A 56,627-nucleotide genomic window follows, 5' to 3' on the forward strand; every position below is an offset into this window, starting at 1 on the left:
GCAGGTTTGGACATGCCGCTCAGCTATGTCGCCGGACTCGCGATGTGAATCCCAGGCAGGCTTTGCGCAACAAGGCCACACGAATCCCGAACGCGATTTGCGCAACAGAGCCATAGCACGACGGCACCCAGTGAGACGCCGCTTTCGGATTCCTGAAGACGCTCGGCCGTCGAACTATCGAAGATGGAAAAGCACGCTCGAGGCGTCCTCGGCACGGTTCCGCAATCGCACAATCGCCGCCGGACGTGTTTCCGGTCAAAATTCTTCTAATCAATTTTTCCGGTTCTGCCTCTATCAGACCATAAATCTCCCAAGTTTCGACCAAGCATCGAGTCAAGAACCGTCTTGGCCAGACGGAGACGTTTTGAGTTACCGCCCGAAAGGCCATAAACGAATATAAACCGGGTCCGCGTTAATCCCTTTGGGACCTAATTTCGGATTGATCACTGAGGAATGATAGATATGAAGTTTGTCAATAAATTTGCTCACAATGAAAACGGTGCTACTGCAATCGAATACGGCCTGATTGCCGGCCTGATTGCTGTCGTCATCATTACCGCCGTCAGCACGATCGGCTTAGATCTGATAGCGAAGTTCACCGAGATCAGTGCTGTGCTGTAACATCGGCGCAGGAAGCAGATCGGCTAGCTGAAAAGCCGGCCGACCTCCATCACTCGACAGGGATCCTACGATGCTGCAGAAATCTGCTGGATTCGGTCGCAAGAGAAGCGCGCCCGGCGACCCGCCTCAGCGCGTCCGGGCGGATCCGCTCGGCATCAGGGCCACGGCCGCAACGCCTGCCGCGCCCACGCCCGTGCAGGCCTTGCCGCCAGCCATGAAACACGGCGACGCCGAAACGGATCTGTTCCGCGACATCAAGCAGCAGCTCTTCTCGGCTCTCGTCGATCTCGTCGATCTGCCCGCGCTGTCGAAGCTCAAGCCCGAGGCGGCGCGGGTCGAGATCGAGGCGATCCTCGGCGAGATCGTCGCCGACCGTCAGATCAACGTCGCCAGCAAGGACCGCGCCCGGATCATCGTGGACGTCACCAATGAGGTGCTGGGCTACGGGCCCCTGCAGCCGCTTCTGGACCGCGACGACATCTCCGACATCATGGTCAACGGCGCCGGCCAGGTCTTCATCGAGGTGGCCGGCAAGACCCAGGAGACCGACGTCTGGTTCGACGACGACGAGCAGCTCCTCAACATCTGCCAGCGCATCGTCAGCGCCGTCGGCCGCCGGGTCGACGCAAGCTCGCCCATCTGCGACGCCCGCCTGCCCGACGGCAGTCGGGTCAACGTCATCGTGCCGCCGCTCGCCATCGACGGGCCGACGCTGACGATCCGGAAGTTCAAGCGCGACAAGCTGACCCTCGACGACCTCGTCCGGTTCGGCTCGATCACGCCCGAGGGCGCGACGATCCTGCGGATCATCGGCCGGGTGCGCTGCAACGTATTGATTTCCGGCGGCACCGGCTCGGGCAAGACGACGCTTTTGAACTGCATGACCGCGGCCATCGATACCGAAGAGCGGATCGTGACATGCGAGGATTCCGCCGAGTTGCAGTTGCAGCAGCCGCATGTCGTCCGCCTCGAGACCCGACCCGCCAACCTCGAGGGCGAGGGCGAGGTCACGATGCGCGACCTCGTGAAGAACTGCCTCCGGATGCGCCCCGAGCGGATCATCGTCGGCGAGGTCCGCGGCGCGGAGGCCTTCGACCTGCTGCAGGCGATGAATACCGGCCACGACGGCTCGATGGGCACGCTCCACGCCAACAGCCCGCGCGAAGCCCTGTCACGCCTGGAATCTATGATCTCCGTGGGTGGCTTCAACCTGCCCTCGAAGACGGTGCGAGAGATGATGGTCTCGTCGATCGACATCATCGTGCAGGCCGCGCGGCTCCGCGACGGCCGCCGCGTCATCACCCATGTCACCGAGGTACTGGGCATGGAAGGCGACGTGATCACGACGCAGGATCTGTTCGTCTACGAAATTACGGGCGAGGACGACGACGGCAACATTCTCGGCCGACACCGCTCCAACGGGAACGGTCGTCCGCATTTCTGGGACCGCGCGCGGTACTACAACGAGGATGTGCGCCTTCTCAACGCGCTCGACGACGCCGAACCGCGCGAGCGCCGACGCGACATGAACGGCGATCGAGCTCAGCTCGGGATGTCCGCATGACGGCAATCGATCCCGCGCTCGTTCCAATCGTACTCGCCGGCCTGGTCGTGGTGGCCGTCTCCGGCGGTATCTGGTCCGCATTTGCCGGCCGGGTGGCGGAACGTGACCGTCGTCGCCGCCGGCTTCGCCGCCATGTTGCGACCCTCCAGGCGGACGGGACGCATTCCGGCGGGACCGAGGCGGACGTGCAGCGCGACGCGAAGGCGATCCTCGTGCGTCGCCGCGGCCGCCGCGGCCTGTCGCTCGGTCTCGTGCTCCAGCAGGCTGGCCTGAGCTGGTCGGTCTGGTCGGCGCTGCTCGTGGTGGGCGGGCTCGCTGTCCTCCTAGGAGGCGGGGCCCGGCTCGCCGGCCTGTCCCCGGTCGCGGCCGCTCTTTTCGGGGTGGCGACCGGTCCCGGCGCATTCCTATTCTTTCTCCGCGCCCGGCGCAGGCGGCGAACGACCGCCATGGAGAAGGACTTTCCGGCCGCTCTCGACATCATCGTCCGCGGCGTGAAGACGGGGCTACCGCTCAACGACTGCCTCCGCATGGTCTCACGGGAGATCGCCGATCCGCTCGGCGCGGAATTCGCGAAGATGGTCGAGCAGCAGAGCCATGGCCTGCCCATCGCCGAGGCGGTGGATCGCCTGGCCGAGCGCGTGCCGCTGAGCGAGGCGAACTTCTTCGCCATCGTCATCGGCCTGCAGACCAAGACGGGTGGACGGCTGGCCGAGTCGCTCGACAACCTCGTCTCGGTCCTGCGCGCGCGCGTGCAGCTTCGGGCCAAGATCCGCTCGATGAGCTCGGAGGCGAAGGCCTCGGGCGCGATCATCGGCGCTCTTCCGGTGGTCGTCACCCTGCTCGTCTATGTGACCAGCCCCGCCTATATCGGGCTGCTCTTCAGCGAGGCGATCGGGAATGTCGTGCTCGTCGTCTCCGGCCTGTGGATGCTCATCGGCGTGTTCGTGATGCGCAAGATGATCGCGTTCGACTACTGAGGGCCGGGCAGATGGGTTTCCTTGATATCGTCCATGCCGTCCTCGACGACCCGACGCGACTTGCGCCGTTCGTGGCCGCGATCTCGGCGGCCGCGACGGTGACGGCCCTGTCCTGGCCGTTGCTCGACGCACAGGCCCGGAGGCAACGGATGGCGCGCGCCTCGGGCGTCGAGCAGCGCCTCCGCGACCGGTCCGCCGCCGCCCGGAACGCAAGTTCCGATGCCATCGTCAGCTTGCGGCACGCCGCGCCGAAGCGGCTCTACGCCGCGATCGTCGAGCGTTTCAACCTGGGCAAGCTCATCCAGAACCCGCAGACGAAGGCGTTGATCTACCAAGCCGGCTACCGGGGTCCCGCCGCCGCGATCAAGGTCACCGCGATGCGGGTTCTGGTCGGTCTGAGCTTCGGGGCGTTCGCGCTGTTCTACGGCACTTTCGTCCTGGGCCTCGCGCTGCCTCTCCGCGTCCTCCTCGTCGCCGTGGCCGCATTCGCGGGCTGGTACGGGCCAATCGTGCTTCTGAAGAACCGCCTGCAGAAGCGACGCGCGGAGGTGCGGCGAAACTGGCCCGACGCGATGGACCTGCTTCTCATCTGCGTGGAATCGGGAATGTCGATCGAGGCCGGGTTCCGGAAGGTCGCCGAGGAGATCAGCGTGCAGAGCGTCGTGTTGAGCGAGGAACTTTCGCTCACCACGGCCGAACTCGCCTACCTGCCGGACCGGCACGCGGCCTACCGGCGCCTTGCTTTCCGGACGGACGTCGAGGAGGTGCGCTCGGTCGTCACCAGCCTGATCCAGTCGGAGAAATACGGCACACCCGTCGGCCAGGCCCTGCGCGTGCTCTCGCGGGAGAGCCGGGACCTGCGGATGGCAGCTGCGGAGAAGAAGGCCGCGGCCCTGCCGCCGAAACTCACCGTGCCGATGATCCTGTTCTTCCTCCCCGTTCTCTTCGGCGTGATCATGACGCCGGCGATCATCCAGATCATGCAGAACTGATGGCCCAGGGTTCGCGCAGACTTGGCCCGCGCCGCTTCGGCCGCTTCCTCGCGGAGACACGGGGCACTGTCGCCGTCATGACGGCCCTGACCTTCCCCGTCCTGATCGGCGGAATGGCCCTCGGGACCGAGGCCAGCTACTGGTATCTGAGCCAACGCAAGCTTCAGCAAGCCAGCGACCTCGCGGCCTATGCTGCCGCCGTGCAGGTGCGCTCGGGGCGCGGCCGGGCGGACATGGAGGCGGCCGCTTCCGACATCGCGGTGGCGAGCGCCTTCCGTCGCGGCGAGGACAGGATCACCGTCGCGAATCCGCCCGGGAGCGGCGGCCTGTCCGGCGATCCGATGGCCGTCGAGGTCGTCGTCGACCGTCAGCAGATCCGCTTCTTCAGCCTGATCTACGATACCGAGCCCGTCGCTATCTCGGCGCGCGCGGTGGCGCGGGTGCAAGGCGGCGGCGATGCCTGCCTGCTCGCGCTCGATCCGATCGCCCCGGGCGCGATCACCGTAAGCGGGTCGTCGGTCGTGGTCTTCGAGGGCTGCGACGTCGCGGCCAACTCGAATGCCGACAACGCCTTCCTGATGTCGGGGGGCAAGGTCGAGCTGACCGCGGGCTGCGTCCACAGCGTCGGCGGCGTCAGCGCCACCAGCAGCCTGAACCTGACCGCCTGCGCCGCCCCCAACGAGCAATCGGCGGTCATCCGGGATCCATACTCGGACCTGGCCACGCCCCTGAACGTCGGGACCTGTGCCCCGAGCCGCGTCGGCCGCAACAACGCGACGACGACCGAGACCCCATACGAGACCCATCCTCTGGGCATGCCGGTGCGCCGGTATTGCGGCGGGCTCGAGATCCGCGGCGACGTCACATTCGATGCCGGTCTGTACATCGTCGACGGCGGACCGCTCCGCATCAACGCCTCGACCCTGGTGAAGGGCGACGGCGTCACGTTCTTCCTGACGAACGGCGCCACACTCGCGATCAACGGCGGCGCCGATCTCGAACTCACGGCGCCGGGGACCGGGCCGCTCGCCGGCATCCTGTTCTTCGGGGACCGGGCCGATACCGGCCTGAGCCACTCCGTCAACGGCACCGCGGGCTCGACGCTGAACGGCGCCGTTTACCTCCCATCAAGCGACCTGGACTACAGCGGAAACTTCAGCGGGACGTACGGATGCACGCAGGTCGTCGTCCGCCGCGTCACGTTCACCGGGAACTCGGCGCTCAACGTCGATTGCTCTGCGGCCGGAACCCGCCGCATCCCCGTGAGCGAGACGATCGCGCTGGTGGAATAGGGAGCGCGCGATGACCGGACCATATCTTTACGCGGCGATCTTCATGGGGTTCCTCCTCCTCGCCGCTCGCAGCGATGCCACCGACCTGCGCATCCCGAACCGGCTTGTGCTCGTCATGGCGTTGGCAGCGCCGCCGGTCGGCTGGCTGCTCGGACTCGACTTCCCCGTACTCTCCGCCGTCATCACCGGCGCGGCGACGCTCGCCGTCACCTGGGCGATGTTCGAGATGGGCTGGCTCGGGGGCGGTGACGCCAAGCTCGCTGCCGCCACGGCCCTCTGGATCGGACCGGCGGGGATGACGGTCTTCGTCATCGCCACGGCGCTCTTCGGCGCGATCCTCGCGGTGGCATTGCTGTGCTTGAGCCGGTGGGAACTGGGGCGGGGCGCGTTCGGCGCACGCTGGCAGGCCCGGCTGACGGCCGAGGCCATCTCCGTTCCCTACGCCTTGGCGATGGCCCCCGGAGGCGCCGTGGCGATGTCCGCCCTTCTGCCGTCCCTGACCTGAGGAGAGACCGGAATGATACGTCTCATCGTCGTCCTGATCGCGCTCCTCGCCGGGGGCAGTGCCGGCTGGCTCGCGCTCGAGGCCACCTGGCGGGAGCCGCCCGCGCCGGAAACCATCGTCGTCGAGGCGCCGATGGTCGACGTCCTGACGCCGCGGCGCGACCTCATGCGGGGCGGGCGGCTCGACGCCTCCCTTCTTGAATGGGTGCCCTGGCCCGAGCACCGCGTCTCTGCGGGAATGATCCTGAAGGCGGAGCAGCCCGACGCCGTGCCGGAGCTCACCGGCCGCGTCCTGCGCTCCAACCTCTACGCGGGCGAACCGCTCCGTTCGCAGCACCTGTCGGAGAATGCGGGCGGGTTCCTCTCCATGGTCCTGAGCCCCGGCATGCGAGGGGTCGGGGTGCAGATCAGCGACGACAAGACAGCCGGCGGCTTCGTGCTGCCCAACGACCGTGTGGACGTCCTCCATACCGTCGTACGCGACGTCGACCGTGACGGGGCAGCAACGGGGACCACCCGTACGATCCTGACCAACGTCCGCGTTCTCGCAATCGGGCAGAAGAGCTTCGACGAAGGCGCCCTCGTGGAAGGGATGGCGGTTGAGGGCGCCAATAGCGGCGAGCAGTCCACGCTGACTGGAAGCACCGCGACGCTGGAGCTCACCGCGGAGCAGGCGGAAATCCTGATGGCCGCGGCCGCATCGGGACAGATTGCGCTCGCCCTGCGGGCCGCCGACGATTTCGGGCTGAGCGGGATCGGCGATCTGGCCATGCTCGAGGGCGCAGCACCCGATCGGCCGGACGTCGGGCCGGCGGACCCGGAGGCGGCCGCCGAGATCGCCAACGCCGAGACAGGCCAGCGCGAGGTGACCATCATCGCCGCCGGCATTTCCTCGATTGTGCGCCTGTCTGCCACGCGTGACCTGCCATGACCGGCATCCCGGCGACCCGACCCTTCGAGACGGAGGACGCGGTCCACGCGTCAGAGTCTTCGCCGCGCGACGCTGCGCCAAGCCGAACCGACACGGAGTTCGGTCACGGCCCGCGACAGATGCTTCCGCGCATTCGGATCGACGTCTTCGTCGGTTCCGGCGAGCTTGGCACGGTCGCCGATCACGTGGCCCGGGACCGGCGAGCCGTTCGTACCCAGATCGAGGTCCATCAGGGCGGTTTCCAGGAAGCTATCGCGCGGTACCGGGATCATTCGCCTCCGAACCTGATCGTCGTCGAGGATCACGGCGCGCCGGACACGCTCGAATGGAACATCGAAGCGCTGGCGGAGTGCTGTCCGCCCACCACGCATCTCATCGTGATCGGCTCACGTAACGATATTGCGCTATATCGCCGTCTCACGCAGATCGGCGTGAGCGACTATCTCGTACAGCCGATCCGTCCGCTCGATTTGCTGGATTCTATCGTCTCGATCTTCGGCGAAGCCGAGGACAAGGAACTCGGTCTCGTTCTGGCTTTCGTCGGGACCCGTGGCGGATCCGGCGCTTCCACGATCGCCCACAACGTGGCCGCGACGATTGGAAAGTCCCTGCACGCGACGACGCTGCTCATCGATGCCGACCTCTTCGGGACCGCGGCACTGCAGTTCGACTTCACCAAACCACAGGGCTTCCTCGACGCCATCCGGGAAGGCGAGAACCTCGACAAGGAGATGCTCGACCGCCTGATCCATTGGCGAGACAAACAGCTTGGAATATTGGCGGCGCCCGACAGGCCCGACGGCAATCTGACGCCAGATACCGCCTCGCTACGCCATCTCGTCGAGCAGGCTCGGCGCCTCACGCAATTCGTTATCCTCGACCTGCCGCATGGCTGGACGCCGTGGATCGCCGAAGCGTTGTCGGCGTCGGACCGCATCGCCCTTGTCGCCACACCGGACCTGCCCTCGCTCCGCAATTGTCGAGCGCTGACCGACATGATCCGCAAGCTTCGCCCGAACGACGCGCCGCCGGAGATCGTCCTCAACCGGATGCCGACCCGGGGCAAGCCACCTGTCTCGGCCGCGGATTACGAGCGCATCCTGGGTCGACGCATGGCTGCCGTGATCCCGTACGACGCGGCGACCGCCGAGGCGGAGATGTCTGGCCGCGTGCTGGTCGAGGATACGCCGAGATCGGCGACGGCGGCGGCGCTTGGCGCGTTCGCGAAACAGATGGCCGGACGCGACGAGACCACCGGGCGGAAAGCCGCGCCGAAGGGTTTGTTCAAACGCCTACTTGGCAGGGCGGCCGGATGATCCGCCGACGTCGCGATCCGGCCGCTGGAAGCGCGGCCATCGAATTCGCGATCATCGCACCGGTGCTGATCCTTGCGGTGCTGTCGACGGCCGACATTGGACTGGCGATACACGAATCCTTTGAAATTGACCAAGCCCTGCGGAACGGCGCGGAGGCCGCGCTGTCCGACCCCGGAACCGTACGTGTCGAGACGATCCTTGGCGCTGTCGATCGAACTGGGGGTGGGCAAGCCGAAACGACGTGGTCGGTCTCTCGCTTCTGTGCCTGCCCCGAAATGCCGGAGGTGGTGGCCATCTGTTCCACCACCTGTAGCACCCAGCGACCCACTGCCATCTTCTACCGGATCGACGGCATGCGCGCCTATTCCGGCATTCTCTTGCCGGATCGTGACCTGACTCGCTCTGCCTCAGTCCAGATTCGATGACGGGACTTCGGCGGCTTCTGTCTGATCGACGCGGTGCCACAGCGCTCGAGTTCGCCCTTCTCGGCCTACCATTTGTCGCCCTGCTGCTGGGAATTCTGGAGTTCGGTCGGGGCCTCTACATCCGAAATTCACTCGATGCCGCCGCCGATCAGGCCCAAAGAGCCGTTCTGATTGATCCACTCATCGACGTGCTCGAACTGGAACAAACCGTTCGAACAGCTTTTGGCACATGGCCTTCAGACAATCTGACCGTCGACTATTCTGTCGAAACGATCTCGGGAATTACATATCAGCTTGTTTCCCTTGATTACTCGATGCGGCTTCTACTTCCGGTGCCACTTGGTCGCTCCATTACGATCGCTTCTTCCCGCCGAATTGCGACTGCAAATCAAAACCGATAGTAGAACCAAGTATAATTTACCCTATGCGGACTATAATTCCGAATCTCTTCCGCCAAACCTAGAAAGTTTCCTAGTATTTTGCCGATGTAATATCTAAAGAATAGATTTTAAGGTGAGGGCCAACTCAAACCCGCCTTCTGCTGAGTGTAAACGGTGCTCCGTTCGTCCTGTGTATGCGGCGTATGATCACCACCGGCGTGTAGGATGCATCGGATTCCCAAACCGCTGTTGAGAAGGCGCTTCAATAACGGCCGACTAGAAGTCGTTTATGTCGATCCCGGCATCCGTTGCAGGTTCGGCATCTCCCAAGCTCTCCGCGCTATTGTATCTGTCGATGATGACCGCGGCGCGGCGGCCAGATCCGCCGGGATTGCTGCTGCCATATCCAGCATCCGGATTGACGACATGAACATCAGCATTGTGGATTTGTGCCAGACCGGCCACCGGCATGATGCCATCGGTCGCCTTCATGGGATCCGCGCAGGCCGCCAGCAGCAGCGGTAGGCCGAGGACGCGTTGCTTAATCGGTGACATATTTCGGCCCGGCTATGTAGTCGTCGTCGATGACATGCCCGAACGGCGCCTCGATGCCGCGCTGCTTCAACTCACGGGTCATCTCGCCCCGGCTGATCTCTTGGATGCCGTAAAGGAAAAAGGTTCTCTCCGAGGTCACGGTCGCGTAGTCGAGCGGCGTTCTCAGCGGCGTTGACGGATCTGCGGGACGGCTCAATCTCGGGGTCACGATGATCACGAGGTCGGTCTCGTCCTTTAGATAAGAGGCAGAGCGGAACAGCGCCCCGAGGATCGGCACTTCGCCCAGCCACGGGACCTGTTGCTGGCGACGGGTGTTGTTGCGCTGCAGCAGACCTGCAATGGCAAAGCTCTGGCCATCGGCGAGCTCGATCGTGGTGCTGGCGCGGCGGGTGGTGAAGCTCGGCAGTTCGACGAAGCCGGTATCGAATGTGTTGGCGAAGTCGATCTGGCTGACCTCGGGTTCGAGTGTCAGGTTGATCAGACCCCCCTGAAGAACGACCGGCGTAAAGTTCAGCCGGACACCGTATTCCTTGAACTCGACCGTGACCTCGCCGTCAGCCTCGGCGACCGGGATCGGCACCTCGCCGCCGGCGAGGAAGCTCGCCGTTTCCCCCGAGAGCGCGGCCAGCGTCGGTTGCGCCAGGTTTCGCGCGAGACCACGCTCCTCCAGCGCCTCGATCAGAAAATCGACGTTCAGACCATCCCGCACGAGGCTTGCGAGAAAAGTCCCGAAGGGAATGTTGTCACCGGTGAGACCACTCCCGGAACCTGCTCTGACAAGACCGTCCGAGCCGCGGTCAGAACCTCTGATCGAAATGCCGAGGCTCTTGCCGGCATCGCGCGATGCTTCGATTATCCGGACTTCCAGGAACACCTGCTGTGGGCTTGCGACCTGCAGCGCATTGATTACGCCCTCGGAGCCGTACTGCTCCGCGATCTCTAGGATCCGGTCCAGAGCGACGGCGTCGGGTACGGTGCCGTTCAGCCGAAGCCGGCCATTGACGGATTCCGTGCGGATCTCGGCGCCGGGCGCGGCGCTACGCAGCGTTGCAGACAAGTCCGTTGTGTCGACCGTCACCTCGAGATCGACGAGCCCGATCGGGAACTCCTCGTCCGCGAAGACCTGCAGGTTCGTCTGCCCGAGGTTCTGGCCCAGAACGTAGAACGATCGCGGCGAGATCAGAACCACGTCGGCGATCTCGGGATCGCCGATCACCAGGCGGCTGATGTCCTGGCCCGTGCCAAAGACCCGCGACTCGCCGACCGGCACTGCCACCTTTTCCGCGTAACGCGTGCTGAGACGAAGCTGTGCATCCTGCGCAGGCGCTTCACGCGAGCCGGCCACGAGCATCGCCAGCGACACCATGGCACAAAGGGCTGCCCTTTTAGCCGGATGAAACATCGCGCAGGATCCTGAAGTTGTTCTCGACGACTGGATCGCCGGGCCGAAGCCGCTTGGCTTGTGAAAAGCTGACCGATGCTTTCCGATAATCGCCGCGTAGCAGGTACGAGAAACCAAGGTTGTTGTGGTAGGAGAAGGCGTCTTTCGCGATCTTGCTACAAGTGCTGTAGGCTCGGTCCGAGAGGTCAAATCGATAGAGCCAGTCGTAGGAGGCCGCCAAGCCGAGACAGGCCGACATGTCCTGTGGAGATTTCTCCGCTGCCATCTCGAAATATCTTGCCGAGTAGCCAAAATTCGCATTCTCGAATTCAGCCATCGCAGTGGAGAGTTCGGTTCCCGGGGGTACGTCTGGCACGGACAGAGGGATTGCGTCGCGCGACGCTTCGACTGCCGTCGATCCGCATCCAGCGATGATGGCCAACCCCGCGCACAGCACAGCGAGTGCCACGGTACGACGCCTGTTGCCGGATCTGTCGGAACGCCCCACGACCGCCTCCTGTCGTTTTTCGTTCGCTCGAAAGGCGCATATCGCCTCGGCCCTGTCCAGACTTTGGGTTGGATGCAACTATGCAGCTCCGCTGTAAGCGCGGTTTTTGAGTAACATCCTTAAGGCGAGTATGGCGTAGGCGGAACCCCGTGCGGCTACCGGGTTTCCGGAGCTGCCTCTCCGGCCATGGCGTCTGAAGGCGACGGTCCGGGAACTGGCGTTGGCAGGAACGACATCTCCGCCGGTTGGTCCTGCGCATCGATCAGCGTGCAATCGGTGCCGCGGCATTCGTAACGCTCACGCATGCCTGCGCCTTTCATCACCATCACCGTGGAACGCAGCGGTCCGGACACCGGTACGACCGCGATCGTCGATGACATCAGTATCTGCCGCGACTCGCCCATAACGATAAGATTGGTCGAGCCGGCGGATAGCCCGGTCACGATGAGCGAGTTCTCGGCGCCGACGGTCGCGTTCGCGATCGTGTCGTCACCGACGATGATCATCCCGAACGACTCGTCGCTCTGCAGAAGTTTCGAGTGCCCGACTGTCACCCGCAGCACGCTTGCTGCCTCATCCATGGCGAGCACGGTAGGCGCGTCGTCGGTGACCGTAGTCTGCTTGGTCTCCTGCCCCGCCGCAGGAACCGCCCCGAGCGCGAGAAGGGCCGACAAGACGCCCTGTGTCGAAGCCGAAAGGATGTGTCGCTTCACAGGATCAGTACTCCCAGATCATCGGCGGCTATCGAGCGGCAAGGTAGTCGTTGACGAGCATAACGAACCACCTGATAGACTGTGAGTCTATCGGCGTGAAGTTATAGCTAATCTCATCGGCGCGGAACATGGATGCCTGTCGTCTGAACGACACTCTTTAGCCTTTAGCGTTTCGGAAGTGCCTCAATCCGACTTATCTCCGTCTGCAGGATTCTGTTGCACATAATCCTAACTAGGAGGCTGAGGGTCCCTCGTTTCAAGAAGTTAAGGCAAAGGATTTGGTTACGGGAATAGCGCCTAGACATTGTATTGTATTGTATTGGAAACTTCACCCTAAGGGAGTTTCGTCAAACTGGACCCTGATTCCGGAAGAGTCCCATCACACAACGTTGACTGGAATGCCGCAGCCGAACCTAAACGTTCCTCTGGAGGGCAATAGGTAAAAGGCAAACAACGACGGCAAACACGTGAGCCGAGTTGATCAGCGAGACACCCTAAAAAAACACGCCGAGGATCCAATCGAACGCTAACTACTTCCTGCTGCCCTCCCGGGTCATCGTCTAATATCCAAAACTTATACTGTAGCTGTCTGGGGAACAGTAGACGTAAGGTCTAAAAGATAAGAGCAAGCAAGCCGACGACGACCACTAGCCCGATCAAGAAGATTATCCCAACGGTCCCGGTTAGAAACTTGAGCATTCGAATTCCTACTTCTTGTCCGTGAATGCGTCCTTGATCTCGCCGACGCCCTTTTGAACTTTCCCTTCGGCTTGGTCCGCCTGTCCGCTGCGCTCGGTTTCCTTGTCACCGGTCGCTTTTCCGAATGTTTCCTTGGCCGATCCGACTACGTCCTTGGCCTTGCCTTCGCTTTTATCGTCCGACATGGGTTTTCTCCTTCGTTCCATTTGATCGCGTGCCGAGCCAACCCCGCGTAGGGAACAATGTTCCGGATCGCTCTCCCGGGATCATTCGGCTGCGATCAGGTTTCCGTGAGAATTCACTTGGACGCGCCGCTCTGGAGGCAACGGCTGTCGACGGCCTTCTGCGAACAGAGCGTCCATTTTTCGAGCTTGCCGCTCGATCTCATTAGGTGACGTCCATCGAAAATTTTCTTAAATTCGTCGAGGGGCAGGGTATTCGGATTTCAGCCAAGCACGATCACCGCCGCCGGGCGGTCAAGCGTGTTCACCCGGGATCCGTCATCTTGCCACGGGCCAAGATCCCGAAGCGTTTCGGTGCAGTATTGATCAGCCCGACGCAATCATATTTTGGCATCAAGGGTCTCACCGAACCGACGGTCACTGACGCTTCGGCGGTCCATTTCGTCAGGAGGTGCGGGGCTGCTTCAACATTGCAGTCTCCCGGTCCCGCGATCGAAGCGCAATCGGCGACGCAACGAAGACCGGAAGCATCACGGCCGCCTCGGCTGCCGCCAGTCGTATCGTACTCGGCAGTTGTGAATAGGCGCAGCTTCTGCATCGCACGCTTTGAAAATCTCGATGATCCGGGGCCGTGCCGCAGTGTTTTCGACCTGCATGAAGCGCCATAAGCGCGCGTTCCCCACAGACGCTTTGGAATCCATCCTGCAACGCAAGCGCTGCAGGATGGCGGCGTCAATCAGATCGAGTTCGCTGCGGCGGGGTATGGTGCAGCTAGGACGTGGCCACCGAAAGGGCCTGATCGAGATCGGAAATGATGTCGTCGGCATCCTCGATCCCGATGGACAGACGCACCACGTTCGGCGCGGCGCCGGCGGCCACCTGCTGCTCGGCTTCGAGCTGCCGGTGGGTCGTGGAGGCAGGATGGATCACCAAGGACCGCGTGTCGCCGAGATTGGCCACGTGGCTGAAGAGTTTCATGGCGTCCACCAGTTTCACGCAGGCATCGTAGCCCCCCTTCACCGTCACGGTGAAAAGTGCGCCCGCGCCCTTCGGCGTGATCTTCTTGGATCGCTCATAGTAGGGTGAGGAAGGAAGCCCCGCATACGTCACCTTTTCCACCCGCGGGTCGTTCTCCAGCCATACGGCGACCTTGCGGGCGTTCGCGACATGGCGCTCCATCCTGAGACCGAGCGTCTCAATCCCCATCATCGTGTAATGCGCGCCCTGGGGATTCATGGTCATGCCCAGATCACGCAGGCCGACGGCAATCGAATGAAACGTGAAAGCCATCGCGCCCAACGAGGCGAAGGTGAGGCCATGATAGGCGGGCTCCGGCTCCGACAGGGCTGGGAACTTGCCCGAAGCGGACCAATCGAAGGTTCCGGAATCCATGACTGCGCCGCCGGTGACCGTGCCGTTGCCCGTCAGGTACTTGGTGGTCGAATGGACCACGAGCGTGGCGCCATGCTCCATGGGGCGGCAGAGCCAGGGCGTTGCGGTGGTGTTGTCGACGATCAGCGGAATGCCATGGCGGTCGGCGATCCCGGCCATGGCGTCAAGATCGGTGACGTAGCCGCCGGGATTGGCGATGGTCTCGCAGAACAGCGCCCGCGTGTTCTCGTCGATCGCCGCCTCCACTGCCGCCAGATCATCGGTATCGACGAAGGTCGCCGACCAGCCGAACCGCCGGATCGTATGGGTGAACTGTGTGACGGTCCCCCCGTAGAGCCTGGACGAGGCGACGATGTTGCACCCCGGCTGCATAAGCGGGAACAGGGCCATGATCTGGGCCGCATGACCCGATGAACAGGCAATCCCGCCGGCAGCACCCTCGAGCGCCGCGATCCGCGCGGCCAATGCCTGGACCGTCGGGTTCGTCAGCCTCGAATAGATGAAGCCGACTTCCTCGAGATTGAAGAGCTTGGCCGCATGATCGGCGTTTTTGAATACAAAGGCGGTGCTTTGATAGATCGGCACCTGACGCGCGCCGGTGGCAGTGTCCGGTTCGGCTCCGGCGTGAACCGCCAATGTGTCGAAGGCAAAGTTTGGGGCGGTCATGACATGCTTTCCGGTTAGGGTGGTGTTCAGAGGTGAGCGTTGCGGTTTGAGCATTCTTCAGGGCCAACCATATCCTCTGCAAGACGGGTTCTGAACATTGCACCGCCCTTTGCATCGCGGGAAAGAGTTGCCCTAGGCCGTGGGCGAGGGAATGTCGGGCATATCGATGCGTCGCTCGTCGCGTCGTACCTTCTGGCGCCCGGCTCGTCGCTCGGAACGCGGGATTGCCGGCCCGCCGCAATCGCCGACGACCTCGAAATCGGGCTCTGGCCGGGCCCTGCCCTCCAGGTGGGCTTCACCGGAGGTCGCAGGCCCAAAGCTGTTCCGAGGCTTGATCGCACCTTTTCCTCGCTATCGTCCGACTTGGTGAGGCCCTCACGAAGTTCCGCGAGCGCCTCCGTATGTCGGGGCGGTCGTGACCCCCGGGTCCGACGCAACCCTCGGGTTCTGCGCGGGGCTCAACCCTCGATGCCGAGAAGGCTCAGGTCGACGGAGCGGGCCATCGCCTCGTAGCCGGCGTCGTTGGGGTGCAGGTGGTCGCCGGAATCGTACTCGGCCCTGATGCGAGTCGGGTCGTCCGGGTCGCGGACCACCTCGTCGAAGTCGATCACCCCGTCAAAGGCACCGCCGGTGCGGATCCACTCGTTGACCGCGCTGCGCTTCGCCTCCTTCTCGTCGCTGTAGTAGCCCTCGAGCGGACCGCCCTCGAAGGCGTTGTTGAAGGGGGTGAGCGTGGCGCCGATGACCTGCATCCCGTGAGTATGTGCCCGGGCGACGAGTTGCTCGTAGCCGGCGATGAGATCCTCGACCGACGGCGCGGGCTCGCCGGGGTCGGTGAGCGGCGAGCCGGGCCAGCCGATGTCGTTGATGCCGATCATGATCACCACCACCTCGGCATGGGGATGGAGGAGCACGTCGTCATCGAAGCGCGCCAGCGCGTTGACGCCCATGCGGTCGCGCAGGAGACGGGCGCCCGAGATACCTTCGTTGAGCACCCCCATCTCCGAGCCGGCCTCGACAATCCTCTCGGCAAGGATGTCCGGCCAGCGGTTGTTCGCGTTGGGGGTGGAGCTGTCGCCGTCGGTGATCGAGTCGCCGAAGAGCACGACGGAGGCGGGCTCGTCGCCCCCGGCGATCTGGATGCCACTGAGGAACAGGCGGGAATCGAACTGCTCTGCGGCCTCGAAGCTCTCGGCCTCGGCCATGTCGCCGTTGGCCGAGACATAGGTCGTCTGGCGGCCGTCATTGTGCCAGGTGGCGAGCGGCGTGACCTCCGGCAGGTAGAGGCTGACGGCGATCTCGGCGAGGTCCTCGACCGGCAACCGGACGGGATCGCTCCAGACCACGGCGCCCGGGGGAACGGCGAAACCTTCATCGCCCGAGAACGTCAGGCCCGTGTCGGTGCCGGGCTCGATTGCGCCATCACCTGCGTCAATCGCGACGCGGGCGCGGCCGATCACCAGCGGTTCGGTTCCGTAACGGTTGGAGAACTCGATGCGGAAGGCTTCGCCGCCCTGCGAGATGCGCGCGACCTGTCGCACGGTCTGGTCACGCAGCGAGCGCGGGATCGCGGCGGCCGCGAAGAAGTCCGGCTCCCAGACAGGCTGCGGGCTGGCCGACCAGGTGCCGAAGAAGTTCTGGCTTTCCTGCGCGGCAAGGGGCGCGGCGAGGCTGACGGCGACGAGTGTCGCCGCGGCCATGCGCGCAAAATGCGGAACGCGGTTCGTCATGGTGATCCTCCCTCTCCAGACAACCTGACCATGACCAAGCGTCACTGCTGCGGCAAGGACGTGTTGCCGGACGACGGAAAATCGCGTGAAGGGGTGCTCGTTACGCTATCGACGGTCAGATTGAGCTACTCCTTTCCCCAATGGCTTCAGGCTACGACTTTGATTCCGGGCCTTCCGAGGGCCAAGCATCGGTTCATGATGGCGATGCGGATCAGGATCTCGGCGGTCTGACGGTTGGGATCACGTGACATGATCCGCTCTCCGAACAGTTCGAGACGCTCCGCCCGCTGGCCGGCATGGCATCGCAAAGTAATGTCCCGAAAGGCCGCGCTTCGATGCGGCTTCGGATGTGACAGCCAGCCCATTTCTTTCAGGGCGACGGGCCCAGACATCGCGTTGCGCGAAGGATCTTGTTTCGTGAGAGTGCGGCGAACCTGGGAGTTCTGTGTCTTTCGTCCACGAGATGCTGCGCTAGGTGGGCGGCCGTCCCGTGAAGGCTGTGCTGATCCAATCCACCGCAAAAGACGGACGGCGCCGCCCTGCTGTCCGTCCGTCGGCCGCCAAATTTAGGCATCGTCAATTTTAGCCTGAAGCAGGAGCGCATCGGGGAAACGCCCTGCGACCCGCAACCGGCGGGCCTTGCCCAAGGGGCGGAGTCCTTCGAGCCTCATGTGTTCGAGCGGCTCAACCCAAGGAACAAGTCGCCGTCCAGTCTCAAGGACCGGCGAGGAAGATAGACGCTTTTTTCATACCAGCTCAGCAGATACGCATGGGAGCATCCTGTGCTGGAGAAAGTTGTCCCGATGACCAACAAACTGCTCGTCGTCGATCCGATCGATCAGTTCGAAGTGCTCAAGGGTCTTGCCAGCGAGGTCCGTATCGCGATCCTCAAGCTTCTGGCGAAATCCGGTCCAATGAACGTCAACCAGGTTGCGGCCGAACTCTCGGTTCCCCAGTCCACGATCTCTGCAAACATGCAGGTTCTCGAGAACGTTGGCCTCGTCGTCACGGATATTCAGAGAGCGCGGAAGGGCAACCAGAAGGTCTGCAAGGCGATCTTCACCGAGATCCTCGTGGCTTTCGGTGACCATCGGCCAGAGGTTGGCGACGACGAAATCGAGGTTTCCATGCCCCTCGGCCTATACTCTCATGTCGAGGTGACCGCCCCCTGCGGGCTGTGCTCTACCGAAGGCGTCATCGGTCTGCTCGACGTGCCCGACACCTTTCTGGATCCCGATCGCATGCGGGCGGGGCTGCTCTGGTTCACCCGGGGCTTTGTCGAATACCAGTTTCCCAACAACGCCAAGCTCCTGAACAAGCCGGTCCAGGCTCTCGAGTTCTGCATGGAGCTGAGTTCGGAAGTGCCGGGGACCTCTGCCGACTGGCCGTCCGATATCTCGCTGGCCGTGAACGGGACCTACGTCGCCACCTGGACCTCGCCCGGCGATTTCGGCGACAAGCGGGGCGTCTTCACCCCCGGCTGGTGGAAACTGGCCGGCTCGCAATACGGCAAGCTCAAGACCTGGCGGATCAACACCGACGGCACATATGTCGACGGCTTGCGGGTTTCGGATGTGACCCTGACCGATCTCGAGGTCGACAGGCACCGGTCGATCCGGATCCGGATCGGCGTGCGAGACGATGCCAAGCACCCCGGAGGTCTGAACATTTTCGGGCGGGGCTTCGGAAACTACGATCAGGACATCACCATGCGCCTGCGCTGACACGCGTAAAAAACCTTGACTGAACTGCTTCCTGCAGCAACCGTATCGAAGATACCGGTACAAACCGGAAGATATGGTACGGTAGGGAGGGGATGCCATGAAGGCACGTGTCACCGCGCATGCACGCTATGCGGTCGCGGAAATCGACAAGCGGCTTTACGGGTCGTTCCTCGAGCATCTGGGCCGGGCCGTCTACACCGGCATCTACGAGCCCGATCATCCCGACGCCGACGCCAGCGGAATGCGGCAGGACGTGATCGACCTCGTGCGGGAACTCGACACGCCGATCTGCCGCTATCCGGGCGGCAACTTCGTCTCAGCCTACAACTGGGAGGACGGGATAGGCCCGAAAGAGGATCGGCCGACGCGGCTCGACCTCGCGTGGAAGTCGCTCGAGAACAACCATGTCGGGATTCACGAATATGCGGATTGGGCCGACAAGGCGGGCCTAGAGATGATGCTTGCCGTCAATCTCGGCTCGCGTGGGCTCGACGAAGCCCGGAGTTTTGTCGAGTACGTGAACCACCCCGGCGGCAGCTACTGGTCCGACCTGCGCCGCAAGAATGGGCGCGCGGACCCCTGGGGCGTGAAGACCTGGTGTCTCGGCAACGAGATGGACGGGCCATGGCAGGTCGGCCACAAGACCGCCCGCGAATACGGGCAGCTCGCCAACGAGACGGCCAAGGCGCTACGTGCCTTCGACAGCGACCTCGAACTCATCGTCTGCGGCTCCTCCCACTCGGACATGCCGACCTATCCGCAATGGGAGGCGACGGTGCTGGAGGAGACCTACGACAATATCGACCATATTTCGCTGCACATGTACTTCGAGAACTACGAGAAGAACACGGCGAACTTTCTGGCCCTGCCGGAGAAACTGGACCGCTACATCGGCACGGTGAGCGGCGTCATCGACTTCGTGAAGGGCAAGAAGCGGTCGAAGAAGGACGTGAAGATTTCCTTCGACGAGTGGAACGTCTGGTATCACACCCGCAAGCAGGACCAGGTCTACCTCGAGGGGAAGGACTGGCAGTACTGGCCGCCGATCCTCGAGGACGTCTACAATTTCGAGGACGTGCTGCAGGTCGGCTGCATCCTGAACACCTTCATCCGTCGCTCGGACCGGGTGCGCATCGCCTGTATCGCGCAGCTCGTGAACGTGATCGCGCCAATCATGACGCAGCCCGGCGGACCGGCCTGGCGGCAGACGATCTACTACCCGTTCAAGCTCGCCTCGCACCACGGCCGCGGCACCGCGCTGCAGCTGGACGTCGATTGCCCGACCTACGACGCGGATATGGCGGCAGGGGTCAGCTATCTCGACATCGCGGGCGTCCACGACAGCGACTCGGGCAGCGTGACCTTCTTCGCGATCAACCGGAACGGGACCGAGCCCCTGGAGGTCGAGCTATCGCTCGAGCGGTTCGGCACGCCCAAGAGCGCGAGCCACACCCTGATCCGGCATGACGATCTGGAGGCGACGAATACCAGGGAGGCGCCGGATACGGTGGTACCGCAGGAGGGGAGCGGCGCGACGATCGAGGGGAACACGCTCAGCCTGACGCTGCCATCCTACAGCTATTCCATGATCCGGGTGAACCTTTGAGGACCGTATCAGAATGCCGGGTATGCAGCGGCGCGTCCGTTGATCGGATCCGGAGGTAGTGTAACATCGACCTGCGGCCGGGACCGGTCGCTCTTTGGGAGGAGAAAGATGAAACATCTGATGGGTATGGCCCTCGGGGCCACGCTTGCGACGGCTGCCCAGGCGCAGGAAACCGTCGTCTGGTGGGACTTCCTGAGCGGCGGCGACGGCGTGCGGATGAAGACGCTGATCGATGACTTCGATGCCGCGCACGAGGGCGAGATCACCATCGACGCGACCACGCTCGAATGGGGTGTCCCCTTCTATACCAAGGTGCAGACCTCGGTCGCGGTCGGCGAAGCCCCCGACATCATGACCTACCACGCAAGCCGCATTCCGTTGGCCGTGAGCCAGGGCCTGCTTCAGCCGATCACCGATGCCGACTGGGAGCAGATGGGCCTGGGCCAGGAGAATTTCGCAGAAGCCACCTGGAACGCGGTGACCGTCGATGGTCAGCAGTACGCTGTGCCGCTGGATACGCACCCCATCGTGCTCTACTACAACCGCGACCTCCTGAAGGAAGCCGGCCGGCTCAACGACGATGGCACGCCGATGGGCCTCGACAGCCGCGAGGGCTTCGAGGAGACCATGGCCGCGCTCAAGGATGCGGGCGTCGAGTATCCGCTGGGTTCGGTGACCGCCGACGGCAACTTCATGTACCGCACGATCTACTCGCTCATGGGCCAGCAGGATGGCGAGCTCCTGACCGACGGCGAGTTCCTGGCCGGCGACAATGCCGACAAGCTGCAAAACGTTCTGACCGTGCTGCAGGAGTGGACCAACAACGAGTGGCAGTCGACCTATACCGATTACCCTGCGACCGTCGCGCTCTTCACCTCGGGCGAGGCGGCGATGATGATCAACGGCGTCTGGGAGGTTCCGACGATGAAGGACCTTGCCGACGAGGGGAGGCTGTTCGACTGGGGCGCTGTCGAGCTGCCGGTCATCTTCGACCACGCCTCGACCTACGCCGACAGCCACGCCTTCGCGATCCCCGCCAACAACGGCGTGGATGAAGGTACGGCCAAGCGCGATGCGGTTCTGGAAGTCATGTCCTGGATCTCGGACAACTCCCTCTTCTGGGCGACCGCGGGCCACATACCGGCCAATTCCGGCGTGACGGCGTCCGAGGAATATTCCCAGATGGAGCCCAACGCGACCTACTCCTCGTTGACGCAGAACATGATCTTCGACCCCCAGAGCGAGTTCTCGGGTGTCGCCGGTCCGATGTTCGACGTGATGTCCACCTACTTCGTTCCGACCCTCAACGGAGAGATGGACCCGGCCGAAGCGGTCGAGGAAATCCAGTACGAACTCAACGATATGTAAGACTCCCGGGAGGGGGCGTGCGCAAGGCCCGCCCCCTTCGCTGTGACCACCGGTTCGAATGGGAGGACCAGTCGTGATCCGCAACGCGAGAAAAGACACGCTGATCGCTTATGTGCTGATTGCACCGTTCGTGGCGATCTACGGGCTGATCTTCGTCTACCCGACGATCGACATGTTCATCCTGTCTTTTCAGGACGCGCCGCTCATCACCTTCGGGCCGCAGACCGCGGAGTGGACCGGCCTCGACAACTACACCCGGCTGCCAGGCGACCGACGCTTCGACACGGCCTTCTGGAACACGGCGTATTTCGTCCTGCTCTCTGTGGTTCCGGGGACGCTTGTGGCGCTCGCCATCTCCCTTGGCATCACGCGGCTGTCGGGCCGGCTTCAGTCGCTCGTGCTGGCCCTGTTCTTCCTGCCCTACATCCTGCCGGTCTCGGTGGTCTACCGGATCTGGGACTGGACGCTGAACTTCCAGTTCGGCATTGCCATGCACCTGTTCGATACGCTGGGGATCGACCGCGTCCCGATCTTCAAGACGTCGACCTGGTTCATGCCGGCTGTCGCCTTCGTAACGATCTGGTGGACCTGCGGCTTCTCGATCCTGCTGTTTCTCGCGGGCCTCAGGGCGATCCCGGCCGAGATCTACGAGGCGGCAGAGCTCGATAATGCCGGGCGCTGGACGGTCTTCCGGAAGCTGACATGGCCATTGCTCTGGCCAGTTACGGCGCTGGTGCTGACGATCCAGCTGATCCTTCAGCTCAAGATCTTCGACCAGGTCTACCTTTTCTCGATAGGGGGGCGACCGAACGACAACCTCGTGATGGTCTATTACATCTACCAGCGTGCCTTCCAGAACGACGACGGTGGCCGCGCCGCAGCCATCGCGGTGGTCCTCTTCCTGATGGTCATCGTGGTTTCCGTGCTGAACTTCCAGCTCCTGCGACTTGCGGAGCGCAAGACATGACCCCGGCCGCGACACGGCGCACCAACATCGCGGGGGCGATCATCACCGTCATCACGGTGATCGCCGCCGTCATCTGGGCCTTTCCGATCTACTGGGGCATCGTCTCGTCCTTCAAACTCGAGGACGAGGTCGTGCGGCCCTATATCGAGCTCTGGCCCGAACATCCGACCCTGCGCCACTACTGGTTCGCCCTGACCCAGACGCAGATCGGCAGCTGGTACATGAATTCGGTGGCCACGGCCCTCGGCGTGACGGTCCTGACCGTCTCCACGTCGCTGCTCGTTGGCTATGCCATCAGCCAGCTCCGCTTTCCGGGACGGCGCGCGCTTTGGTACCTGATCCTCGCGAGCTTCATGGTTCCCACGCAGGTTCTCATCATCAACCATTTCGTGCTGATCGCGAATATGGGCCTGCTCAATACCTGGGCCGGGATCATCCTGCCGCAGCTCATCCACCCCGTCGTCATCATTGTCTACAAGCAGTTCTTCGATCAGGTCCCGAAGGAGTTTCGCGAGGCGGCCGTGATGGACAACGCCTCGGAGCTCGGGATCCTGACCAAGATCTACATCCCGATGAACTGGGGCGTGACCACGGCACTGTCCATCGTCACCTTCATCTGGGCCTGGAACGCCTTCCTGTGGCCATTCCTGGCGGTCACGCGCACCGAGATGATGACCATCACCGTCGGCATCACCCAGGTGAGTGACGCCTTCGGGGTCTACTACGCACGACAGCTGGCCTCGGCCGTGCTCGCCGGCTTCCCTGTCGCGCTCGCATACCTGCTGTTCCAGCGGCGGGTCACGCAGGCCATCACGCTCAGTGCAGGGATCAAGGGGTAGGGAATGGCGGATATCGCGCTGCAGAACGTCTCGAAGAGCTTCGGCGCCGTCGAGGTGATCAAGGACATCAGCTTCCAGGTCAAACAGGGAGAATTCGTCGTCTTCCTCGGGCCTTCGGGTTCGGGAAAGTCGACCCTCCTGCGCATGATCGCGGGGCTCGAATCCATCGACCGCGGCAAGCTCCTGATCGGCGGCAGGGAGTGCCAGGCCCTCGCTCCAGGTCAGCGGGACGTGGCAATGGTGTTCCAGAACTACGCGCTCTATCCCCACATGACCGTGCGCGACAACATGGCTTTCGGCCTCCGCAACATCGGCATGAAGGAGAAGGACATCGCCGCGCGGGTCGCGGATGCCGCGCGCATTCTCGAGATGGATGCGCTTCTCGACCGCCGACCGAGCCAGCTGTCGGGCGGGCAGCGCCAGCGGGTGGCGATCGGCCGGGCCATCGTCAAGGAGCCGGCGGCGTTCCTGTTCGACGAACCGCTGTCGAACCTCGACGCGGCGCTCCGGGTGCGGACACGGGTGGAGCTGGCACAGTTGCACCAGCGCATCGCGGCCACGATGATCTACGTCACCCACGACCAGACCGAGGCCATGACGCTCGCCGACCGGATCGTCATCCTCAACGACTGCCGGATCGAGCAGATCGGGACGCCGCTGGAGGTCTACACATACCCGGCCTCCCGCTTCGTCGCCGGCTTCGTCGGAAGTCCGGGGATGAACTTCCTGGACGCCGAAATATCGACCTCCGGCAAGGAGGCGGTGGCCACCCTCGGCGACGGGTCCCGGATGGCAATGACCATCTCGGTTCCCGATGGCGGAGCTTATGAACTGGGGATACGGCCGGAAGCGGTCCAGGTCACGACGGGTCGGGGCGACACGACGGGCGAGGCGACCGTGGTGGAGAATCTCGGGGACCGGACTCTGGTCCACACGCGCCTAAACGACGGCACTTCGGTCATCGCTCTGGACGGCGGACGCTCGCAGATCGCGCCGGGCGACACCGTGACCCTGCGCTTCGACACGAGCCAGTTGCACCTCTTCGATTCTGCCGGGCGCGCCTATCACGCCGATTGACAAGGCCCCGCCTCTGTCAAGCTCCACGAGGTGACGCTGGAGGAGCCGACTCTTGCCCCACAAGGCTCACCGGTCGTCTCGCCACGACAACGGACCCGCCATCGAACTCGCGGAGTGCACGTGACAGGAACAGGCCGACCTTCGTCATCAGCGGTCCTGGTTCTCGGCCTCCCGCCCCAGAGCCACGATGCGAGGCCAACGCGCCTGCCGTGAGCTCGCCCAATCTGCCCACCGGAGCCCACTCATCGACGGGCAGCGCGAGCCGCGCCTGACCTCACCTCGGCTCCCAGTAAATCTGCTTAACGCGTACATGTCGCACGTGCGCGAGTGAGCTCGCCCCGAGACGACAGCGCTGATCGTGGGATATGCCCCTCGATCGACGAGCTCGCGGGCATAAGCGAACGCCGCGTCCGTAAAGCTGACCGATTGCTTCTGGACACCCATCACGATCTCCAAACGAGCACGTCAGTCGTCTGTTGGACGACTACGTGTACGCTGTATCGTCTGGTCGAGGGCAACGTCGCCTCCGACATTCACCCTCTCGCGCTGCATCAACCAAGCCAAGATGTCTCCAGTCCGATTACGATGGCCGACAAGCAGGCTGACCTGCTGACCCAGACGGCACGGCCTCCCTCAAGGCGCCCTGCCCTCCCGACCCCTCCTGACCGGTTCGCCCCGCCTCAGCCCTCGATTTCCCGCGCCGTAATCGTGTAGGCGAAGTCCGAAGGCTCGAGCGGATCAAGACGGCGGCCGGCGACCTCCGCCTGCGGATACATCAGGAACGGCACCGGGCCGTTCTCCGAACCCGGCAGGACCACGTCGTGCGCGAAGTTGTAGGGCAGCCAGTTCCCCTCCCACGCGCCGAACAGCGCGGCTCGGACATCCACCACCTTGGGGTCGTCGAGCGCGAGGTTCTTCGGCGGTTCCTCCAGCATGACCTTACGAACGTCGGCGGGATCGGCGGCGACCCAGCCGTGCTCCTCGAGCCAGACATCGGCGCGGCAATGCTGCGCCTTGGTCACGTCCTCCGATCCGGCGCCCAGGCTCTTGTAGCCGAAGGCCGACGGCGCCACGCGGAGCCCGTAGACATCGCGTGCCGGCAGACCCGCCGCGCGCGCCAGCCCGACGAAGAGCGCGTTCAGGTCGGCGCACTTGCCCGTCAGATCGCCCACCTGCAGCATCGAGCCCACGTCGCCCAGTCCGCAGCCCCGCGTCTCGGGGTTGCGCGCCGTTTCCTCCACGATCCAATCGTAGATGGCCCGGGCACGGGCCTCGTCGCCCTCGATCCCGGCCGTGATCCGGTCGGAGGTCTCACGCACGATACCGTCCGTGGGGATCAGCGAGGTCGGAGCCGTCCAATGCGCCCGCGCCTCCGGCGCAAGGGAGGCATGCGTCTCCGCCGCCGCGAAATCCGTCGCCCGGTCGCGGACGGAGGCTTCGGAGACGATGTCGATCACCGCCCGGTCGTTCCCTTCCCAGACCGCGTGGACGAAACGCGCATCGTTGTCGTCGCTCAGCAGGCGAGCCTCGGCGGCGTTCGTCGTCCAGCGCGATTGCCCGGGCTTGGCCCAGTCGGGCGCGAAGACCGCGGGCACCGGCACCCATGCCTGCGCGGGGGCGCCGCCGGTATCTATGGCGATGCGGGTGGTGATCTCGAACCGGCGCCACGGACCGGGCGTGGGCGCGTAGCTCGCGGCCGCGCGGCGCGGCAGAAGCGGGAGGGCGGCCGCCGCCGAGGCGGTGGCGAGCAGGGTCCTGCGGGTGAGGGACATTCGGGGGCTCCTGACGGACAAGACGATGCGGCGGCCGTAAGGTGCATCCGGCCGCCGCGCAAGGCTCGGGGGTGCTTCAACCCGTCTCGATCAGGTCCTCGACCCGGATCGGAACGTGGCGCACGCGGATGCCGGTGGCATGGTACACTGCGTTGGCGATCGCCGCGGCAGTGCCGACGATGCCGATCTCGCCGATGCCCTTCACCCCCGCGGGGTTCACGAGAGTGTCCTCCTCCGGCACCATCATCGCGCGGATGTCCACGATGTCCGCGTTCACCGGCACGATGTATTCGGAGATGTTGTCGTTCATCACGGCGCCGGTACGGGGGTCGATCTCCGTCTTTTCCTGGAGCGCGTGGCCCAAGCCCCAGACCATGCCACCAAGATATTGCGAGGTCGCCGTCTTCTCGTTCATGATCCGCCCGGCCGCGAACGCACCGTAAAGGCGTGGCACGCGGATCTCGCGCGTCCAGCGATTGATGCGGACCTCGGCATACTCGGCCCCGAAGGCGAAGGCCGTGTACTCCTCCTCCGCGCCGCCGACGATCCCGACCTGACCTCTGTAGAGCCCCCGGCGCGCGTTCTTCTGCGATCCGCGGGGCGTCCATTCGGCGTATTCCTCGATCGCGGCCTGGCCGAACGCGTTGAAGGCCGCCTCCACGTCGATCTCCCCCGGCGTGGTGCCGAGGCGCTGCATGATCCGCTCGCAGGCGATCTGGACGACCGAGACGTTGGAGGCGGTAGAGACCGAGCCGCCGGCGATCGTTCCCGGCGGCAGGCGGCTGTCGCCCAGCTCGACATCGACCCGGTCCACCTCGAGGCCCAGCCCCTCGGCCGCCGCCTGCGCGATGACGGTATAGGCTCCGGTGCCGAGGTCGTGGCTCGCCACCATCACGCGCGCGCGGCCGGTCCGGTCGAGATGGACGCGCACCGAGCAGGGCGCCATCTGCGTCGGGTAGGCCGCCGTCGCGCAGCCCCAGCCGACGAGCCAGTCGCCGTCGCGCATCGACCCCACGGCGGGGTCGTAGTCCGACCAGCCGAACGCCTCGCCCGCCATGTCGTAGCATTCCATCAGCGAGCGCGACGTATAGGGCACGCCGTTCACCGGCTCGGCGTCGATGTCGTTGGTCCGCCGCAGCTCGACAGGGTCCATCTCCAGCCGACGCGCGAGCTCGTCCACCGCCGATTCCAGCGCGAAGAAATAGGGCGTCTCGGCCGGCGCACGCATGAAGCCCGGCGTCTGCCGGTCGGCGTGGACGCAGGTCACGCCCGTGCGTACCGCGTCGGCGTGATACATCCGCGCCGCGGCCTCCGCGCCGTTGACGACATAGGTGTCGGTCCGCGACGACAATTCGCGCCCGGTATGCTCGAACCCGGTGAGGCGCCCGTCGGCGCCCGCGCCCAGCCGGATGCTCTGCTGCGTCTCGGCCCGGAACGACGCGGTGGTGAAGCCCTGCTCGCGCGTGACGTAGAGCTTGACCGGCCGGTTCAGCCGCTTCGACGCCGCCGCGACCATCGGGGTGAAGGTGAACACGCTGCCCTTGCCGCCGAAGCCGCCACCCACATAGGGACTGACGACATGGACGCGCTCGGGCGCGATGCCGAGCTCGTTCGCGATCCCCACCCGGAAGCCCTCAACCCACTGGCTGGGCACGTAGACCGTCAGATCCTCGCCCGACCACTGCGCCGTCGTCGCGAACAGCTCCATCGCGTTGTGGGTATTGGCGGCGGTGTCGTAGTCCAGATCGAGCGTTTGCGCCGCCGCCTGCATCGCAGCCTCGATGTCGCCCGAACTGAGGGCGTCGTCGGGCAACTCCTCCGGCTCGACCCCTTCGGCCCCGAAGACCGGCGCGGGCGTCTCCTCGGAATACGTGAACCGCAGGCGCTTCGCCGCCTCGCGCGCAGCGAGGATGTCGTCGGCAACCACCATCGCGATCGTCTCGCCGTAAAAGCGCACGTCCGGCGCGTCGAACGGCTCCCATCCCTGCTGCGCGTGGCCGCCCGTGGACATCATGCCGTCGGGCGTGAGGCCGAGCGGGTTGGCATGACTGTAGATGTCGCGCACTCCCGGCACGGCGCGCGCGTCGGCGTCGTCGATCGCGGTGATCGTCCCGCGCCCGATCGTCGAGGTAACGAGATGCGCGTATAGCGGGTTCGGGACAGCGAAGTCCGCGGCGTAGCGCGCCTCGCCCATCACCTTCTTGCGGCCCTCGATGCGGCTTACGGCGGCGCCGATGCGTCCGGTCATTGGCTGTCTCCCGAATTGGTCTCAGGCGTCATCGCCTTGGCTTCCATGAGGCCACGGGCCACGGTGTCGCGGCCCAGCGGGATCTTGAAATCGTTCTCGCCCCAGCCCTGCGCGCCCTCGAAGGCGCGCCGGCCCGCTTCGACGGCCACGTCCTCGGTGAGGGTCTGGCCCTGCAGCCAGTCCTCGACCTCGCGCGCCCGCCACGGCACCGTCGCCGCGCCGCCGATGGCGAGCCGCGCCTCGCGCACGGTCTCGCCGTCGAGGTCGAGCGCCACCGCCGCCGAGGTCAGCGCGAAGGCGTAGCTGTCGCGGTCGCGGACCTTGGTGTAGACCGACCGGCCGGCCCAGTCGGGCACGGTCAGGCGGATCGCGGTGATCAGCTCGTCGTCGCCCAGGATCGTCTCGCGCGCCGGGTCCTCGCCCGGCAGGACATGCAGGTCGTCGAACGCGATCTCGCGCCCGCCCTCGCCCGATCGGGTCTCGAGCACCGCGTCGAACAGGATCAGCGCGTTGGCCCAGTCGCCCGGGTAGTTCGCGATGCACTCTTCCGACGTGCCCAGCACGGCGAGGAGACGGTTGATCCCGTCCTTCGCCGCGCAGCCCGAGCCCGGCTCACGCTTGTTGCAGGCGCTCACGTTGTCGCGGAAATACGGGCACCGGGTGCGCTGCAGCAGGTTGCCGCCCAGCGTGGCGACATTGCGCAGCTGCGCGCTCGCCGCCTTCCACAGCGCTTCCGACAGGACCGGCGCACGCAGGAAGGCGGGATGCTCGGCCGCCTCGGCCATCGTCGTGCCGGCGCCGACGCGCAGCGTGCCGTCGCCCGTCTCCTCGATGCCCCGCTCGAGCACGTCGCCCAGATCGGTGAGCGAGGGCGGGTGCAGGACATGCAGCTTCATCAGGTCGATCACGGTGGTGCCGCCCGCGTGGAACGCACCCCCCTGCCCGGCCACGCCCATCGGCTCGACCATGGCGACGGCTTCCTCGGGCGACCCGGGTCTCCGGAACGAAAACGGACGCATCAGCTCGCCTCCCGCGCTTCGGTCTCGTCGCGGGCCTGCACAACCGCCGCCACGATCCCCTTGTAGGCGCCGCAGCGGCACAGGTTGCCCGACATGTATTCGCGGATCTCGGCCTCCGATCCGGCATGACCTTCCGTGACGCAGCCGACGGCGCTCATGATCTGTCCGGGCGTGCAATAGCCGCACTGGAACCCGTCGTTGTCGATGAAGGCCTGCTGCATCGGGTGCATCTCGCCGCCCTGGCCCAACCCCTCGATCGTCGTGACCTCCGCCCCGTCGAGCGTGCCGGCGAGGCGCAGGCACGAGTTGATCCGCGTCCCGTCCACCAGCACCGTGCAGGCGCCGCATTGCCCGTGGTTGCAGCCGACCTTGGTCCCGGTCAGGTCGAGCCGCTCGCGCAGCAGGTCGAGCAACGTCGTGCGCGCATCCAGCGTGAACCTCTCCGGCTTGCCGTTGATGGTGATCTCCACCTCGACCTCCGGTCCGCCCGTCGGCGCAGCCTCCGCCTCCTGCGCGCCGGCCTGGAAGGCGCCGAACGCGGACGCGCCGCTGGCCGCGGTCCCCTTCAGGAGAGAGCGTCGGGATATGCCCAGATCGGGTGGGGCGTCGCGGGGTTCGGTGGCCATGACAAGGGACCTCGTGTGGACTGGTTGCTGCCTGGATCGCCCGGTGCGGGCCCGGGACGATCGCGGATCAACGGAGCGCGCTCGGTTCCGTTCCCCGCGCGGCCGCTTCCGGTCCGGCTCGGGAAGGACGGCCCGCCCCGTGCGACGGCGGGCGGCCCGGCTCTGCAAGGGGGCCAACGGGCGCGGCATTCGCGATGCCTGCGTCGGTTCGCCGCGACACCTCTTGCCGCCTCGGGGTCAGGTCGCCATGGCTGGCCCCCGAATCGGAACCGCTGGATTTTCCGCCTGGGCAGATATACATATCTCTCATGTCTATCCAAAGGAGGCTGTCATGCAGGTCGCGAAATGGGGCAATTCGCTGGCGATCCGTCTGCCCGCAGCGGTGGTGAAGGCGCTCGACCTCACTGAAGGGGACGACATCGCCGTCCGCATCCGCGGCCCCCGCGAGATGGAGGTCGAGCGCGTGCCTGGCCGGGCGGAACTTCTCGACCGGCTTGCCCGGTTCGAGGGTCGGCTGCCCGCGGGCTTCGTCTTCGACCGCGACGACGCGCAGCGTGGCTGAGCCGCGCGCGGCGATCGACAGCAACGTCCTCGTCTACGCCATTGCCGGCACCGGCGCGAAGCGCGCGGCCGCGCAGGACGTGGTGGGACGGGGCGGCGTCGTCTCGGCGCAGGCGCTCAACGAGGTCGCGCACGTGCTGCGCCGCAAGGCCGGGATGGACCTGCCCGAGATCGCCGAGGCGCTGGCCACGCTTCGCGCCCTGACCGAGATCGTGCCGCTGACTGAAACCGTCCACGCGCGCGCGCTCGATGTGGCGGCGGCGACCGACTACTCGATCTGGGACGCCTCGATCCTCGCCGCCGCGCTCGAAGCCGGCTGCGACGCGCTGATCAGCGAGGACATGCAGGACGGCCGGCAAATCGACGGACTGACGATCCGCAATCCCTTCGCCTGAGCCCCGCCCGAAAGCGGCGGGTCGCCCCTTGTCTTTGCTTTCCAAATATCCCCGCCGGAGGCTCCGCCGCCTGCCGCACGCGCTGCCGCCTCAGGCCGCCCGTTCCCGCCGCCGCGCGAGCCGGCCGATGATCCCCGGCCAGAGCGACCACAATACGAAGACCCCCGCCAGCGCCAGGATCGTCCCGCTGATCGGACGGGTGACGAACACGGTCCAGTCCTGCTGCGAGTTGGCGAGCGAGGTGAGGAAGTAGCGCTCCGCCAGCGGTCCGAGGATCACGCCCAGCACCAGCGGCGCCGACGGAAAGCCGATCCGCTTCATTCCCCAGCCCAGCACCCCGAAGGCGAGGCAGACCCAGACGTCGAAGATGTTGTTCCGGACCCCGTAGGCGCCGATCACCGAGAGCACGATGATGAACGCCGCGAGGATCGCCGGCGGCGTGCGCATCAGGGTCGAGAAGACCTGCGCCACCCCCAGACCCGCGCCGATCATCAGGACGTTGGCGATGATCATCGCGGCGAAGATCGTGTAGACCATCGACGGGTCCATGATGAAGAGGAGCGGGCCGGGATTGACCCCGTGCAGCATCATCGCCGCCAGCATGATCGCGGTCGCCGCCGAACCCGGGATGCCCAGCGTCAGGAGCGGCACCATCGCCGCGCCGGTCGTGGCGTTCTTGGCCGCCTCGGGTGCGGCGAGCCCCGCCTCGACCCCGGTGCCGAACTCCGCCCCGCGCGTCGAGACCTGCTTCTCCACCCCGTAGGCGATCACCGCGCCGGGCGTCGCCCCCGCCCCGGGGATCATCCCGATCAGGCAGCCGATGCCGGTGCCGCGCAGGATCGCGCCTTTCACGCCCAGGATGTCGGCGAGCTTCGCGCCGATCTGGCGGCCGCCCTGCGTCTTGGGCCGGAGGTCCCGGTTCGTCGCCAATAGGTCCACCACCTCCCCGATGGCGAAGAGGCCGATCATCACGACGACGAAGCGGATGCCCGATTCCATCTCTGGGATGCCGAAGGAGAAGCGCGCCTGCCCGTAGAGCGGGTCCACCCCCACCGTGCCCACCACGATCCCGAGGACGAGCGAGACCAGCGTGACGAGCGGACGGTCCTTGGCGATGGCGATCACGCTGACGAGGCCCAGCACCGTCGCCGCGAAGAACTCGGGCTGCGAGAACTTGAGCGCGAAGGTGGCGAAGGGCGCCGACAGGAACGCCAGCACCAGCGCACTCACCAGCCCGCCCGTGGCCGAGGCCGTCACCGCGATGGCGAGCGCGCGTTTCACCTCGCCGCGCTTCGTCATCGCATAGCCGTCCCAGGTCGCCGGCAGCGAAGCCGGCGTGCCCGGCACGTTGATCATGATGGCCGAAATCGAGCCGCCGAACACGCCCCCCACATAGATCCCGCCCAGGAACAGCATCGATTGCGTGGGCGACATGACGTAGGTGAACGGCAGCGCCATCGCCATCGCGTTGACGAAACTGATCCCCGGCAGCGCGCCCGCGACGACACCAACGAGAAGCCCGGTCACGATGGTCAGGAACGGCCAGAGCTGGAACGCCGCCGAAAAGCCTCCGCCCAGTAGTTCGAACGCGGCCATGGCCGTCTCCTCAATAGATGCCGGTCGTCTGCAGCAGCCAGATGCTGAACCCGTCGAACACGCCCTGCCCCCGCGGCAGCGGCATCAACGCCAGCCCCATGAAGAGCCACAGGAGCGCCACCGTCCCGATCAGCGTGACTGGCACCAGCACCAGCGGGTTGCGCACACCGCCGAAGACGCACCAGCCCGCGATGAACAGGGCGGAGGCCAGCGCGAAGCCGATCACCGACAGGAGCCAGCCATAGACCACGATCATCACGAGCCCGGCGACGGCCTTGCCCATCGCGTAGGGCCCCTCCTCCACCACCGGGGTCAGGAGCGGCTGCCCGCCCGGCCGCCGAAGCGCCCAGAGGTCGCGCGCCACCCAGATCGCGCTGAGCACGGCGAGCGCGAGGAGCATCGCCCCGGGCCAGGCCGCGGGGCCCAGCCCCACGACATCCGCGCTCTGCCCCCGGCTGAACATCCGCGCCGGCAGGATGAGCGCGAGGATCAGGAGCCCGGCCGGCAATAGCGTCGGGACGAACCGGCGCCAGCCGGAAGCCCGCGCTTCGCGCTCCGCCGCCGGCTGGTTCTCCCGGATCGTCCCCGCCACGTCTACTGGCTCAACTGCTCGGCGATCAGGTCGCGGAAATCGCCGACCATCGCCTGCGCCGCCTCGCCGGTCACCGGCTCGATGCAGGTATAGGTACTCTCGCAGAATTCCTGCCATTCCTCGGTCGACACCGCCTGCGCCACCGCATCCTCGAGGATCGCCACGCGGTCCTCGGGCACGCCCGCGGGCACCGCGACGCTGCGGTAATTGTCGAGGCCGGAGATGTCGATGCCGAGCTCGGCGGAGGTCGGCACGTCCGGGAAGGCGGGGTGCCGCTCCTCGGAGAAGACGACCACCGGGACGAGCTGCCCGGCCTCGATGAACTGTGCGACGTCGCCCGGCTCCTCGTAGATCGCCATCGTGTGCCCGCCGATAGGCGAGGCGTAGCGCTCCGCCGGGGCCTGGAACGGCACGTTCTCCATCGTAATCCCGGCATTCGCGAGCAGCTTCAGCGTCACGTCGTCCTGCGTGCCGTAGCCGGAGGTGGCGACCGTCACCGGATTCGACTTCGCGTATTCGAATAGCGCCTCGGCGCTCTGGTGCGGCCCGTTCGCCGGCACGAAGAGGAAAGACGGCGAGCTCTGCACGACCGAGATCACCTGGAAGTCCTCCGGCGCGTTGTCACCGAGGCCCGAGGCCCAGGACGCGACGGTGAGCGAGATCAGCGTGCCGATCGTGTAACCGTCCGCCGGGTTGGTGCGGAGCCGCGTGAGCCCGGCGTTCCCGGAGGCGCCCGCGACGTTCGAGACCGGGATCGACACGCCCAGCGGCTCCTCCAGCAGCCGCGCCATCGTGCGCCCCATCAGGTCGGCGCCGCCGCCCGGCCCGAAGGTCACGACCATCTCGATCGGACGGTCCGGGTAGTCCTGCGCGTCGGCCGTGCCGGCCCCCATGCCGAGGGAGACTGCAGCGGCGGCGAGAACGCCCAGGCCCGCCCGTGATGCGGCAGGGACAGCCCTCGACCGCGGGTGGGGGCGGTCGGGGGCTGCCCGGCCTGCCGCCGGGCGGGACGTCGCCGCGATTGGTGTTCTATTGGTCATGTCTTTCCTCCCTCTCGTATATCCGCCGTCCCGCGCCCGCCCTCCCGACGGCCCCGGTCCGGATGTCAGTGTATCAGTTCCCCAAGCTTCAACCGCTGGATCTTCCCCGACGGTCCCTTCGGCAACTCGTCGAGCACGTGCACCACGTCCGGGCTCTTGAATGCCCCGAGCCGTTCCTCGCAGAGCGCGCGGAGCGTCGCGCCGTCGACCCGCGCCCCGGGGCGCAGCCTGACCGCCGCTTCCACCCGTTCGCCGTAACGCGCGCAGGGCCGCGCGAAGGCCGCGGCCTCCATCACGTCGGGATGCGCGTAGAGCGCTTCGTCCACCTCGCGCGGCGCGATGTTTTCGCCGCCCTTGATGATCAGCTCTTTGAGCCGCCCGGTCACGAAGACGTAGCCGTCGGCGTCCATCCGCCCGAGGTCTCCGGTGCGGAGCCACCCGTCCGGCGTCATCGCCTCGACCGTCGCCTCCGGGTTGCGGAAATAGCCCAGCATCACGTTCGGCCCCCGCACCGCGATCTCCCCCTCGGTCCCGGTCCCGACCGGCGTCAGATCCGGCGACAGGATCGCTACCTCGTTGCCATATGCAATCCCCGGCGAGCCGATCTTGCGCGTCGCGGGCGGCAGCGGGTTCGACAGGATCTGCGCCGCCGTCTCGGTCAGGCCCATCGTCTCGACGATCGGGATGCCGAACCGGCCCTCGAACGCGGTCTGGGTCTCCACCGCCAGCGCCGAGGAGGCGGAGCGGCCGAAGCGGATACGGTCGCGGGTTGCCGCATCGGGCTCCGCCTCGCCGTGCAGCAGATGCGACACGATCGTCGGCACGACCGAGAACCAGGTCACGCCCTCCGCCGCACAGGTGATCCAGAACCGCGAGGCCGAGAACCGCCCGCAGACCACGAGCGACCCGCCTGAGACCAGCGCCCCCATCACCGTCACGCACAGCCCGTTGATGTGGTAGATTGGCAGCACGCAAAGCCCCCGGTCCTCGGGCGTCAGCGCATGCGCCACCGCCGGGGTCCAGCCGCCCGCCAGCAGGCTCGCCTGCGAATGAAGCACCCCCTTCGGCCGCCCCGTCGTCCCCGACGTGTACATAAGAAGCGCGTGATCCTCCGGCGCCACCGGGGACAGCTCCCCCCGGGCGCCCTCCGGCCACTCCACATTGTCTCCGACCCGGATCGGCGTGACCGCCGCCCCCGACGCCGCCACCGCGCCGTCGTAAAGGCCCTGCTGCGCCGCACCCAGCAACACGAACCGCGCTTCGGAATGGGCGAGCGCGTAGCCCATCGCCTCGGCCCCCGCGACGAGGTTGACCAGCGCCGCCCGGAACCCGCCGTAGAACAGACCCATCAGGCACAGGATGCCCGCCCGCCCGTTGGGCAGCATCATCGCGACCGAATCGCCCCTGGCCACGCCAAGCCCCGCCAGCCGCGCGGCGATCTCCCGCGCCCCGTCCCGCAGCGCGCCCCAGGTCAGCGGCGCCTCGCCCGGAAAGACGTGGCTCACCCGGTCGCCCGCCTCGGCCGCCCGCAGGTCCAGCATGTCGCGGATCGTGCCGCCCGGAGGCGCGTCGGCGAAGCTCACCGCCCGGCCTCGGCCCAGTAGCCCTCGAAGATCTCCTCCACCGACGGCTCCCGCGCGGGGATCGTGCGCACGATCTTGGTGGTCTGCATGAAATGCCGCCAATGCAGGTTGTCGTCGATCGAGTTCCCGCCCCAGGACCCGCAGCCCATCGACAGCGAGAACGGCATCCCGTTGTCGAAGCTGCCGCCCGTGGCGAAGGTATGCGCCTGGTTCATGATCACCCGGCAGGTCGGCAGCGCCCGGCCCAGCTCCACCGGCCGCGCCGCCTCCGCGGAATGAAGCCCCACCGAATGGCCCGCCCCCTGATGCGCGAGGATCGCCCGCGTGATCGCCACCGCGTCGTCGTAGTCCCGCGCCCGATAGAGCGCCGCGACGAGGCTCAGCTTCTCGCCCGAAAGCGGATGCTCCGGCCCGATCCCCGCCGTCTCCACCGCGACGAAGCGCGTCCCCGCCGGCACCGCGTCCCCCAGCCCGAGCGCCGCCACCGTCACGTCCGCGTCCTGCGCGATGACCTCGCGGTTCAGGTGCCCGTCCGGGAACAGCCGCGCCACGACCTCCGCCTCGCGCGCGGCAGGCACCACTGCGCCCCCCGCGTCCGCCAGCGCCGCGACGAAGGCGTCATAGACCGCGTCCACCACCACGATGGCGTTCTCCGAGGAGCACGACGTCGCGTTGTCGAAGCATTTCGACGCCGCGATCTTCGCCGCCGCATCGGCCAGGTCCGCCGTCTCGTCCACGATCACGGTCACGTTGCCCGCACCCACGCCCATCGCCGGCGTGCCACTGGAATAGGCGCGCCGCACGTTGTCCTGGCTTCCCGTCACTACGGCGAGGTCGCACAACTCCAGCAGGCGCTGCGTGTCCGCCTTCGTCCCCGGCGGCGGGACCATCTGCACCAGATCCGGATCCGCGCCGATCTTCGCGAACTCCGCGTGAACGTAGCCCAGCAACGCCTCGCAGCAGGCCACCCCCTTGGGCGAGGGCGACAGCACGATCGCGTTGCCGCATTTCAGCGCGTTGACGATGTTGTTGGCCGGCGTCGCCGCCGGGTTGGTCGAGGGGACGACCGCGCCGATCACGCCGAGCGGCCGCGCGATCGTGGTGATCCCCGTCTCCGGGTCGTCCGAAAGGATGCCGTGGGTCCGCGCGCCTTTGATGTCGCGCATCAGGCCCAGCGTCTTGCGATGGTTCTTGGTGATCTTGTCGGCGACGTTACCGAGCCCCGTGGTCCGCACGGCCAGCTCCGCCAGCGCACAGTTGCGCCCGGGCTCCATGATCGCCCAGGCCGCCGCCTGCGCGGCCCGATCGTAGCGGTCCTGGCTCCCCTCCGCCTCGTACCGGGCCTGCGCGCGGCGCGCTGCCTCGAACAGGCGGTCCACCCCACCGATCCTGTCGCTGCCATCCATGCGATGCCCCCTCAAAACGTCGCCGCATCGTGGACGTTACGCCATGAAAATAGCGTTGCAAATGTTTTCATCGCGGTTCAGGGAAAGGCATGACCTCCTACCGGGCCGACATCACCGCCGTCGCCCGCGCTGCCGGCGTCTCGCCCGCGACGGTCTCGCGCGTGCTCAACCATCCGGGCCTCGTCAGCGCGCCGACCCGCAACCGGGTCGAGGCGGCGATTCGCGCAACCGGCTACATCCGCAACCGCGCCGCCCAGTCGATGCACGGCCGGCGCAGCGCGACGCTCGGCCTCGTCGTGCCCACTGTGGATTACTCGATCTTCGCGGAGCTGGTGCAGAGCTTCAACGACGCGGTGGCCGAGCACGAGTTCACCCTGCTGCTCGCCACCCACGGCTACGACCTCGCCGCCGAGTATCGCGTCCTGCGCAAGCTCTACGAGCACCGGGTGGACGGCATCGCGCTGATCGGGCTCGACCACGATGCCGACACGTTCCGCCTCATCGCCTCGCAGGACGTGCCCGTGGTCGCCGCCTGGGCCTGGGCCGCGGAGTCCCCGCTCCCCTGCATCGGCGCCGACAACGCGGAGGCCGGACGCGTGGCGGCGCGGCATCTCCTCGATCTCGGCCATCGCCGCATCGCCCTCGTCTTTCCGCCCTCGGACAAGAACGACCGCGCCCGCGCCCGCCTCGACGCGGTGCAGGCCGCCCTTGCCGCGGCCGGCTGCGCCCCGCCCGCGCGCTGGTGCGCCCGCGCACCCTACGACACGTCGCAGGCCAAGGCCGTCTGCCGCGACCTGCTGGCCGGACGCGACCGGCCGAGCGCGCTCATCTGCGGCAACGACGTCATCGCACAGGGCGCGATCGCCGCGGCCACCGCGCAGGGACTGGCGATCCCCGGGGCGCTCTCGATCATGGGGATCGGCGATTTCCCCGGCTCCGCCGACACCGTGCCGGCGCTCTCCACCGTGGCCATCCCCGCCCGCCGGATCGGCGCGCGCGCCGGGCGGCATCTCGTCGAGTGTCTGTCGGGCGGCCCGCCCGCCGGCATCCTGCGCGAGCGCCTGCCCGTCGAACTGCACCGGCGCGGGACCACCGCGCCGCCCGGCATCGCGTGACCGGCCGCGAGGCCGGTCTCCGCCGGGCAACGGATGACACGCTGCGCGCGGCAAAGCTCTTGTCCCGCCCGATCGCCCGACCGCCCGGCGCTGCGAGGCCGCCAACGGCAGGCGACCGGTATGACGGCGGGGGCTTCTGCCACCCGCACGCGGCCGGGCCTGCCCTCGTCCCCATGCGACGCCGAACCGGTCGTGCCCTCCGTCCCCGCCGCTTGCTCCCGCGCGCGTCTCCGTTAACGATCGCGACAGGACACGTTACCGCTCCTCACCCACAGGACCCCTCGCGATGAACCGACTCGCCACCCTCGCCCTCACGCTCCTACTCGCCGCCCCCGCCGCCGCGCAGACCAGCCTCACCGTCGCCAACTGGCTCCCGCCCTCGCACCCGCTCGTGGCCGAGGTGATCGTGCCGATGACCGAGGACATCGCCGAGGCCACGGGCGGCGCGGTCACGGCCACGATCCTGCCCGCCCCGCTCGGTCCCCCGCCGGCGCATTTCGACTTCGCGGTGAACGGCGTGGCCGACATCACCTTCGGCGTGCAGGGCTACAATCCGGGCCGCTTCCGCACCACCAACCTCGCGGAGCTGCCCTTCCTCGACGACAGCGCGGAGGCGATCTCGGTCGCCTACTGGCGTACCTTCGACGCGATGCTGCGCGAGGCCGGCGAATACGACGAGGTCCACGTCCTCGCCGTCTTCACCCACGGCCCGGGCGAAGTCTTCGTGAAGGACGGCGACCTTGCCGGGCCGAACGCGCTCGACGGCCTTAAGCTGCGCGTCGGTGGCGGCATCGTTCATGAGGTCGTCTCCGCCCTCGGCGCCGTGCCGGTGGAGGGCCCCTCCTCGGAGGCCTACCAGCTCCTGAGCCAGGGCGTCGCCGACGGCATCCTCTTTCCCTATGAATCGGTGAACTTCTTCGGCCTGATCCCGCAGCTCTCGCAGGGGCTCGCCGTGCCGGGCGGGCTCTACAACACGTCCTTCTTCATTGTGATGAACCGCGCGAAGTGGGATGCCCTGACCCCCGAGCAGCAGACCGCCATCGAGGGCGTGACCGGCGAGGCGCTGGCCCGCCGGGCCGGTCAGATGTGGGACCGTGCCGACGCGGCGGGTCGCGCAGCGATGAAGGGGGAACTCGACATCGCCCCCGCCTCGCCCGAACAGGTCGCCGCCTGGACCGACGCATTGACCCCGCTCGTCAACGCCAAGCTGGCCGAGGTGGGCGAGGCCGGGGTGGACGCAGACGCCGCCTTCGCGATGCTGCGCGAGGAGATCGAGGCGGCGTCGGGCGAATGAGTGCGAATGACGGCGCGGAGACCGCCCCGCCCGGCGGCTGGCCGCGCCGCGTCCTGGCCGGGCTTTGCGCCGCCATGCTTCTGGCGATGATGGCGCTGACCGCGACCGACGTGACGGGCCGCTACCTCCTCGACCGCCCGGTGACCGGCGCGACGGAGCTGACCGAGCTCCTCCTCGTCGCGGTGATCTTCGTCGGCCTCCCGGCGGTGGCGCTCGACGACGGGCACGTGACCGTGGACCTGCTCACCGCCCGCCTGCCCGACCGCATCCAGCCCTGGCGCCGCGCCGCGCTGTCGATCGTCACCGCCGCCGTGCTCGCCGTCGTGTCTTGGCGGCTCTGGCTCCACGCCGAGCAGATCGCGGGCTACGGATCGGTGACGAACGCGCTGCGCCTGCCGGTCGCGCCGGTCGCGCGGCTGACGGCGCTGACCACCGCCGCCGCCGTGCCGATCACGCTCCTCGTCGCGTGGCGCGACCTCGCCCGGACCCGCTGAGGCGCGATGGACCTTCTCGCCACCTGGCCCGTCGGCATGGCCGCGTTCCTCGCGCTCCTCCTCGCGGGGCTGCCGATCGCCATCGCGCTCACCGCCATCGGTCTGCTGGGCACAGCCGCGATCATCGGCTGGACCCCGGCCCTGTCGCTCCTGTCCACCACCTTCTTCGAGCAGGGGCGGACCTATTCCCTCTCGGTGTTGCCGCTGTTCCTGATGATGGGGAACTTCGTCGTCCAATCCGGCATCGCCCGCGACCTCTACGACGCGGCCCATGCCTGGCTGCGCCACCGCCGCGGCGGGCTGGCGATGGCGACGGTGATCGCCTGCGGCGGCTTCTCCTCGGTCTGCGGCTCGTCGATGGCGACGGCGGCCACGATGTCGCGCATCGCCCTGCCCTCGATGCGCCGCTTCGGCTACCCGGACGACCTCGCCACCGCCTCGATCGCGGCGGGCGGAACGCTCGGCATCCTTATCCCGCCCTCGGTCATCCTCGTCTTCTACGGCATCCTCACGCAGCAGGATATCGGCAAGCTCTTCGTCGCGGGCCTTCTGCCCGGCCTCCTCGGCGTCGCGGGCTATGCCGCGGCTGTGGCGATATCCGTCGCCTGGCGCGGCACCCCGCTGCGGACCGAGGCGAAGCTCCCCCTCGCCGCCCGCCTCCGCGCGCTTCGCGGCACGCTCGGCGCGCTCGTGCTCTTCGCCTTCGTCATGGGCGGCATCTATCTTGGCGTCTTCACCCCGACCGAGAGCGCGGGGATGGGCGCGGCCGGCGCGTTCCTCCTCGTCCTCCTCGCCGGGCGCTTCTCGCTCGCCGGAACGCTCGCGACGCTCTTCGACACCGCGAAGACCACGGCGATGATGTTCTTCATCCTGTTCGGCGCGCTGACCTTCACGAACTACGTCAACCTCTCGGGCATGACCGCCGACATCCAGGCGCTGCTGACGCTCTTCGGCGACAGCCCGCTCGCGACGATCCTGATGATCCTCGCGATCTACCTCCTGCTCGGTTGCGTGCTCGAAGGCCTGTCGATGATCACGCTGACGGTGCCGATCTTCTACCCCGTCGTCGCGGCGCAGGGCTACGACCTGATCTGGTTCGGCATCTTCGTCGTGGTGGTGACGGAGATCAGCTACATCACGCCGCCGGTCGGCATGAACGCCTTCGTCCTGCGCTCCGTCGTGCGCGACGTGCCGCTGGGCACCATCTTCCGGGGGCTGGTCCCATTCGTGGCGATGGATGTGGTGCGTATCGCGCTGCTGATCGCGGTGCCGGGGATCGCGCTGCTGTTGCCCTTGCAGATGTAGCGACCTCCAGAACGGGCGCCGCCTCCGGCTTCGGCGATCGCGACGGGATCACTGTCGCGGACCCGAATGGCGGAGCGATCGACCGCAACCGCCGCATCCTTGGTCGAGCCGACGGCGGGCGGACACGCGGAACGCGCGAACGCCACCCCGCCCCCTGTGCCGCTTTGCCGCTGAACCCACTCGGCGGGGCCTGCGTTCGCCCTCCATGACCGATGCCCCGCAGATGACCGACGCCCCGCATATCGCGCCGACCCGGACGGAAGCCCCGCGCGAGGATCCCGACACCCTCGCCCGCCGATTGCCGCACGGGCAGGCCGCGCATCGCCCGTTCCGCCCCCGCCGCGTGCTCCTGACCCGTGCCGCCCGCGACTGGCCGATGGCCGCCCGCGTCGCCGAACGCGCTGCGGCGATGGGCGCCGAGATCGTCGAGCTGAAGGGCGACCGCATCACCGGTCTGAAGGACGACGATCCGCGGGCCGAGTACCGCCGCGCCAAGAGCACCCTTGCCGTCACCGTGGCCTCCGACAGCGCCATGCGGCCCGAGCCGATTCCGCCCTCGGCGGACTGGCGCTTCGACCTCGCCACGGGCTGCCCGGCGCATTGCCAGTACTGCTACCTCGCCGGCTCGCTCAAGGGCCCGCCCGTCACCCGCCTCTTCGCCAACCTGCCCGAAATCCTCGACCGCCTGCCGCCGCTGGAGGGACAGGGGAAGATCACCTCCGTCAACGCCGCCCGCATGGCCGAGGGCACGACCTTCGAGGCGTCCTGCTACACCGACCCCCTCGCGCTGGAGCCGCTGTCGGATTGCCTGTCCGAGACGATCTCCTGGTTCGGCGCGCGCGACGCGGATCTCTCCCTGCGCTTCACCACCAAGTTCGCCGACACCGCCACGCTCAAGGCCGCGCAGCACAACGGCCGCACCCGCGCGCGCTTCTCGGTCAACGCCGAGGACATCGCCCGCCGCTTCGAGGGCGGGACCGCGCCGCTCCAGGCCCGGCTCGACGCGATGGGCCGGCTGGCGCGCGCCGGCTACAAGGTCGGGCTCACCGTCGCCCCGATCATGCCGATCGCGGAATGGGAGGCGGCCTACGACGCCCTCTTCGCCGCCGCCGCCCGCGCCCTGCCCCCCGGCGCCGACGTCACCGCCGAACTCATCACCCACCGGTTCACGCCGGGGTCGCGCGAGGTGTTGCTGGGCTGGTATCCGGCGACCGATCTGGAGATGGACGAAGCCGTCCGCACGGTGAAGCGCAACAAGTTCGGCGGGCGCAAATACGTCTATCCCGCACCGCTCATGCGCGAGATGCGGGAGGTGCTGGAGGGCCAGGTCGGCCGCCACCTGCCGAACGCGCAGCTCCTGTACTGGACCTGAAGGCGGCGACGCCGGTGCCGAGATAGCGCTCGGAGAAAGGGCCATTGGCCGCCTGCTCCTCGATTGCGAGCGAAGGCGCGACGGCGAACATGCAGGTGCCCACTGGCAGACCCGGAAGCATGCCCGGAAACCGAGTGGCGACGATCTCCCTATTCGCGTCGAGCCGCGCGCCGGCCTCGGTGACCGATCGACGTCGAACCCTTCGATACCGCCTGACAGCGACGCGATAGCACGGTGTGCGTAGGATAGGGCAAAGCACCTACATGGCCGCCTCGATGAGATACGGGCCGGGCTCCGCCATGGCGGCGGCGATGGCGTGCTGCAGCTCGACGGCATCCTCGACACGGCGGCCGGGCACGCCCATGCCGCGCGCCATAGCGACGAAATTGAGGTCGGGCCGGTCGAGGTTCAGCATGTCGAGCGCCGATCGCCCGGGATTGGCTCCGACGGCGGTCAGCTCGGCCTTGAGGATCTGGTAGCCGCGGTTGGCGAGGATCACCGTCGTGACGTTCGCCCCCTCGCGCGCCTGGCTCCAAAGCCCCTGGATCGTGTACATCGCCGAGCCGTCCGCTTGCACGGACAGGACCGGCCGGTCGGGGCAGGCCACCGCCGCGCCGAGCGCCATCGGGATGCCGTCGCCGATCGCCCCGCCGGTCAGGGCGATCCAGGAATGCGGCGCGGCGCCCTGCGTCGCATCCCAGAGGTCGCGGCCGCCGGTCAGGCTCTCGTCGCAGATGATCGCCCCCTCCGGCAGCGCATGAGCCACGGCGGCGGCCAGCGCCTCGGGCGTGATCGGGCCGGACGCGGGCGGCGCCGGAAGCGGCGCGTCCGGAATGACGGGCGCCGCGCCGACGTGATCGGCCAGCGCGGCCACCGCCGCCGGGCCGTCGCCGTCGCGGCCGGTCAGCGTGAAGGTCTCGCAACCTTCCGGCAGCAGGTGGCTCGGGCGGGCGGGATAGGCGAAGAAGGCCACGGGCGGCACCGTCTCGATCAGCACGGCCCGGCGGAAGGGACCGAGCGAGGCCAGCGCCAGGTCGATCGGATAGGGCACCTTCTCGATCGCGGCCCGTCCGGCCCCGCGCTCGACCCGCCGGTTGGAGGTCGGGGCGCGCAGGCTGGCGCCGGTCGCCGCGCAGATGCCGTTGAGCCGCGCCAGTGCCTCCGGCGACTCGAGCACTCCGCCGCTCACCAGGATCACCGTATCCGGCCCCAGCATCCCGGCGGCGCGCGCGACGGCACCCTCCTCCAGCGGGGCGAAGGCCGCCGCGGCGGGCGGCGGGGCCAGCACGCCGCCCGCGTTCCAGCCGATATCGGCCGGCGCGATCAGGGTGGCGACCTTGCCCGGCCGCGAGCGGGCCGCCGCCAGCGCCGCCATCGCGTCGGCGGCGAAGCCGTCCGGCCCCGTCGCCGTGCGCACCCAGTCCGAGAACGGCGCGGCGGCCCCCGCCACATCCGCCGTCAGCGGCGCGTCGTAGTCCCGGTGACGCACCGCGTGGTCCCCGACCAGGTTCAGCATCGGCGCCTTCGCCTTGCGCGCGTTGTGCATGTTGGCCGACGCGTTGGCGAGGCCGGGCGCGAGATGCAGGAGCGTGACCGCCGGCACCCCGGACATGCGCGCGTAGCCGTCGGCGGCACCGGTGGCGACCCCCTCGAACAGGCACAGCACGCAGCGCATCAGGCCGGTCCGGTCGAGCGCGTCGACGAACTGCATCTCGGACGTGCCGGGATTGGCGAAGCACACGTTCACCCCCGCCGCGTGCAGCGATCGCACGACGCTCTCGGCGCCGTTCATCTCGGTCGTCTCGGACATGGGCCGCATCCTCCGCCATTGTGTCCCGTGCGCCCTGCCGCACGGCGAGGCGCTTGCGCAAGACGTCGGATGGCGCGCCCTTCCGGATATACCCGGACCGGGGCGCGTTCGGCCACGCGGCAGGCCAGCTCGGACCCGCCCGCCTTGCGCGATCTGGACCGTGTTCGGTTGCCCACTTCTCCGGGTGTCCAACGGTGTGGCGGACGTAGGCAGATCGACGCCCGCCATGCCGGTGCTGTAGGGTCGCAGGTGCATATACGCTTCGTCTGATCGCGGCCCGGCCGGATCCACGATACGTGTCTTCGGTCCGATCGGCGGCGCGATCTTCTCCGCCGTCCTGTGGCCACGTCGCTGCCGCGACCGCCCCGCAGCGGGGCACGCCCTTGCCGCACCGGACCTTGCCGCCGGTCAGGAGCAGGCCACGCCTCGCCCTCCGGCGTACCTCCGGCCACGTCGTCCCTTCGCATCGGCCACTCCGGGCCCCGTCCGGGGGATCGGTCCCGTCATCAGGCAACCGACCGTGGCGGTCGTCTGTCAAAGGCCGACAGGCCGATCGTCAGAGCGATCCAGAACGTCGCACGTCGCGACGGTGGCCTTTGCCCGTCGCCAACGCTATCGCACGCACGGAACGGCCAGCCTTCCCGTGCCCGGCGGGGCGAGGGCCGACACGAGAGGCAGGCATGCTCCGCGACTTCGCGACCTATTACCGCCCCTGGCGCGGGCTCTTCTGGCTCGATTTCGGCAGCGCGATCCTGTCGGGACTGCTGGAGCTCGCCTTCCCCTTCGCCATCATGCTCTTCATCGACGAGCTGCTGCCGCAGGGCGACCTCGCGCTCACGATCCTCGCGGCGGCGGGGCTCGTCCTCGTCTACGCGCTCAATACCGGGCTGATGGCGGTGGTGATCTACTGGGGCCACAAGCTCGGCATCAACATCGAGACCGAGATGCGCCGCCGCGCCTTCGAGCAGCTGCAGCGCCTGTCGTTCTCGTATTTCGACAGGCAGCGCACGGGCAAGCTCGTCGCCCGCGTCACCCGCGACCTCGAGGAGATCGGCGAGGTCGCCCATCACGGCCCCGAGGACGTCTTCGTCGCGGTGATGACCTTCCTCGGCGCCTTCGCGATGATGATGGCCGTCAACGTGCCGCTCGCCCTCATCACCGTGGCGATCGTGCCGGTCTGCATCGCCATCGTCGTCGTCTTCGGCGGGCGGATGACCCGGACCTGGCGGTCGATCTACGCCCGCGTCGCCGATTTCAACGTCCGGCTGGAAGAGAACGTGGGCGGCATCCGCGTGGTGCAGGCCTTCGCCAACGAGGCGCACGAGCAGGCGCTCTTCGCCCGCGACAACGCCCGCTACCGCGACACCAAGCTCGCCGCCTACCGGGTCATGGCGGCCTCCTCGACGCTGAACTACATGGGAATGCGGCTCATCCAGGTGGCGGTGATGGTGGCGGGCGCGGTCTTCGTGCTGGAGGGCTCGCTCACCACCGGCGGCTTCGTCGCGTTCCTTCTGCTCATCGGGCTGTTCTTCCGCCCGCTCGAGAAGATCGCCGCCGTGATCGAGCTCTACCCGCGCGGCATCGCGGGCTTCCGCCGCTACCGCGAGCTCCTCGCGATCCGCCCCGACGTGGCGGACCGCCCGGACGCGGCGGAGGCGCCGGCGCTCGCGGGGCATGTCCGCTTCGAGGGGCTGGGCTTCGGCTACGATCCCGACCGCCCCGTCCTGCGCGACGTCTCGCTCGATATCCGCGCGGGCGAGACCGTCGCCTTCGTCGGCCCCTCGGGCGCGGGCAAGACCACCCTCCTCGCCCTCGTCCCGCGCTTCTACGAGCCGCAGGCGGGGCGGATCACCATCGACGGAATCGACACCGCCGCGATGACGCTCCGCTCGTTGCGCCGCCAGATCGGCATCGTCAGCCAGGACGTGTTCCTGTTCGGCGGCACGCTGCGCGAGAACATCGCCTACGGGCGGCTCGACGCGACCGAGGCAGAGATCGTGGACGCCGCCGCCCGGGCCCGGCTCGCCGAGGTGATCGCGGGCCTGCCGCAGGGGCTCGACACGGTGGTGGGCGAGCGCGGCGTCACGCTCTCGGGCGGGCAGAAGCAGCGCGTGGCCATCGCCCGCATCTTCCTGCGCAATCCCCCGATCCTGATCCTCGACGAGGCGACCTCGGCGCTCGACACCGAGACCGAGCGCCGGATCCAGCGCGCGCTCGCCGAACTCTCGGCCGGGCGCACCACGCTGGTCATCGCGCACCGGCTCGGCACGATCCGCGACGCCGACCGCATCGCGGTGATGGAGGCCGGGCGCATCGTCGAGGTCGGGACCCACGAATCCCTGCTCGCGGAAGACGGCCGCTACGCGCGCCTGAACGCCGCCTGACGCAGCGCCGCACGGCAGTCGAGATTCAGGAGATGAGGCGCATCCAGTCGGCCGAGAGCGTCGTCCTGTCGGAACCGAGCGGGGTCACGCGCAACTCGTAGCCCAGCTCGCCCAGGATCAGCATCAGCATGCGCAGGTCCGGCCCGTCCGGCTTGTCCTGCAACACCTCGCGGATCCCCGGCACCGCCTGGTCCTTGCCGAGCGCCGTCAGCAGCAGTGCGACGGCGGACGGGCTGCGGTTGGATAGCGCCTGGTTCAGCAGGACTCCCCCGGTGACGAGATCCTCGGCCGGATCGCCGGGCGACGTGGCGGATGCATCGGTCATCGGACGAATCTTCCCCTGCTTGTTGCGCGTCGTGTCTTGACCAAACTCCTTTGGATTCCGTGAATCGGTTCCCCGCCCTGCCGCCACGCCACGGCTCTTCGGAAGGCTCGCCTTCCGCGGGCCATGCCCGCGATCCGCCTCGATCTGCCGGTTGCAAGTGCGCTATGTCGGCGGCCCAGGCAGTTGGATCGAGGATGCCGCTCCGCCGACATCGAACCCCCGAAGCGGGCCTTCTCCGCAACCACGGCAACCAGTCGGTCCGCATCCCCGGGCGCCTCTGAAGGCGCGGGATGCGGGGTCGCGCTCTGGGAGATGCCTGCCCGTCACCCACCGATCGCTTACCGGCCGATCGCGTAGGCCTGCATCAACCGGGGCGTGGCGGCGGCGCGGATCAGGCCGTCCGGATCGCAGGCGGCTGCGGTCAGGCGTCCGACGCTCCACGGCTCGGCCACCTCGAGGTCGTGGCCGCGGGCGCGCAGGTCTGCGATCACCGCCTCGCCGAAGGCCGGCTCCACCATCAGGTGCCCGGGGCGCAGGCCGCGCGGATAGAAGCTCGCCTGCACGTGGCCGGTATGGAAGAGCGGCGCGTCGATGGCCGCCTGCAAGTCGCGCGCCCCGGCCATCAGGCGCAGGATGAAGACGAGCTGCCACTGGTCCTGCTGGTCGCCGCCGGGCGTGCCGTAGGCGATCCGCGTGCCCGCCGGGTCGCGCGCCATCGAAGGCGAGAGCGTGGTGCGCGGCCGCCGACCGGGGGCGAGCGAGGTGGGCAGCCCCTTGTCGAGCCAGAACATCTGCGCCCGGGAGTTGAGCGGCATGCCGAGGCCGGGAACGACCGGGGAGGATTGCAGCCAGCCGCCCGAAGGGGTGGCCGAGACCATCAGGCCGTCGCTGTCCACCACGTCGATATGCACCGTGTCGCCGCGCCGCTCGGTCAGGTGCGCCATGGTCGGCTCGCCCGCGCCGACGCCCGCGCCGGTCGCGCCGCCGATGCCCGCACGCAGATGCATCGCGCGGGTCCAGCTGTCGAAGCCCGCGATCTCGCCCGGACCCTGCGCGTGGCTGGCCTCGTGGCCGATCCCGGCGGCGCGCCGGGCGGCGTAGTCGCGCGAGAGCAGCGTCTCGGCCGGGATCGCGGTGTGGAGCGGATCGCCGTAATAGGCCTCCCGGTCGGCCATCGCGAGCTTCAGCGCCTCGGTCACGAGGTGGACGAACTCGGCGGAATGCGTGTCCTCGGGCAGTCGACCCTCGAGGAGGCGGAGCGCCTGAAGCTGGACCGGGCCCTGGCTCCAGAAGCCGGGCTTCCAGATCGTCCAGCCATCCTGATCGATGGAGGCGGGCGCCTCGGTCGTGGCGCGCCAGCCGGCCATGTCCGCCCCGGTCAGCACGCCTTTCCGGCGGCCGCCCGCAGCGTCCATCACGCAGGCCTCGCGCATCCAGTCGTCCACCGCCTGCGCCACGAAGCCTTCCGCGAAGGCGCGGCGCGCGGCCTCGATCCCCGCCTCGCGGCCGCCCGCGGCGTCGGCCTCGGCGGCGAGACGCGCCCAGGTATCGGCCAGCGCGGGGTTGCGGATCATGCTCCAGTGTTCGGGGGCGCGGCCGCCCGGAACCCAGGTTTCGTACGAGCTGGGCCATTCGTCGCGGAAGAACTGGGCGAGCCCGGCGATGGTGTCGGCGACCCGGGGCAAGGCGGGGTGGCCGGTCCGCGCGTAGTGGATCGCGGGGGCCAGAACCTCCGAGAGCGGCAGGCGGCCATGCGCGAGCAGGAGCGTCATCCAGCCGTCGAAGGCCCCGGGGATCACGGTGGCGAGCAGGCCCGAGCCGGGCACGAAATCGAGCCCCTCTCTGCGGTAATGCTCGATCGTCGCGCCGGCGGGGGCCGGCCCCTGGCCGCAGATCACGTCGGGCACCTCCGCGTCCATTCTCTGCACCATGATCGGCGCGTCGCCCATCGGCCCGTTCAGGTGCGGCTCCACCACGTTGAGCGTGCACGCGGTCGCCGCGGCGGCGTCGGCGGCGGAACCCCCGGCCTCGAGCATCTTCATGCCGACGGCGGAGGCGATCCAGTGGGTCGAGGCGACGGCGCCGAAGCTGCCCTTGATCTCGGGGCGGGTGGTGAAGGTCATTGGCGGTCCTTTGTCAGCGGATCAGAGGTCGCGCGGGTCGAGCGCGTCGCGCAGCCCGTCGCCGAGGAGGTTGAAGCCCAGCACGACGAGGAAGATCGCGATGCCCGGCCAGAGCGCCATCCACGGCGCCACCTCGAGGTAGTTCTTGGCCACGTTGAGCATCGAGCCCCAGCTCGGCGCGGGCGGCTGCTGGCCGAGGCCCAGGAACGACAGCGACGCCTCCGCGATGATCGCCGTGGCGATGGTCAGCGTCGCCTGCACCAGAAGCGGCGGCACGATGTTCGGCAGCACGTAGCGCCCCACGGTCGCGAGGTGGCCCACGCCGATGGCGCGCGCGCTTTCTACGTAATCCTCGGTCATCACCGCCATCGTCTGCCCGCGTGCGAGGCGTACGAAGAGCGGCATCGCCGAGAGGCCGATGGCGATCATCGCGTTGGTGAGCGACGGGCCGAGGAAGGCCGCGAAGGCGATGGCGAGAATCAGGAACGGCGCGGCCAGCAGCGCCTCGGTGAAGCGCGAGATCACCGCGTCGGTCCAGCCGCGCCGGTAGCCCGCGAGCATGCCGAGCGGCACGCCGAGGGCGAGGGCGATGGCGACGGAGACGACGCCCGCCAGAAGCGAGGCCTGCGCGCCCCAGACCATGCGCGCGAGCACGTCGCGGCCGAGATCGTCGGTGCCGAAGGGATGCGCGAGCGAGGGCGCGGCGCGGACGGCGGACCAGTCGGCCTCGGCCGGACCGGGCACCGGCAGCACGGGGGCGAGCAGCGCGACGACCGCGAAGAACAGCACGATTCCGCCCCCCGCGATCGCAGCGGGGTTCCGGCGCAGTTTGGCCCAGGCGCGCGAGCGCCGCGGCGGCAGGTCGGGCGCGTCGAGCCCCGGCTCCAGCGCGACGGGATCGACGGCGGTCATGCGGCGTCCCCCATGCGGGGATTGAGGATGCGGTAGAGCGCGTCCGACAGGATGTTCATCGCCACGAAGGCCACCCCGGTGCAGAGCACGATCCCCTGCACCACGGCGTAGTCGCGGTTGAAGACGGCATCGACGACGAGCTTGCCGAAGCCCGGAATGGTGAAGATCTGCTCGGTCAGGACGGCCCCGGCCAGAAGCTCCCCGAAGAGGATCGTGGTGACGGTGACGACCGGCACCAGCGCGTTGCGCAGCGCGTGGCGGATCACGACCCGGCGCTCCGACAGGCCCTTGGCGCGGGCCGTGCGGACGTAGTCGGCGCGCAGCACGCCCAGCATGGCCGAGCGGGTGTGCCGCATCAGCGTCGCCGCGAGCCCGGTGCCCAGCACCACGGCGGGCATGGCCATGACCTGGATCGAGCGCAGCGGGTCGTCCGAGAACGGCGCGTAGCCGCTGGCGGGCAACCAGCCGAGACGGACGGAGACCAGCAGGATCAGCATGATGCCGAGCCAGAAGTTCGGCACCGACAGCCCCGAGAGCGCCACGATGTTCGCCACCCAGTCGACCCAGGTGCCCTTGCGGTAGGCCGAGATCACGCCGGCCGGGATGCCGATGCAGATTGCCACGACAAGCGCCATGAACGCGAGTTGCAGCGTCACGGGGAGCTTCTCGCCGATGAGCTCCAGCACCGGCTGCTGCGTGCGGAGGCTCGTGCCCAGATCGCCGGTCAGCGCGTTGCCGATCCAGGCGAGGTACTGGACCGGGATCGGGTCGTCCATGCGGTACTTCTCGCGCAGGAGCGCGATCACCTCGGGGTCGCGCTCCTCGCCCGCCATGACGAGGATCGGGTCGCCGGGCAGCAGGTGCTGCAGCCCGAAGACGAGCATCGAGATGAGCACCACGGTCGGGATCGCGACGAGGACGCGCCGGGCGAGAAAAGCGAGCATGGGCGGGCTTCCGGTCAGTAGGGATGCGGGGCCCCGCCGGGGGCCCCGCGGGGTCGCGTCACTCGGACATCGTCACGCCTTCGAGGCGGATCATGCCGTCGGGATAGGCCACGTAGCCCTCGATGCCGGCGTCGAGCGCGGTCACCCAGGCGTCGTGGTAGAGATAGACCAGCGGCGACTCGTCGATCAGCACGTCGCGGGCGGAGTCGTAATCGGCCTTGCGCGCCTCGGTCTCGTTCGAGGTCCGCGCGGCGTCGAGCGCCTGGTCCACGGTCTCGTCGGAGAAGCCGCTGTCGTTGATGCCGCCCTCGGTGGTGACGAACTGGTGGATGTTGCCGTCGGGGTCGACCCGGCCGGACCAGCCGACCTGGCTCGCCGTGTAGTCGCCGGCCGTCTGGTCGGTCAGCATCGTGGCGAATTCCTTGGCGGTGATCGAGATGTTGATCCCCGCCTCGGCGGCCATTGCCTGGATCACCTGCATGACCTGAAGCGGCACGTTGGTGTTGGGCGCCTGCACCTCGAGGTCGATTCCGTCCGGGTAGCCCGCCTCCGCCAGGAGGGCGCGCGCCGCCTCCACGTCGCGCTCGGGCACGGGGTGATCGGCGTCGTACCAGGGCGAGGTCGGCGGGAAGGGCTGGTTGCCCGGCACGAAGGAGCCGTCGAAGACGACCTGGTTCAGCGCGTTGCGGTCGATGGCGAGCGAGAGCGCCTGACGCAGCCGCTTGTCCTCGCCCCACGGATTGTCGGCCCGGTCGCCGTTGCCGACGTTGAAGGTGATGCCCTGATAGCCGAGCGAGGTGGCCGACTGGACCTCGATCCCCGGATCGGCCTCGGCGGCGGGAATGTCGGCGGTGGCGAGCCGTTCCAGCAGGTCGATGTCGCCCGAGCGCAGGTTGGCGAAGCGCACCGTCGTGTCGGGGATCGGCAGGAACGTCACCGTGTCGAAATGGTAGGCGTCGGCGTTCCAGTATTCGTCGAAGCGCTCGAGCACGATCCGGTCCTGCGCGATGCGCTCCTGGAACTTGAACGGGCCGGAGCAGACCGGGTTCAGGCCGAACTCCACGCCGGCCGCGTCGGCCGCGTCGGGACTGATCATCATCCCCGCGCGGTCGGCGAATTGCGAGATCAGCGTCGCGTCGGGGGCGCCGAGCGTGAACGTCACCTCGTATTCGCCCGTCGCTTCGGCGCTCTCGATGCTGGCCACCTCGGACTTGCGGCGGCTCTCGTCGAGGTTCTGGCTGCGCTCGATGTTGCGCACGACCGCCTCGGCGTTGAAGGGCGTGCCGTCGTGGAAGGTCGCGTCCTCGCGCAGTTGCATGGTCAGGACGGTGCCGTCCTCGTTCCACGACCATTCGGTGGCGAGCTGCGGGATGATCTCGAGCTCGGGCGAGATGTCCACCAGCTTGTCGCACATCGAGGTATAGACGATCCGGCCGACGAAGGTGCGCGACTGGTCGGGGTCGAGCACGTCGGCATCCGATTGCAGCGCGATCCTGAGATCCTGCGCGGCCGCGGCTCCGGCCATCAGGCCGAGCGCGGTGGTGATGGTCAGAAGTTTCATGGTCTCTCTCCTCTGTCGTTGTCTTGCGTTCTCGCGTCGAGCAGGGCGAAGCGGCGCTCGACGGCGGGGGCACGGCGCTGCGTCCCGGCGGCGATCCCCGGCAGCGTCAGCTCCTCGGCGTAGTGGCAGGCGACGCGGCGGTCCCCCAGCTCGCGCAGCGCGGGGTGGTCCGTCCGGCAATTGTCGCGCGCATGCGGGCAGCGCGGGTGGAAGCGGCAGCCCGGGGGCGGCGCGACCGGGTTCGGCGGCTCCCCCTCCAGCGTGGCGGCGGGGGCGCGCGCGCCGGTCTCGGGGATCGGGATCGCCGCCATCAGCGCCGCCGTATAGGGGTGGGCGGGCCGCGCGAAGAGGTCGTCGGCCGGCGCCTCCTCGACGATCTCGCCCAGATACATCACCGCCACGCGGTCGGCCATGTGCCGGATCACGGCGAGGTCATGGGCGATCAGCACCAGCGTCAGCCCCATCTCCGCCTTCAGCGCGGCGAGGATATTGATGACCTGCGCCTGGATCGACACGTCGAGCGCGCTCACGGGCTCGTCGCCGATCACCACCTTGGGGCCGGTCACGAGAGCGCGGGCGATGCCGATGCGCTGGCGCTGGCCGCCGGAGAATTCGTGCGGGTAGCGGTCGGCATGCTCGGGACGCAGGCCGACGCGGGCCAGCATCGCCGCGGCCGTCGCGCGCCGCTCCGCCGCCGTGCCGATCCCGTGGACGCGCAGCGGCTCCTCGATCAGGGCGCCGACGCTCATCTGCGGGTTGAGGGAGGAGAACGGGTCCTGGAAGATCACCTGCAGGTCGCGGCGCAGCGCGCGCAGCTCCCGGTCCGACATGCCGGCCGTGTCGCGCCCCTCGTAGAGCACCGTGCCGCCCGACGGCCTCATCAACGTCAGCAGCAGCCGCGCCATCGTCGACTTGCCGCAGCCCGACTCGCCCACGATCGCATAGGTCTCGCCGCGCCGCACGGCGAGGTCGACGCCGTTCACCGCGCGCACCACGGTGTCTGCCGCGAAAAGCCGGCGGCGGGTAAAGCGCTTCTCCAGTCCCACGGCCTCCAACACCACGTCGCTCATGCCGCCTTCTCCTCGATGGGCGCACGGTGGCAGGCGACGCGGTGGCCGGGCGTGATCTCGGCGAGCGGCGGCGCCGCGCGGCAATCCGGGCCGGCGAAGGGGCAGCGCGGCGCGAAGCGGCAGCCCGGCGGCATCGCCGCGGCCGTGGGCACCGTGCCCGGCACCGTGGCCAGCCGCCGCCGCTCGCCGGATAGCGCGGGGATCGAGCGGATCAGGCCCAGCGTGTAGGGATGCTGCGGGTCGTCGAAGATCGCGGCGACGGGCCCGGTCTCGACGATGCGCCCGGCATACATCACCGCCACCCGGTCGGCGAGGCCCGCCACGACGCCCAGATCGTGGGTGATCAGCATCATGCCCGCCCCGCTCTCGCGTTGCAGCGTCACCATCAGGTCGAGCACCTGCGCCTGCACCGTCACGTCGAGCGCCGTCGTCGGCTCGTCCGCGATCAGGAGCGCGGGGTCGTTGGCCAGTGCCATCGCGATCATCGCCCGCTGCCGCATGCCGCCCGACAGCGCGTGCGGATGCTCCCCCAGCCGCTTCTCGGGGGCGGGGATGCGGACGCGGCGCAGCATCTCCAGCGCCCGGTCCCGCGCCTCGGCCGCGCTGCAGGCCCGGTGGGTGCGCACCGCCTCGACGATCTGGTCGCCCACGGTGAGCGCGGGGTTGAGCGAGGTCATCGGCTCCTGGAAGATCATCGCCATCTCGCCGCCGCGCAGGTCGCGCAGCTCGCGTGGCGGCAACTCGAAGAGGTCGCGGTCGCGGAACCGGGCCGTGCCCCCCGTCCGCCGCAGCGGCGGATTGGACAGGAGCCCCATCAGGGCCAGCGCGGTCAGCGACTTGCCGCAGCCCGACTCGCCCACGATGCAGAGCGTCTCGCCGGCCGCGACGTCGAAGGACACGTGGTCCACCAGCGGCCGCGCCGCCCCGGCGATGGCGATGGACAGGTCGCGGACCTCCAGCAGCGCGCTCATGCCCCCGCCGCCCGCATCCGGTCGCGCAATGCCGTGAGGTGGCTGCGCATCGCCCGCTCCGCGCGGTCCCCGTCGCCTGCGGCGATGGCGTCCACGATCTCGGCGTGCTGACATTCGTAGAGCGCGAGCGCATCCGCGTTGCGCGCCCGGGCCCGCGTCTCCTGCCAGCCGGCCTCGAGGCGGACCTCGTCGAGGAAGGCGAAGGTCGTCAGCAGGACGGGATTGCCGGCGATCCGGGCGATCAGCCGGTGCAGCGCGCCATCCCAGAGTTCCGCCTGCGACGTGCCGGCGGCCTGGTTCGTGCGGGCGGCGAGATCGCGCAGGCGGGCCACGTCCTCCGCGTCGGCGCGCGCGGCGCAGAGCGCGGCCAGCCCGGGCTCGACGACGAGGCGCGCCTCCATGACCGAGAGCGGGTCCGCCTCGGGCGCGGCATGCGCGGCCATCAGCGCGGCGGGATCGGGCGGCTGTCCGAGGAAGGTGCCCTTGCCCTGCCGCCGCCAGACCAGCCCCTCCGCCTGCAAACGCTCGATCGCGCGGCGCACGGCCCGGCGGCCGACGCCGAACTCGGCCGCGAGTTCGCGTTCGGTGGGCAGGCGGCCGTCGGCCGGCAGGCGTCCGGCATCGATCATGCGTCGCAGGGCGGCAAAGGCCCGCGCGGCGTCGTCGGACGTGGCGCTTTCGTCGGTTCCGTCGGGCACACGCACCTCCCTACCCTTCCGAACCAAATGCGCATTGGTTCGCTCTCAGGTCAAGCTTGCATTGACGATCCGACCCGCCCCCGGCCGAATGCCCGGTTTTCCGGCACCGGCATGCGTCATCTGCCCGGGATCGGGCGGTCGTGGGACAGGTCGTGTCGCATGGTCAGGCGAACCCGGAGGCCGCCCCGGCGCTCACGGGCGAGGCGCCGGCGCGTCGAGATGGCAGGCGGCGGCGTGGCCCGGCCCGCGTGGCCCGAGTTCGGGCACGTCGCGGGGGCAGCGGTCGAAGGCGTGCGGACAGCGCGTGTGGAACAGGCAGCCCGGGGGCAGGTCGATCGGGCTCGGCAACTCGCCCCGCGCGCCGGCGCGGCGCGACCGGCGGCCGGGGTCGATCTCCGGGGCCGCCGCCAGAAGCGCCTGCGTGTAGGGGTGGCGCGGATCGGTGAACAGCGCCTCGGTCGGCGCGACCTCGACCACCTTCCCCAGATACATCACCGCGACCCGGTGCGAGATGTGTCGCACCAGCCGCAGATCGTGGGCGACGAAGACGATGGTGAGGTCGAGCCGGTCCTGCAGTTCCAGCAGCAGGTTCACCACCTGCGCCTGCACCGACACGTCGAGCGCGGAGACGAGCTCGTCGGCCACCAGCACCTCCGGCTCCACGGCGAGCGCGCGGGCGATGCCGATCCGCTGCCGCTGGCCGCCGGAAAACGCGTGCGGATGCCGGTCGGCCGCGTCGGCGGGCAGGCGCACCATCTCGAGCAGCTCCGCGATCCGCCCGTCGATCTCGCCCGCCGGCCGCATCCGGTGGACGCGCAGCGCCTCCGACAGGATCTGGCGCACGCTCATCCGGGGATTCAGCGACGAATAGGGGTCCTGGAAGATCATCTGGACCCGCGCATTGAACCGCCGCCGCGCCGCGCCCCGGAGCGTCGCGATATCGGTCCCGTCGAAGACCACCCGGCCCCGGTCGCAGTCATGGAGCCGCACGAGGCAGCGCGC

At 67.9% G+C, this 56,627-nt stretch carries 51 protein-coding genes and 1 pseudogene (1 of these 52 running past the window's edge); 25 read left to right on the forward strand and 27 right to left on the reverse strand.

Annotated features, from left to right (window positions below; all coding sequences use genetic code 11):
* The first annotated feature begins 462 nt into the window (after nt 1-462).
* The 10 genes from Q1A87_RS12925 (at nt 463) to Q1A87_RS12970 (ending at nt 9,023) form a co-directional block, all read left to right on the forward strand.
* Nucleotides 463-621, forward strand: a complete 159-nt coding sequence (locus tag Q1A87_RS12925) for a Flp family type IVb pilin (RefSeq protein WP_299651979.1) — start codon at nt 463-465, stop codon at nt 619-621.
* Nucleotides 622-835: 214 nt separating this feature from the next.
* Entirely contained in the window at nt 836-2,185 is a 1,350-nt protein-coding gene (locus tag Q1A87_RS12930; RefSeq protein ID WP_299651981.1) for a CpaF family protein, read from the forward strand.
* Nucleotides 2,182-3,162 carry a type II secretion system F family protein gene (locus tag Q1A87_RS12935; protein WP_299651983.1) on the forward strand — a complete coding sequence of 327 codons (981 nt, stop codon included), beginning with the start codon at nt 2,182-2,184 and terminating at the stop codon, nt 3,160-3,162. The genes Q1A87_RS12930 and Q1A87_RS12935 overlap by 4 nt, the downstream gene beginning before the upstream one ends.
* A gap of 11 nt (nt 3,163-3,173) precedes the next feature.
* Nucleotides 3,174-4,154, forward strand: a complete 981-nt coding sequence (locus Q1A87_RS12940; protein ID WP_299651985.1) for a type II secretion system F family protein — start codon at nt 3,174-3,176, stop codon at nt 4,152-4,154.
* Nucleotides 4,154-5,446 (forward strand): pilus assembly protein TadG-related protein, encoded by a 1,293-nt coding sequence (locus tag Q1A87_RS12945; protein ID WP_299651986.1) that lies wholly within the window; start codon nt 4,154-4,156, stop codon nt 5,444-5,446. Before Q1A87_RS12940 ends, Q1A87_RS12945 begins: the two co-directional genes overlap by 1 nt.
* Nucleotides 5,447-5,456: 10 nt before the next feature.
* Nucleotides 5,457-5,951, forward strand: coding sequence for a prepilin peptidase (locus tag Q1A87_RS12950; RefSeq protein ID WP_299651988.1), 495 nt, complete (start codon nt 5,457-5,459; stop codon nt 5,949-5,951).
* A 12-nt stretch (nt 5,952-5,963) separates the two neighbouring features.
* Nucleotides 5,964-6,881, forward strand: coding sequence for a Flp pilus assembly protein CpaB (gene cpaB / locus Q1A87_RS12955; RefSeq protein ID WP_299651990.1), 918 nt, complete (start codon nt 5,964-5,966; stop codon nt 6,879-6,881).
* A 119-nt stretch (nt 6,882-7,000) separates the two neighbouring features.
* On the forward strand, nt 7,001-8,197 hold the full coding sequence (locus Q1A87_RS12960) for a cellulose synthase operon protein YhjQ/BcsQ (RefSeq protein ID WP_299651992.1): 1,197 nt from the start codon (nt 7,001-7,003) through the stop codon (nt 8,195-8,197).
* Nucleotides 8,194-8,622 carry a TadE family protein gene (locus Q1A87_RS12965; RefSeq protein ID WP_299651994.1) on the forward strand — a complete coding sequence of 143 codons (429 nt, stop codon included), beginning with the start codon at nt 8,194-8,196 and terminating at the stop codon, nt 8,620-8,622. Before Q1A87_RS12960 ends, Q1A87_RS12965 begins: the two co-directional genes overlap by 4 nt.
* Complete coding sequence (locus tag Q1A87_RS12970; RefSeq protein WP_299651996.1) at nt 8,619-9,023, forward strand: TadE/TadG family type IV pilus assembly protein; 405 nt, start codon at nt 8,619-8,621, stop codon at nt 9,021-9,023. The genes Q1A87_RS12965 and Q1A87_RS12970 overlap by 4 nt, the downstream gene beginning before the upstream one ends.
* A 255-nt stretch (nt 9,024-9,278) precedes the next feature.
* On the opposite strand, the gene Q1A87_RS12975 is transcribed toward Q1A87_RS12970, so the two are convergent.
* The 5 genes from Q1A87_RS12975 to Q1A87_RS12995 form a co-directional block, all read right to left on the reverse strand.
* Entirely contained in the window at nt 9,279-9,494 is a 216-nt protein-coding gene (locus tag Q1A87_RS12975) for a hypothetical protein (protein WP_299651998.1), read from the reverse strand.
* Nucleotides 9,495-9,543: 49 nt separating this feature from the next.
* Nucleotides 9,544-10,959: a type II and III secretion system protein family protein gene (locus Q1A87_RS12980; RefSeq protein ID WP_299652000.1), complete on the reverse strand. Its 1,416-nt coding sequence runs from the start codon at nt 10,957-10,959 to the stop codon at nt 9,544-9,546.
* Complete coding sequence (locus tag Q1A87_RS12985; protein WP_299652002.1) at nt 10,943-11,446, reverse strand: hypothetical protein; 504 nt, start codon at nt 11,444-11,446, stop codon at nt 10,943-10,945. Before Q1A87_RS12985 ends, Q1A87_RS12980 begins: the two co-directional genes overlap by 17 nt.
* A 155-nt stretch (nt 11,447-11,601) precedes the next feature.
* Complete coding sequence (locus Q1A87_RS12990) at nt 11,602-12,159, reverse strand: pilus assembly protein N-terminal domain-containing protein (RefSeq protein WP_299652004.1); 558 nt, start codon at nt 12,157-12,159, stop codon at nt 11,602-11,604.
* A gap of 707 nt (nt 12,160-12,866) precedes the next feature.
* Nucleotides 12,867-13,043 carry a CsbD family protein gene (locus Q1A87_RS12995; RefSeq protein ID WP_299652006.1) on the reverse strand — a complete coding sequence of 59 codons (177 nt, stop codon included), beginning with the start codon at nt 13,041-13,043 and terminating at the stop codon, nt 12,867-12,869.
* 206 nt (nt 13,044-13,249) lie between these two features.
* On the opposite strand from Q1A87_RS12995, the gene Q1A87_RS13000 reads away from it, so the two are divergent.
* Nucleotides 13,250-13,708 carry a hypothetical protein gene (locus Q1A87_RS13000; protein WP_299652008.1) on the forward strand — a complete coding sequence of 153 codons (459 nt, stop codon included), beginning with the start codon at nt 13,250-13,252 and terminating at the stop codon, nt 13,706-13,708.
* Between the two features lie 103 nt (nt 13,709-13,811).
* Here Q1A87_RS13000 and Q1A87_RS13005 read toward each other — a convergent pair whose 3' ends face one another.
* From Q1A87_RS13005 to Q1A87_RS13015, 3 genes and pseudogenes are all read right to left on the reverse strand, one after another.
* The gene (locus Q1A87_RS13005) at nt 13,812-15,098 is read right to left on the reverse strand and encodes an O-acetylhomoserine aminocarboxypropyltransferase/cysteine synthase family protein (protein WP_299652010.1); all 1,287 of its coding nucleotides are present in this window, start codon (nt 15,096-15,098) and stop codon (nt 13,812-13,814) included.
* A gap of 458 nt (nt 15,099-15,556) precedes the next feature.
* Nucleotides 15,557-16,828 (reverse strand): SGNH/GDSL hydrolase family protein, encoded by a 1,272-nt coding sequence (locus tag Q1A87_RS13010; protein ID WP_299652012.1) that lies wholly within the window; start codon nt 16,826-16,828, stop codon nt 15,557-15,559.
* 146 nt (nt 16,829-16,974) lie between these two features.
* Nucleotides 16,975-17,258, reverse strand: a pseudogene (locus tag Q1A87_RS13015) (hypothetical protein); the annotation flags it as partial.
* A 373-nt stretch (nt 17,259-17,631) separates the two neighbouring features.
* Here Q1A87_RS13015 and Q1A87_RS13020 point away from each other — a divergent pair.
* From Q1A87_RS13020 to ugpC, 6 genes are all read left to right on the forward strand, one after another.
* Nucleotides 17,632-18,552: a helix-turn-helix domain-containing protein gene (locus Q1A87_RS13020; RefSeq protein ID WP_299652014.1), complete on the forward strand. Its 921-nt coding sequence runs from the start codon at nt 17,632-17,634 to the stop codon at nt 18,550-18,552.
* 97 nt (nt 18,553-18,649) lie between these two features.
* On the forward strand, nt 18,650-20,158 hold the full coding sequence (locus Q1A87_RS13025; RefSeq protein ID WP_299652016.1) for an alpha-N-arabinofuranosidase: 1,509 nt from the start codon (nt 18,650-18,652) through the stop codon (nt 20,156-20,158).
* Between the two features lie 108 nt (nt 20,159-20,266).
* On the forward strand, nt 20,267-21,526 hold the full coding sequence (locus tag Q1A87_RS13030; RefSeq protein WP_299652018.1) for an extracellular solute-binding protein: 1,260 nt from the start codon (nt 20,267-20,269) through the stop codon (nt 21,524-21,526).
* Between the two features lie 73 nt (nt 21,527-21,599).
* Nucleotides 21,600-22,493 (forward strand): sugar ABC transporter permease, encoded by an 894-nt coding sequence (locus Q1A87_RS13035; protein ID WP_299652020.1) that lies wholly within the window; start codon nt 21,600-21,602, stop codon nt 22,491-22,493.
* The gene (locus Q1A87_RS13040) at nt 22,490-23,332 is read left to right on the forward strand and encodes a carbohydrate ABC transporter permease (RefSeq protein ID WP_299652022.1); all 843 of its coding nucleotides are present in this window, start codon (nt 22,490-22,492) and stop codon (nt 23,330-23,332) included. The genes Q1A87_RS13035 and Q1A87_RS13040 overlap by 4 nt, the downstream gene beginning before the upstream one ends.
* A 3-nt stretch (nt 23,333-23,335) precedes the next feature.
* Entirely contained in the window at nt 23,336-24,409 is a 1,074-nt protein-coding gene (ugpC, locus tag Q1A87_RS13045) for a sn-glycerol-3-phosphate ABC transporter ATP-binding protein UgpC (RefSeq protein WP_299652024.1), read from the forward strand.
* Between the two features lie 680 nt (nt 24,410-25,089).
* Here the strand turns inward: ugpC and Q1A87_RS13050 are convergent.
* The 4 genes from Q1A87_RS13050 to Q1A87_RS13065 form a co-directional block, all read right to left on the reverse strand.
* Complete coding sequence (locus Q1A87_RS13050; protein ID WP_299652026.1) at nt 25,090-26,181, reverse strand: transglutaminase-like domain-containing protein; 1,092 nt, start codon at nt 26,179-26,181, stop codon at nt 25,090-25,092.
* Nucleotides 26,182-26,257: 76 nt separating this feature from the next.
* Nucleotides 26,258-28,429, reverse strand: coding sequence for a xanthine dehydrogenase family protein molybdopterin-binding subunit (locus Q1A87_RS13055; protein ID WP_299652028.1), 2,172 nt, complete (start codon nt 28,427-28,429; stop codon nt 26,258-26,260).
* Entirely contained in the window at nt 28,426-29,448 is a 1,023-nt protein-coding gene (locus tag Q1A87_RS13060; RefSeq protein WP_299652030.1) for a xanthine dehydrogenase family protein subunit M, read from the reverse strand. The genes Q1A87_RS13055 and Q1A87_RS13060 overlap by 4 nt, the downstream gene beginning before the upstream one ends.
* Complete coding sequence (locus tag Q1A87_RS13065; protein ID WP_363322999.1) at nt 29,448-30,074, reverse strand: (2Fe-2S)-binding protein; 627 nt, start codon at nt 30,072-30,074, stop codon at nt 29,448-29,450. Before Q1A87_RS13065 ends, Q1A87_RS13060 begins: the two co-directional genes overlap by 1 nt.
* A 331-nt stretch (nt 30,075-30,405) precedes the next feature.
* Here Q1A87_RS13065 and Q1A87_RS13070 point away from each other — a divergent pair, with 331 nt between their 5' ends.
* Both Q1A87_RS13070 and Q1A87_RS13075 read left to right on the forward strand, forming a co-directional pair.
* A complete protein-coding gene (locus Q1A87_RS13070; RefSeq protein WP_299652032.1) occupies nt 30,406-30,636 on the forward strand; it encodes an AbrB/MazE/SpoVT family DNA-binding domain-containing protein in 231 nt (76 codons plus the stop codon).
* Nucleotides 30,629-31,030, forward strand: coding sequence for a PIN domain-containing protein (locus Q1A87_RS13075; protein WP_299652034.1), 402 nt, complete (start codon nt 30,629-30,631; stop codon nt 31,028-31,030). Before Q1A87_RS13070 ends, Q1A87_RS13075 begins: the two co-directional genes overlap by 8 nt.
* A 90-nt stretch (nt 31,031-31,120) precedes the next feature.
* Here the strand turns inward: Q1A87_RS13075 and Q1A87_RS13080 are convergent, their stop codons facing one another.
* The 5 genes from Q1A87_RS13080 to Q1A87_RS13100 form a co-directional block, all read right to left on the reverse strand.
* Nucleotides 31,121-32,626, reverse strand: a complete 1,506-nt coding sequence (locus Q1A87_RS13080; RefSeq protein WP_299652036.1) for a tripartite tricarboxylate transporter permease — start codon at nt 32,624-32,626, stop codon at nt 31,121-31,123.
* 10 nt (nt 32,627-32,636) lie between these two features.
* Nucleotides 32,637-33,218 carry a tripartite tricarboxylate transporter TctB family protein gene (locus Q1A87_RS13085; RefSeq protein WP_299652038.1) on the reverse strand — a complete coding sequence of 194 codons (582 nt, stop codon included), beginning with the start codon at nt 33,216-33,218 and terminating at the stop codon, nt 32,637-32,639.
* A gap of 2 nt (nt 33,219-33,220) precedes the next feature.
* The gene (locus tag Q1A87_RS13090; protein WP_299652040.1) at nt 33,221-34,258 is read right to left on the reverse strand and encodes a tripartite tricarboxylate transporter substrate binding protein; all 1,038 of its coding nucleotides are present in this window, start codon (nt 34,256-34,258) and stop codon (nt 33,221-33,223) included.
* A gap of 65 nt (nt 34,259-34,323) precedes the next feature.
* Entirely contained in the window at nt 34,324-35,799 is a 1,476-nt protein-coding gene (locus Q1A87_RS13095; protein WP_299652110.1) for an AMP-binding protein, read from the reverse strand.
* Nucleotides 35,800-35,837: 38 nt separating this feature from the next.
* Nucleotides 35,838-37,247: an aldehyde dehydrogenase family protein gene (locus Q1A87_RS13100; protein WP_299652042.1), complete on the reverse strand. Its 1,410-nt coding sequence runs from the start codon at nt 37,245-37,247 to the stop codon at nt 35,838-35,840.
* 89 nt (nt 37,248-37,336) lie between these two features.
* Here Q1A87_RS13100 and Q1A87_RS13105 point away from each other — a divergent pair, with 89 nt between their 5' ends.
* The 5 genes from Q1A87_RS13105 to Q1A87_RS13125 all read left to right on the forward strand — a co-directional run bounded on the left by Q1A87_RS13105 (nt 37,337) and on the right by Q1A87_RS13125 (nt 42,827).
* Nucleotides 37,337-38,362, forward strand: coding sequence for a LacI family DNA-binding transcriptional regulator (locus tag Q1A87_RS13105; protein WP_299652044.1), 1,026 nt, complete (start codon nt 37,337-37,339; stop codon nt 38,360-38,362).
* Between the two features lie 286 nt (nt 38,363-38,648).
* The gene (locus tag Q1A87_RS13110) at nt 38,649-39,656 is read left to right on the forward strand and encodes a TRAP transporter substrate-binding protein (RefSeq protein ID WP_299652046.1); all 1,008 of its coding nucleotides are present in this window, start codon (nt 38,649-38,651) and stop codon (nt 39,654-39,656) included.
* Nucleotides 39,653-40,150 carry a TRAP transporter small permease gene (locus Q1A87_RS13115; protein ID WP_299652048.1) on the forward strand — a complete coding sequence of 166 codons (498 nt, stop codon included), beginning with the start codon at nt 39,653-39,655 and terminating at the stop codon, nt 40,148-40,150. Before Q1A87_RS13110 ends, Q1A87_RS13115 begins: the two co-directional genes overlap by 4 nt.
* Nucleotides 40,151-40,156: 6 nt before the next feature.
* Nucleotides 40,157-41,455: a TRAP transporter large permease gene (locus Q1A87_RS13120; protein WP_299652050.1), complete on the forward strand. Its 1,299-nt coding sequence runs from the start codon at nt 40,157-40,159 to the stop codon at nt 41,453-41,455.
* A 223-nt stretch (nt 41,456-41,678) separates the two neighbouring features.
* Nucleotides 41,679-42,827, forward strand: coding sequence for a spore photoproduct lyase family protein (locus tag Q1A87_RS13125; RefSeq protein WP_299652052.1), 1,149 nt, complete (start codon nt 41,679-41,681; stop codon nt 42,825-42,827).
* Between the two features lie 259 nt (nt 42,828-43,086).
* On the opposite strand, the gene Q1A87_RS13130 is transcribed toward Q1A87_RS13125, so the two are convergent.
* Nucleotides 43,087-44,637 carry an acetolactate synthase large subunit gene (locus Q1A87_RS13130; protein ID WP_299652054.1) on the reverse strand — a complete coding sequence of 517 codons (1,551 nt, stop codon included), beginning with the start codon at nt 44,635-44,637 and terminating at the stop codon, nt 43,087-43,089.
* 680 nt (nt 44,638-45,317) lie between these two features.
* On the opposite strand from Q1A87_RS13130, the gene Q1A87_RS13135 reads away from it, so the two are divergent.
* Nucleotides 45,318-47,021, forward strand: coding sequence for an ABC transporter ATP-binding protein (locus Q1A87_RS13135; RefSeq protein WP_299652056.1), 1,704 nt, complete (start codon nt 45,318-45,320; stop codon nt 47,019-47,021).
* 25 nt (nt 47,022-47,046) lie between these two features.
* Here Q1A87_RS13135 and Q1A87_RS13140 read toward each other — a convergent pair whose 3' ends face one another.
* From Q1A87_RS13140 to Q1A87_RS13180, 9 genes are all read right to left on the reverse strand, one after another.
* Nucleotides 47,047-47,346: a hypothetical protein gene (locus Q1A87_RS13140; RefSeq protein WP_299652058.1), complete on the reverse strand. Its 300-nt coding sequence runs from the start codon at nt 47,344-47,346 to the stop codon at nt 47,047-47,049.
* A 338-nt stretch (nt 47,347-47,684) separates the two neighbouring features.
* On the reverse strand, nt 47,685-49,469 hold the full coding sequence (locus tag Q1A87_RS13145) for a gamma-glutamyltransferase (protein WP_299652060.1): 1,785 nt from the start codon (nt 49,467-49,469) through the stop codon (nt 47,685-47,687).
* 21 nt (nt 49,470-49,490) lie between these two features.
* Nucleotides 49,491-50,381, reverse strand: coding sequence for an ABC transporter permease (locus tag Q1A87_RS13150; protein ID WP_299652062.1), 891 nt, complete (start codon nt 50,379-50,381; stop codon nt 49,491-49,493).
* Nucleotides 50,378-51,325, reverse strand: a complete 948-nt coding sequence (locus Q1A87_RS13155) for an ABC transporter permease (RefSeq protein WP_299652064.1) — start codon at nt 51,323-51,325, stop codon at nt 50,378-50,380. The genes Q1A87_RS13150 and Q1A87_RS13155 overlap by 4 nt, the downstream gene beginning before the upstream one ends.
* A gap of 58 nt (nt 51,326-51,383) precedes the next feature.
* Nucleotides 51,384-52,886: an ABC transporter substrate-binding protein gene (locus Q1A87_RS13160; protein ID WP_299652066.1), complete on the reverse strand. Its 1,503-nt coding sequence runs from the start codon at nt 52,884-52,886 to the stop codon at nt 51,384-51,386.
* Nucleotides 52,883-53,956, reverse strand: a complete 1,074-nt coding sequence (locus Q1A87_RS13165) for a dipeptide ABC transporter ATP-binding protein (RefSeq protein ID WP_299652068.1) — start codon at nt 53,954-53,956, stop codon at nt 52,883-52,885. The genes Q1A87_RS13160 and Q1A87_RS13165 overlap by 4 nt, the downstream gene beginning before the upstream one ends.
* On the reverse strand, nt 53,953-54,927 hold the full coding sequence (locus tag Q1A87_RS13170) for an ABC transporter ATP-binding protein (RefSeq protein WP_299652070.1): 975 nt from the start codon (nt 54,925-54,927) through the stop codon (nt 53,953-53,955). Before Q1A87_RS13170 ends, Q1A87_RS13165 begins: the two co-directional genes overlap by 4 nt.
* Nucleotides 54,924-55,625, reverse strand: a complete 702-nt coding sequence (locus Q1A87_RS13175; protein ID WP_299652072.1) for an FCD domain-containing protein — start codon at nt 55,623-55,625, stop codon at nt 54,924-54,926. Before Q1A87_RS13175 ends, Q1A87_RS13170 begins: the two co-directional genes overlap by 4 nt.
* 192 nt (nt 55,626-55,817) lie before the next feature.
* Nucleotides 55,818-56,627 carry the 3' portion of an ABC transporter ATP-binding protein gene (locus tag Q1A87_RS13180; protein ID WP_299652074.1) on the reverse strand. Its footprint extends 186 nt past the window's final position, so 810 of the gene's 996 nt are visible here — the last part of the coding sequence; the start codon falls outside the window, past its right edge — the gene reads right to left on this strand; it ends in the stop codon at nt 55,818-55,820.

Source organism: uncultured Jannaschia sp., from assembly GCF_947494055.1.
Classification (GTDB): domain Bacteria; phylum Pseudomonadota; class Alphaproteobacteria; order Rhodobacterales; family Rhodobacteraceae; genus Jannaschia.

Bases quoted from the DNA above. Each gene is read 5' to 3' on its own strand.
- Q1A87_RS12925 (WP_299651979.1), top strand. From the start codon at position 463: ATGAAGTTTGTCAATAAATTTGCTCACAATGAAAACGGTGCTACTGCA.
- Q1A87_RS12930 (WP_299651981.1), top strand. From the start codon at position 836: ATGAAACACGGCGACGCCGAAACGGATCTGTTCCGCGACATCAAGCAG.
- Q1A87_RS12935 (WP_299651983.1), top strand. From the start codon at position 2,182: ATGACGGCAATCGATCCCGCGCTCGTTCCAATCGTACTCGCCGGCCTG.
- Q1A87_RS12940 (WP_299651985.1), top strand. From the start codon at position 3,174: ATGGGTTTCCTTGATATCGTCCATGCCGTCCTCGACGACCCGACGCGA.
- Q1A87_RS12945 (WP_299651986.1), top strand. From the start codon at position 4,154: ATGGCCCAGGGTTCGCGCAGACTTGGCCCGCGCCGCTTCGGCCGCTTC.
- Q1A87_RS12950 (WP_299651988.1), top strand. From the start codon at position 5,457: ATGACCGGACCATATCTTTACGCGGCGATCTTCATGGGGTTCCTCCTC.
- cpaB (WP_299651990.1), top strand. From the start codon at position 5,964: ATGATACGTCTCATCGTCGTCCTGATCGCGCTCCTCGCCGGGGGCAGT.
- Q1A87_RS12960 (WP_299651992.1), top strand. From the start codon at position 7,001: ATGCTTCCGCGCATTCGGATCGACGTCTTCGTCGGTTCCGGCGAGCTT.
- Q1A87_RS12965 (WP_299651994.1), top strand. From the start codon at position 8,194: ATGATCCGCCGACGTCGCGATCCGGCCGCTGGAAGCGCGGCCATCGAA.
- Q1A87_RS12970 (WP_299651996.1), top strand. From the start codon at position 8,619: ATGACGGGACTTCGGCGGCTTCTGTCTGATCGACGCGGTGCCACAGCG.
- Q1A87_RS12975 (WP_299651998.1), bottom strand. From the start codon at position 9,494: ATGAAGGCGACCGATGGCATCATGCCGGTGGCCGGTCTGGCACAAATC.
- Q1A87_RS12980 (WP_299652000.1), bottom strand. From the start codon at position 10,959: ATGTTTCATCCGGCTAAAAGGGCAGCCCTTTGTGCCATGGTGTCGCTG.
- Q1A87_RS12995 (WP_299652006.1), bottom strand. From the start codon at position 13,043: ATGTCGGACGATAAAAGCGAAGGCAAGGCCAAGGACGTAGTCGGATCG.
- Q1A87_RS13005 (WP_299652010.1), bottom strand. From the start codon at position 15,098: ATGACCGCCCCAAACTTTGCCTTCGACACATTGGCGGTTCACGCCGGA.
- Q1A87_RS13010 (WP_299652012.1), bottom strand. From the start codon at position 16,828: ATGACGAACCGCGTTCCGCATTTTGCGCGCATGGCCGCGGCGACACTC.
- Q1A87_RS13020 (WP_299652014.1), top strand. From the start codon at position 17,632: ATGACCAACAAACTGCTCGTCGTCGATCCGATCGATCAGTTCGAAGTG.
- Q1A87_RS13025 (WP_299652016.1), top strand. From the start codon at position 18,650: ATGAAGGCACGTGTCACCGCGCATGCACGCTATGCGGTCGCGGAAATC.
- Q1A87_RS13030 (WP_299652018.1), top strand. From the start codon at position 20,267: ATGAAACATCTGATGGGTATGGCCCTCGGGGCCACGCTTGCGACGGCT.
- Q1A87_RS13040 (WP_299652022.1), top strand. From the start codon at position 22,490: ATGACCCCGGCCGCGACACGGCGCACCAACATCGCGGGGGCGATCATC.
- ugpC (WP_299652024.1), top strand. From the start codon at position 23,336: ATGGCGGATATCGCGCTGCAGAACGTCTCGAAGAGCTTCGGCGCCGTC.
- Q1A87_RS13050 (WP_299652026.1), bottom strand. From the start codon at position 26,181: ATGTCCCTCACCCGCAGGACCCTGCTCGCCACCGCCTCGGCGGCGGCC.
- Q1A87_RS13055 (WP_299652028.1), bottom strand. From the start codon at position 28,429: ATGACCGGACGCATCGGCGCCGCCGTAAGCCGCATCGAGGGCCGCAAG.
- Q1A87_RS13060 (WP_299652030.1), bottom strand. From the start codon at position 29,448: ATGCGTCCGTTTTCGTTCCGGAGACCCGGGTCGCCCGAGGAAGCCGTC.
- Q1A87_RS13065 (WP_363322999.1), bottom strand. From the start codon at position 30,074: ATGGCCACCGAACCCCGCGACGCCCCACCCGATCTGGGCATATCCCGA.
- Q1A87_RS13070 (WP_299652032.1), top strand. From the start codon at position 30,406: ATGCAGGTCGCGAAATGGGGCAATTCGCTGGCGATCCGTCTGCCCGCA.
- Q1A87_RS13080 (WP_299652036.1), bottom strand. From the start codon at position 32,626: ATGGCCGCGTTCGAACTACTGGGCGGAGGCTTTTCGGCGGCGTTCCAG.
- Q1A87_RS13090 (WP_299652040.1), bottom strand. From the start codon at position 34,258: ATGACCAATAGAACACCAATCGCGGCGACGTCCCGCCCGGCGGCAGGC.
- Q1A87_RS13095 (WP_299652110.1), bottom strand. From the start codon at position 35,799: ATGCTGGACCTGCGGGCGGCCGAGGCGGGCGACCGGGTGAGCCACGTC.
- Q1A87_RS13100 (WP_299652042.1), bottom strand. From the start codon at position 37,247: ATGGATGGCAGCGACAGGATCGGTGGGGTGGACCGCCTGTTCGAGGCA.
- Q1A87_RS13105 (WP_299652044.1), top strand. From the start codon at position 37,337: ATGACCTCCTACCGGGCCGACATCACCGCCGTCGCCCGCGCTGCCGGC.
- Q1A87_RS13110 (WP_299652046.1), top strand. From the start codon at position 38,649: ATGAACCGACTCGCCACCCTCGCCCTCACGCTCCTACTCGCCGCCCCC.
- Q1A87_RS13115 (WP_299652048.1), top strand. From the start codon at position 39,653: ATGAGTGCGAATGACGGCGCGGAGACCGCCCCGCCCGGCGGCTGGCCG.
- Q1A87_RS13120 (WP_299652050.1), top strand. From the start codon at position 40,157: ATGGACCTTCTCGCCACCTGGCCCGTCGGCATGGCCGCGTTCCTCGCG.
- Q1A87_RS13125 (WP_299652052.1), top strand. From the start codon at position 41,679: ATGACCGACGCCCCGCATATCGCGCCGACCCGGACGGAAGCCCCGCGC.
- Q1A87_RS13130 (WP_299652054.1), bottom strand. From the start codon at position 44,637: ATGTCCGAGACGACCGAGATGAACGGCGCCGAGAGCGTCGTGCGATCG.
- Q1A87_RS13135 (WP_299652056.1), top strand. From the start codon at position 45,318: ATGCTCCGCGACTTCGCGACCTATTACCGCCCCTGGCGCGGGCTCTTC.
- Q1A87_RS13140 (WP_299652058.1), bottom strand. From the start codon at position 47,346: ATGACCGATGCATCCGCCACGTCGCCCGGCGATCCGGCCGAGGATCTC.
- Q1A87_RS13145 (WP_299652060.1), bottom strand. From the start codon at position 49,469: ATGACCTTCACCACCCGCCCCGAGATCAAGGGCAGCTTCGGCGCCGTC.
- Q1A87_RS13150 (WP_299652062.1), bottom strand. From the start codon at position 50,381: ATGACCGCCGTCGATCCCGTCGCGCTGGAGCCGGGGCTCGACGCGCCC.
- Q1A87_RS13155 (WP_299652064.1), bottom strand. From the start codon at position 51,325: ATGCTCGCTTTTCTCGCCCGGCGCGTCCTCGTCGCGATCCCGACCGTG.
- Q1A87_RS13160 (WP_299652066.1), bottom strand. From the start codon at position 52,886: ATGAAACTTCTGACCATCACCACCGCGCTCGGCCTGATGGCCGGAGCC.
- Q1A87_RS13165 (WP_299652068.1), bottom strand. From the start codon at position 53,956: ATGAGCGACGTGGTGTTGGAGGCCGTGGGACTGGAGAAGCGCTTTACC.
- Q1A87_RS13170 (WP_299652070.1), bottom strand. From the start codon at position 54,927: ATGAGCGCGCTGCTGGAGGTCCGCGACCTGTCCATCGCCATCGCCGGG.